Origin of the sequence: Sphingobium scionense (genome assembly GCF_014197035.1) — a bacterium.
Lineage (GTDB): Bacteria > Pseudomonadota > Alphaproteobacteria > Sphingomonadales > Sphingomonadaceae > Sphingobium > Sphingobium scionense.
On the sequence record NZ_JACIEU010000024.1, the window covers coordinates 1 to 48,600 of the forward strand.

General features: G+C 62.3%; 53 protein-coding genes and 1 pseudogene. 22 read left to right on the top strand and 32 right to left on the bottom strand.

Annotation, left to right across the window (positions count from 1 at the left end; translation table 11 throughout):
- Window positions 1-211 (top strand): IS30 family transposase (locus GGQ90_RS22055; protein WP_188083983.1); only part of this gene is annotated, 211 nt, incomplete at its 5' end.
- Window positions 212-1,019: 808 nt separating this feature from the next.
- Here the strand turns inward: GGQ90_RS22055 and GGQ90_RS22060 are convergent.
- The 3 genes from GGQ90_RS22060 to GGQ90_RS22070 form a co-directional block, all read right to left on the bottom strand.
- A protein-coding gene (locus GGQ90_RS22060; RefSeq protein WP_156106025.1) for an IS630 family transposase occupies window positions 1,020-1,966 on the bottom strand; the annotation gives its coding sequence in 2 pieces (ribosomal slippage) (window positions 1,020-1,630 and window positions 1,630-1,966; 948 coding nt in all).
- 107 nt (window positions 1,967-2,073) lie between these two features.
- Window positions 2,074-3,020, bottom strand: a protein-coding gene (locus GGQ90_RS22065; protein WP_156106025.1) for an IS630 family transposase whose coding sequence is annotated in 2 segments (ribosomal slippage) — window positions 2,074-2,684 and window positions 2,684-3,020 — 948 coding nt in all. Because the reading frame shifts where the segments join, the coding sequence is not laid out codon by codon here.
- Between the two features lie 173 nt (window positions 3,021-3,193).
- Window positions 3,194-3,757 carry a hypothetical protein gene (locus GGQ90_RS22070; RefSeq protein WP_188083984.1) on the bottom strand — a complete coding sequence of 188 codons (564 nt, stop codon included), beginning with the start codon at window positions 3,755-3,757 and terminating at the stop codon, window positions 3,194-3,196.
- Window positions 3,758-4,312: 555 nt separating this feature from the next.
- Between GGQ90_RS22070 and GGQ90_RS22075 the strand changes: the two genes are divergently transcribed.
- The 3 genes from GGQ90_RS22075 to GGQ90_RS22085 all read left to right on the top strand — a co-directional run bounded on the left by GGQ90_RS22075 (window position 4,313) and on the right by GGQ90_RS22085 (window position 6,617).
- The gene (locus tag GGQ90_RS22075) at window positions 4,313-5,047 is read left to right on the top strand and encodes a hypothetical protein (RefSeq protein WP_159365490.1); all 735 of its coding nucleotides are present in this window, start codon (window positions 4,313-4,315) and stop codon (window positions 5,045-5,047) included.
- The gene (locus GGQ90_RS22080) at window positions 4,978-5,601 is read left to right on the top strand and encodes a S41 family peptidase (protein ID WP_159365491.1); all 624 of its coding nucleotides are present in this window, start codon (window positions 4,978-4,980) and stop codon (window positions 5,599-5,601) included. The genes GGQ90_RS22075 and GGQ90_RS22080 overlap by 70 nt, the downstream gene beginning before the upstream one ends.
- A gap of 122 nt (window positions 5,602-5,723) precedes the next feature.
- Window positions 5,724-6,617 (top strand): DUF2268 domain-containing putative Zn-dependent protease, encoded by an 894-nt coding sequence (locus tag GGQ90_RS22085; RefSeq protein WP_223178395.1) that lies wholly within the window; start codon window positions 5,724-5,726, stop codon window positions 6,615-6,617.
- Between the two features lie 66 nt (window positions 6,618-6,683).
- On the opposite strand, the gene GGQ90_RS22090 is transcribed toward GGQ90_RS22085, so the two are convergent.
- The 3 genes from GGQ90_RS22090 to traA form a co-directional block, all read right to left on the bottom strand.
- Window positions 6,684-7,751 carry an aspartyl protease family protein gene (locus GGQ90_RS22090; RefSeq protein ID WP_159365493.1) on the bottom strand — a complete coding sequence of 356 codons (1,068 nt, stop codon included), beginning with the start codon at window positions 7,749-7,751 and terminating at the stop codon, window positions 6,684-6,686.
- A 299-nt stretch (window positions 7,752-8,050) separates the two neighbouring features.
- Window positions 8,051-8,806: a DUF6118 family protein gene (locus GGQ90_RS22095; RefSeq protein ID WP_159365494.1), complete on the bottom strand. Its 756-nt coding sequence runs from the start codon at window positions 8,804-8,806 to the stop codon at window positions 8,051-8,053.
- A gap of 17 nt (window positions 8,807-8,823) precedes the next feature.
- Entirely contained in the window at window positions 8,824-11,850 is a 3,027-nt protein-coding gene (gene traA / locus GGQ90_RS22100) for a Ti-type conjugative transfer relaxase TraA (protein ID WP_188083985.1), read from the bottom strand.
- Between the two features lie 172 nt (window positions 11,851-12,022).
- Here traA and GGQ90_RS22105 point away from each other — a divergent pair, with 172 nt between their 5' ends.
- The 3 genes from GGQ90_RS22105 to GGQ90_RS22115 all read left to right on the top strand — a co-directional run bounded on the left by GGQ90_RS22105 (window position 12,023) and on the right by GGQ90_RS22115 (window position 13,019).
- A complete protein-coding gene (locus GGQ90_RS22105) occupies window positions 12,023-12,283 on the top strand; it encodes a conjugal transfer protein TraD (RefSeq protein WP_185703864.1) in 261 nt (86 codons plus the stop codon).
- Window positions 12,284-12,350: 67 nt separating this feature from the next.
- Window positions 12,351-12,602, top strand: coding sequence for a conjugal transfer protein TraD (locus tag GGQ90_RS22110; RefSeq protein ID WP_185703862.1), 252 nt, complete (start codon window positions 12,351-12,353; stop codon window positions 12,600-12,602).
- 84 nt (window positions 12,603-12,686) lie between these two features.
- Complete coding sequence (locus GGQ90_RS22115) at window positions 12,687-13,019, top strand: hypothetical protein (protein ID WP_188083986.1); 333 nt, start codon at window positions 12,687-12,689, stop codon at window positions 13,017-13,019.
- Window positions 13,020-13,053: 34 nt separating this feature from the next.
- Here GGQ90_RS22115 and GGQ90_RS22120 read toward each other — a convergent pair whose 3' ends face one another.
- Both GGQ90_RS22120 and GGQ90_RS22125 read right to left on the bottom strand, forming a co-directional pair.
- On the bottom strand, window positions 13,054-14,568 hold the full coding sequence (locus tag GGQ90_RS22120) for a HEPN domain-containing protein (protein ID WP_185703858.1): 1,515 nt from the start codon (window positions 14,566-14,568) through the stop codon (window positions 13,054-13,056).
- Window positions 14,565-15,209, bottom strand: a complete 645-nt coding sequence (locus tag GGQ90_RS22125) for a hypothetical protein (protein WP_185703856.1) — start codon at window positions 15,207-15,209, stop codon at window positions 14,565-14,567. Before GGQ90_RS22125 ends, GGQ90_RS22120 begins: the two co-directional genes overlap by 4 nt.
- A gap of 128 nt (window positions 15,210-15,337) precedes the next feature.
- Between GGQ90_RS22125 and GGQ90_RS22130 the strand changes: the two genes are divergently transcribed.
- Window positions 15,338-15,553 (top strand): ribbon-helix-helix domain-containing protein, encoded by a 216-nt coding sequence (locus GGQ90_RS22130; RefSeq protein ID WP_223178396.1) that lies wholly within the window; start codon window positions 15,338-15,340, stop codon window positions 15,551-15,553.
- Between the two features lie 202 nt (window positions 15,554-15,755).
- Here the strand turns inward: GGQ90_RS22130 and GGQ90_RS22135 are convergent, their stop codons facing one another.
- From GGQ90_RS22135 to groES, 4 genes are all read right to left on the bottom strand, one after another.
- Window positions 15,756-17,972: an amylo-alpha-1,6-glucosidase gene (locus GGQ90_RS22135; protein ID WP_188083987.1), complete on the bottom strand. Its 2,217-nt coding sequence runs from the start codon at window positions 17,970-17,972 to the stop codon at window positions 15,756-15,758.
- Window positions 17,973-17,983: 11 nt separating this feature from the next.
- Window positions 17,984-19,078, bottom strand: a complete 1,095-nt coding sequence (locus GGQ90_RS22140; protein WP_185703852.1) for a glycosyltransferase family 4 protein — start codon at window positions 19,076-19,078, stop codon at window positions 17,984-17,986.
- A gap of 107 nt (window positions 19,079-19,185) precedes the next feature.
- Window positions 19,186-20,805 (bottom strand): chaperonin GroEL, encoded by a 1,620-nt coding sequence (gene groL, locus GGQ90_RS22145; RefSeq protein WP_185703851.1) that lies wholly within the window; start codon window positions 20,803-20,805, stop codon window positions 19,186-19,188.
- Window positions 20,806-20,860: 55 nt separating this feature from the next.
- Window positions 20,861-21,175, bottom strand: coding sequence for a co-chaperone GroES (groES, locus tag GGQ90_RS22150; protein WP_185703849.1), 315 nt, complete (start codon window positions 21,173-21,175; stop codon window positions 20,861-20,863).
- A 286-nt stretch (window positions 21,176-21,461) separates the two neighbouring features.
- Between groES and GGQ90_RS22155 the strand changes: the two genes are divergently transcribed.
- From GGQ90_RS22155 to GGQ90_RS22165, 3 genes are all read left to right on the top strand, one after another.
- Window positions 21,462-21,701: a hypothetical protein gene (locus tag GGQ90_RS22155; RefSeq protein WP_185703847.1), complete on the top strand. Its 240-nt coding sequence runs from the start codon at window positions 21,462-21,464 to the stop codon at window positions 21,699-21,701.
- Window positions 21,698-21,967 carry an usg protein gene (locus GGQ90_RS22160; RefSeq protein WP_059150845.1) on the top strand — a complete coding sequence of 90 codons (270 nt, stop codon included), beginning with the start codon at window positions 21,698-21,700 and terminating at the stop codon, window positions 21,965-21,967. The genes GGQ90_RS22155 and GGQ90_RS22160 overlap by 4 nt, the downstream gene beginning before the upstream one ends.
- A gap of 74 nt (window positions 21,968-22,041) precedes the next feature.
- Complete coding sequence (locus tag GGQ90_RS22165; RefSeq protein WP_185703845.1) at window positions 22,042-22,323, top strand: hypothetical protein; 282 nt, start codon at window positions 22,042-22,044, stop codon at window positions 22,321-22,323.
- A 9-nt stretch (window positions 22,324-22,332) separates the two neighbouring features.
- Here GGQ90_RS22165 and GGQ90_RS22170 read toward each other — a convergent pair whose 3' ends face one another.
- From GGQ90_RS22170 to GGQ90_RS22190, 5 genes are all read right to left on the bottom strand, one after another.
- Window positions 22,333-22,965, bottom strand: coding sequence for a MarC family protein (locus tag GGQ90_RS22170; protein ID WP_185703843.1), 633 nt, complete (start codon window positions 22,963-22,965; stop codon window positions 22,333-22,335).
- Window positions 22,966-23,069: 104 nt separating this feature from the next.
- Complete coding sequence (locus GGQ90_RS22175) at window positions 23,070-23,618, bottom strand: hypothetical protein (RefSeq protein WP_185703841.1); 549 nt, start codon at window positions 23,616-23,618, stop codon at window positions 23,070-23,072.
- 16 nt (window positions 23,619-23,634) lie between these two features.
- Window positions 23,635-24,054 carry an NADH dehydrogenase ubiquinone Fe-S protein 4 gene (locus GGQ90_RS22180; protein ID WP_246428376.1) on the bottom strand — a complete coding sequence of 140 codons (420 nt, stop codon included), beginning with the start codon at window positions 24,052-24,054 and terminating at the stop codon, window positions 23,635-23,637.
- A 118-nt stretch (window positions 24,055-24,172) separates the two neighbouring features.
- Window positions 24,173-24,694 carry an Hsp20/alpha crystallin family protein gene (locus GGQ90_RS22185; protein WP_185703837.1) on the bottom strand — a complete coding sequence of 174 codons (522 nt, stop codon included), beginning with the start codon at window positions 24,692-24,694 and terminating at the stop codon, window positions 24,173-24,175.
- 84 nt (window positions 24,695-24,778) lie between these two features.
- The gene (locus tag GGQ90_RS22190) at window positions 24,779-25,252 is read right to left on the bottom strand and encodes an Hsp20 family protein (protein ID WP_188083988.1); all 474 of its coding nucleotides are present in this window, start codon (window positions 25,250-25,252) and stop codon (window positions 24,779-24,781) included.
- A gap of 369 nt (window positions 25,253-25,621) precedes the next feature.
- On the opposite strand from GGQ90_RS22190, the gene GGQ90_RS22195 reads away from it, so the two are divergent.
- The 3 genes from GGQ90_RS22195 to GGQ90_RS22205 are packed head-to-tail and all read left to right on the top strand — an operon-like array spanning window position 25,622 to window position 27,880.
- Complete coding sequence (locus GGQ90_RS22195) at window positions 25,622-26,341, top strand: Bax inhibitor-1/YccA family protein (protein ID WP_246428377.1); 720 nt, start codon at window positions 25,622-25,624, stop codon at window positions 26,339-26,341.
- A 16-nt stretch (window positions 26,342-26,357) separates the two neighbouring features.
- Window positions 26,358-27,020 carry an HdeD family acid-resistance protein gene (locus GGQ90_RS22200; RefSeq protein ID WP_185703833.1) on the top strand — a complete coding sequence of 221 codons (663 nt, stop codon included), beginning with the start codon at window positions 26,358-26,360 and terminating at the stop codon, window positions 27,018-27,020.
- A gap of 17 nt (window positions 27,021-27,037) precedes the next feature.
- On the top strand, window positions 27,038-27,880 hold the full coding sequence (locus GGQ90_RS22205) for a trypsin-like peptidase domain-containing protein (protein WP_246428378.1): 843 nt from the start codon (window positions 27,038-27,040) through the stop codon (window positions 27,878-27,880).
- A gap of 8 nt (window positions 27,881-27,888) precedes the next feature.
- Here the strand turns inward: GGQ90_RS22205 and GGQ90_RS22210 are convergent, their stop codons facing one another.
- The 5 genes from GGQ90_RS22210 to GGQ90_RS29410 all read right to left on the bottom strand — a co-directional run bounded on the left by GGQ90_RS22210 (window position 27,889) and on the right by GGQ90_RS29410 (window position 31,373).
- Window positions 27,889-28,959 (bottom strand): PAS domain S-box protein, encoded by a 1,071-nt coding sequence (locus tag GGQ90_RS22210; protein ID WP_185703831.1) that lies wholly within the window; start codon window positions 28,957-28,959, stop codon window positions 27,889-27,891.
- 465 nt (window positions 28,960-29,424) lie between these two features.
- Window positions 29,425-29,949 carry an MFS transporter gene (locus tag GGQ90_RS29400; RefSeq protein ID WP_246428382.1) on the bottom strand — a complete coding sequence of 175 codons (525 nt, stop codon included), beginning with the start codon at window positions 29,947-29,949 and terminating at the stop codon, window positions 29,425-29,427.
- Entirely contained in the window at window positions 29,907-30,443 is a 537-nt protein-coding gene (locus GGQ90_RS29405) for an MFS transporter (RefSeq protein WP_246428384.1), read from the bottom strand. Before GGQ90_RS29405 ends, GGQ90_RS29400 begins: the two co-directional genes overlap by 43 nt.
- A gap of 185 nt (window positions 30,444-30,628) precedes the next feature.
- Window positions 30,629-30,961: a helix-turn-helix domain-containing protein gene (locus GGQ90_RS22220; protein ID WP_185703829.1), complete on the bottom strand. Its 333-nt coding sequence runs from the start codon at window positions 30,959-30,961 to the stop codon at window positions 30,629-30,631.
- On the bottom strand, window positions 30,939-31,373 hold the full coding sequence (locus GGQ90_RS29410) for a type II toxin-antitoxin system RelE/ParE family toxin (protein WP_380814559.1): 435 nt from the start codon (window positions 31,371-31,373) through the stop codon (window positions 30,939-30,941). Before GGQ90_RS29410 ends, GGQ90_RS22220 begins: the two co-directional genes overlap by 23 nt.
- 415 nt (window positions 31,374-31,788) lie before the next feature.
- Between GGQ90_RS29410 and GGQ90_RS22230 the strand changes: the two genes are divergently transcribed.
- The gene (locus GGQ90_RS22230; RefSeq protein WP_185703827.1) at window positions 31,789-31,992 is read left to right on the top strand and encodes a helix-turn-helix transcriptional regulator; all 204 of its coding nucleotides are present in this window, start codon (window positions 31,789-31,791) and stop codon (window positions 31,990-31,992) included.
- 60 nt (window positions 31,993-32,052) lie between these two features.
- Here the strand turns inward: GGQ90_RS22230 and GGQ90_RS22235 are convergent, their stop codons facing one another.
- On the bottom strand, window positions 32,053-33,303 hold the full coding sequence (locus GGQ90_RS22235) for a tyrosine-type recombinase/integrase (protein WP_185703825.1): 1,251 nt from the start codon (window positions 33,301-33,303) through the stop codon (window positions 32,053-32,055).
- 1,337 nt (window positions 33,304-34,640) lie between these two features.
- Here GGQ90_RS22235 and GGQ90_RS29095 point away from each other — a divergent pair.
- On the top strand, window positions 34,641-35,021 hold the full coding sequence (locus GGQ90_RS29095; protein ID WP_223178399.1) for a hypothetical protein: 381 nt from the start codon (window positions 34,641-34,643) through the stop codon (window positions 35,019-35,021).
- A gap of 411 nt (window positions 35,022-35,432) precedes the next feature.
- Here GGQ90_RS29095 and GGQ90_RS22240 read toward each other — a convergent pair whose 3' ends face one another.
- The 3 genes and pseudogenes from GGQ90_RS22240 to GGQ90_RS22250 form a co-directional block, all read right to left on the bottom strand.
- Window positions 35,433-35,942 carry a hypothetical protein gene (locus tag GGQ90_RS22240; RefSeq protein ID WP_185703823.1) on the bottom strand — a complete coding sequence of 170 codons (510 nt, stop codon included), beginning with the start codon at window positions 35,940-35,942 and terminating at the stop codon, window positions 35,433-35,435.
- Window positions 35,939-36,127: pseudogene (locus GGQ90_RS22245) on the bottom strand (N-acetylmuramidase domain-containing protein); the annotation flags it as partial. The pseudogene GGQ90_RS22245 and the gene GGQ90_RS22240, both read right to left, overlap by 4 nt.
- Window positions 36,128-36,682: 555 nt before the next feature.
- A complete protein-coding gene (locus tag GGQ90_RS22250; RefSeq protein ID WP_185703821.1) occupies window positions 36,683-37,222 on the bottom strand; it encodes an AAA family ATPase in 540 nt (179 codons plus the stop codon).
- 450 nt (window positions 37,223-37,672) lie between these two features.
- Between GGQ90_RS22250 and GGQ90_RS22255 the strand changes: the two genes are divergently transcribed.
- The 4 genes from GGQ90_RS22255 (at window position 37,673) to GGQ90_RS22270 (ending at window position 40,498) form a co-directional block, all read left to right on the top strand.
- A complete protein-coding gene (locus GGQ90_RS22255; RefSeq protein WP_185703819.1) occupies window positions 37,673-37,912 on the top strand; it encodes a helix-turn-helix transcriptional regulator in 240 nt (79 codons plus the stop codon).
- A 248-nt stretch (window positions 37,913-38,160) separates the two neighbouring features.
- Window positions 38,161-38,430, top strand: coding sequence for a type II toxin-antitoxin system Phd/YefM family antitoxin (locus GGQ90_RS22260; protein ID WP_159365511.1), 270 nt, complete (start codon window positions 38,161-38,163; stop codon window positions 38,428-38,430).
- Window positions 38,427-38,858, top strand: a complete 432-nt coding sequence (locus tag GGQ90_RS22265; protein ID WP_185703815.1) for a type II toxin-antitoxin system VapC family toxin — start codon at window positions 38,427-38,429, stop codon at window positions 38,856-38,858. Before GGQ90_RS22260 ends, GGQ90_RS22265 begins: the two co-directional genes overlap by 4 nt.
- The gene (locus tag GGQ90_RS22270; RefSeq protein ID WP_185703814.1) at window positions 38,858-40,498 is read left to right on the top strand and encodes a recombinase family protein; all 1,641 of its coding nucleotides are present in this window, start codon (window positions 38,858-38,860) and stop codon (window positions 40,496-40,498) included. Before GGQ90_RS22265 ends, GGQ90_RS22270 begins: the two co-directional genes overlap by 1 nt.
- Before the next feature lie 89 nt (window positions 40,499-40,587).
- Here the strand turns inward: GGQ90_RS22270 and GGQ90_RS22275 are convergent, their stop codons facing one another.
- The 5 genes from GGQ90_RS22275 to GGQ90_RS22295 form a co-directional block, all read right to left on the bottom strand.
- On the bottom strand, window positions 40,588-41,895 hold the full coding sequence (locus GGQ90_RS22275) for a DNA-packaging protein (RefSeq protein WP_188083989.1): 1,308 nt from the start codon (window positions 41,893-41,895) through the stop codon (window positions 40,588-40,590).
- 34 nt (window positions 41,896-41,929) lie between these two features.
- Entirely contained in the window at window positions 41,930-43,246 is a 1,317-nt protein-coding gene (locus GGQ90_RS22280; RefSeq protein WP_188083990.1) for a M28 family peptidase, read from the bottom strand.
- A gap of 77 nt (window positions 43,247-43,323) precedes the next feature.
- Window positions 43,324-44,292: a phosphatase PAP2 family protein gene (locus tag GGQ90_RS22285; RefSeq protein ID WP_188083991.1), complete on the bottom strand. Its 969-nt coding sequence runs from the start codon at window positions 44,290-44,292 to the stop codon at window positions 43,324-43,326.
- Between the two features lie 231 nt (window positions 44,293-44,523).
- On the bottom strand, window positions 44,524-45,087 hold the full coding sequence (locus GGQ90_RS22290) for a hypothetical protein (protein ID WP_188083992.1): 564 nt from the start codon (window positions 45,085-45,087) through the stop codon (window positions 44,524-44,526).
- Window positions 45,088-45,114: 27 nt separating this feature from the next.
- Entirely contained in the window at window positions 45,115-45,453 is a 339-nt protein-coding gene (locus GGQ90_RS22295) for a hypothetical protein (protein WP_188083993.1), read from the bottom strand.
- 970 nt (window positions 45,454-46,423) lie between these two features.
- Between GGQ90_RS22295 and GGQ90_RS22300 the strand changes: the two genes are divergently transcribed.
- Entirely contained in the window at window positions 46,424-46,717 is a 294-nt protein-coding gene (locus GGQ90_RS22300) for a hypothetical protein (RefSeq protein ID WP_188083994.1), read from the top strand.
- Entirely contained in the window at window positions 46,717-47,184 is a 468-nt protein-coding gene (locus GGQ90_RS22305) for a hypothetical protein (RefSeq protein ID WP_188083995.1), read from the top strand. The genes GGQ90_RS22300 and GGQ90_RS22305 overlap by 1 nt, the downstream gene beginning before the upstream one ends.
- 549 nt (window positions 47,185-47,733) lie before the next feature.
- On the opposite strand, the gene GGQ90_RS22310 is transcribed toward GGQ90_RS22305, so the two are convergent.
- On the bottom strand, window positions 47,734-48,279 hold the full coding sequence (locus tag GGQ90_RS22310) for a hypothetical protein (protein WP_188083996.1): 546 nt from the start codon (window positions 48,277-48,279) through the stop codon (window positions 47,734-47,736).
- Window positions 48,280-48,600 lie beyond the last annotated feature (321 nt).

Consider the following 48,600-nt stretch of genomic DNA (forward strand, 5'->3'; position numbering starts at 1 on the left):
CTGCGATCCGCAATCGCCCTGGCAGCGCGGCTCCAACGAAAACACCAATCGCCTGCTGCGGCAATATTTCCCCAGAGGAACAGATCTGTCGTTATGCAGCCAGGCCCAGCTGAGCGCCGTTGCCCGGCAACTCAACGAACGACCCAGGAAAACGCTCGAATACCAAACACCCGCAGAGCGTTTCCAAGCCTGTGTTGCCGCCACCCGTTGAACCCACCACCCAATTCCGTCACCCCAGCGAAGGCTGGGGTCTCAGGCGAGCGTAGAAGGAGGTCAGCCCGTCTCGCGCTATCTGTTTACGCGGCATTCGCCTGCCTGAGATGCCAGCCTTCGCAGGAACACCTATGTCGTAACTTTCTTCGGACAGAAATATGAAATGAAGGAATGGCTATGGCCGATTGAGGCAGGTCGGGTTTCAGCTAACCAGCGTGCTATAGCTGACGGTGCTTTTTCAGAACTGGCGATCGGTCGCGGGTGGAAGGATGGGAACGACGAGCGGCGAACAAAAAGGGCGGCAACCTTTCGGTGCCGCCGTCTCGTCGTTTCCATGGTGTTTCGAACAAGCCCGACGGCGAATCTATCTCGATTGGCGTCCCGACTAGAGGCAGGAAGCCTTCATGTGAAATAATTAATGAAGTCCAATGCAGAAAATATATCCAAAAAGAAATTTTTTACTTCAAAATCATTAATATTGATATTGTAGTTCTCCAGAACTACGTACAGTAATTTCTAGTACAGGTGGCTGCGCAGATGTTTAAATTATGGACAGCATTCGCAATGCAAACTGTATTTGTTTGCGGATTTGCATTGCAGTATGTTACCGAAATATTGTATTGCTGGCTGCATCCCTGAGTGCAACTCAGCAAATCAGGATTGTTATTGCATTCGCCTTGAGTTTTCTTGGAAAGGCTTTTAATTAGCTCCGCTTCCTTTCCGGGCGGAATGAGCAACTGCGCCGGCTCTAAGCGGGCCTCCTGAGCTCTCAAGTGGACTGCGCCGGCGCCTAGAGCGGTTTCCATTCATTCCGGTTCATAGCCGCATGATTTGAAGTAGTTTGCACATTCGTCGGGCTTGAAGATATCGACGAGCCTGCCGATCAGGTCCCACAGGCCGCTGACGGTGCGCTCTCCTGCCTTGCGGAGCATGGCCTTGAGCCGGGAGAAGGCCTTTTCGATTGGATTGAAGTCCGGGCTGTATGGCGGGAGGAAGCGCAGGGTCGCGCCGGCAGCTTCGATCCTTTCCTTCACGGCGGCCCGTTTGTGGCTCGAGAGGTTGTCCATGATGACCACGTCGCCGGGACGCAGTTCGGGCACCAGCACCTGGGCGACATAGGCTTCGAACCAGTCGCCGTTGATCGGCCCGTCCAGCACCATCGGCGCGACCATGCCATCCATGCGCAGGCCCGCGACCAGCGTGGTGGTCTTGCGGTGGCCGTGCGGGAAGCCCATCCGCAGCCGCTCGCCCTTCCGGCAGCGGCCATGGCTGCGGGTCATGTTGGTGGCGGTCCACGTCTCGTCGATGAAGACGAGGCGTTCGGGTTCGAGGTCGATCTGGCCGTCGAACCAATGCTGCCGTTGCCTCAGGACGTCGGGACGGTCCTGCTCGATCGCGTGACCGGTCTTTTTTTGCGCGTGATCCCGTGACGCACGAAGAAGCGATGCACCGTGCCGATACCGACCAGGGCCCCACGCTCGATCAGCCGCGCCTGAACCTCGACCAAGGTCATGTCGCCCTGCTCTGCGATCAGTTCCCGAATGAAGCCGCCGTGCGCTTCGATCTTACCTGAATGCCGGTCACCGCCGCGCGGCTTGGCAACGGCCCGGCCATGCTCCAACGCAAGCCGTCGCCAGCGGATCGCGCTCGACACGCTGACCCCGAAGCGGGCCGCTGCCGCATGGCAACTCAGCCCACCATCAATCGCTGCGACAACTCGGTCCCGAAGATCCTGTGATAGCGTTCGTGCCATCCATGCTGGCCTCCTGCCACCAGCAGGAAGGCTGAATCACAACGGCGCCGCGAAGGGAATCCCTGACGAGTCAGATCGTGTGGAAACCGCTCTAGAGCGGTTTCCATTCATTCCGGTTCATAGCCGCATGATTTGAAGTAGTTTGCACATTCGTCGGGCTTGAAGATATCGACGAGCCTGCCGATCAGGTCCCACAGGCCGCTGACGGTGCGCTCTCCTGCCTTGCGGAGCATGGCCTTGAGCCGGGAGAAGGCCTTTTCGATTGGATTGAAGTCCGGGCTGTATGGCGGGAGGAAGCGCAGGGTCGCGCCGGCAGCTTCGATCCTTTCCTTCACGGCGGCCCGTTTGTGGCTCGAGAGGTTGTCCATGATGACCACGTCGCCGGGACGCAGTTCGGGCACCAGCACCTGGGCGACATAGGCTTCGAACCAGTCGCCGTTGATCGGCCCGTCCAGCACCATCGGCGCGACCATGCCATCCATGCGCAGGCCCGCGACCAGCGTGGTGGTCTTGCGGTGGCCGTGCGGGAAGCCCATCCGCAGCCGCTCGCCCTTCCGGCAGCGGCCATGGCTGCGGGTCATGTTGGTGGCGGTCCACGTCTCGTCGATGAAGACGAGGCGTTCGGGTTCGAGGTCGATCTGGCCGTCGAACCAATGCTGCCGTTGCCTCAGGACGTCGGGACGGTCCTGCTCGATCGCGTGACCGGTCTTTTTTTGCGCGTGATCCCGTGACGCACGAAGAAGCGATGCACCGTGCCGATACCGACCAGGGCCCCACGCTCGATCAGCCGCGCCTGAACCTCGACCAAGGTCATGTCGCCCTGCTCTGCGATCAGTTCCCGAATGAAGCCGCCGTGCGCTTCGATCTTACCTGAATGCCGGTCACCGCCGCGCGGCTTGGCAACGGCCCGGCCATGCTCCAACGCAAGCCGTCGCCAGCGGATCGCGCTCGACACGCTGACCCCGAAGCGGGCCGCTGCCGCATGGCAACTCAGCCCACCATCAATCGCTGCGACAACTCGGTCCCGAAGATCCTGTGATAGCGTTCGTGCCATCCATGCTGGCCTCCTGCCACCAGCAGGAAGGCTGAATCACAACGGCGCCGCGAAGGGAATCCCTGACGAGTCAGATCGTGTGGAAACCGCTCTAACATAGAGCCACTGATGAGGGGGAGTAGAAGCGCATAAACTAGCTTTTTCATAAAACTTCCCTGTTTAATTCGATAGAATTATTTACGAAAATTCGTTACCGCTTGATTTTTCACGACTGCTTGATCAGAATCAATAGAATGAAGATACACCGTTCTTTCTGGCGTATTTCGTTTAAACCGCTTTAATTCTTTTGCTTGCTTTTCAGTAAGCTGAATACGAATATACCCCCGATCAATTAAGCATTGATCAAGAGATTTTTGTAACTGCCCTCTTACATCGGAAGATGTCATGGCGACAAACTTCCCTCCGAAATTTGCGCTACGTCTAGCTATGTCATTTTCGCTATTGGTCACTGAAATATCTTCGACCACCTTAAGTGCGCTGGTTTCGGGGCCAGACAACTGCTGAACGACGGAAATTAATTGTGCAGAGCTAAGCGCATCCAGTACCTTGAGGGTTTCGGCCTCGATATAAACAGGCGTTTCTTTCGATGTGTCCGCACATTCGCGCGAGTCGGCAACGAATTGCTGCAAAGAAACGCCCGATTTTGCCCAAGACTCGACGGCTTCCGGCTTAGCAGAGGCGCACTGGCTCCAAGCTAACAGCCCAAGAATAGGCATCAGGTGCATATGTCGCGACATATCAGTCTCCAGATGCACGCCTCGCCCCCCGTTTGCGAGGGAGAGAAATTTCTGTCGTTACCGCGAGATAATAGCAGAGTTTTTCTGGCTTGTCACCGCGACCAGTGCCAAGAGCAGCAAATGCGCAGGCGTGCCGGATACGGCGATGCATAGGTGCTCGAACTGATCACCGGCGCATCTCTCAGGCCGTCAGAGAATGTCGCTCTTCCGCGCAAACGAATGGCGGCTCTGGGGCTCGCTATTCGCCGGTTTGGATGGCGGCATTGGGCGCGTTGTTGCCAGGCAGCTTTGCGACTTAGGAATGACGAGTCCGCGCGCAAGACATTCAGCGATCTATATGGGTAGGGTCACTTTCTTCCAGGCCGGACGATCTCCCGCGCTACTAATTAGAGGGGGCATTGTGTTCTTTAACAAGGAAGCTCCAAGAACCGTCGGTAAATAGCCACATTCCATCCCACGTTTTGAGTGGGCTCCCGTGGCATGGTTCGGAACGGGGACGTAACTGGGCCTTTTCAGCGGCCAGCGCTGCTTGTCCTTGCGACGTGACCCATTCTGTTGAATGACGGCGAAATGGGAATTTATCGCCTGATAGCTGTGCTGACGCTGCTACTGACCTCGGAGGCCAACGCGCAATCGACAGATGTTGCGCCGCCGTCATTCGATGCATCAGCAGCATGGCTGTCCTTCGAAAAATTGCTGCATGAGAATTACGGCTATTTTAATCGACCGGGAATCGATGGAGATGCAATCCTTGCCACTTTCGCGGAAAAGGCCAAGGCGGCATGCTCCGACAAAGAATTCATCGACACGCTTCAGCTGATATCCCACAACTTTGCCGATCCGCATTTCATCGTCGGACCATTCGACGCTGATGACTGGGCAATCATCCCAACCTCGTCCGATCTCTTCGGCATCTACGATGGAGCATCCTTTCGAATAGATGAGGTGCGGGGCGGCGGTGACGCAACAACCAAAGGCGTTCGATCCGGCATGATGTTACTACGGATCGATGACCAGCCGCCTCGCATTGCCATTGAGGAAATAACAGGCCGCGCTTTCTCGGAACTAAGCCCTGCGCAAATTGGCTTCGCTTTCAATGTTGCTCTTGCGGGCCATCGGCGGAGACCACGAAAGCTGGATGTTCTGGACGGCGACAAGCAGCGCTCATCGCGCTGGCCGCCACGTCCGACCAAGCGAACCGCATTGCCGACGGACAGCTTTTGGAAGTCGAGCGCCGGGGCGAGCTTGGCATCATCCGGATCAACAATTCGCTTGGTGAGCAAAAGCTGATTGCTGAGTTCGCGAACGCCCTGGCTTCGCTCACGGATACGAAAACCCTGCTGATTGACCTTCGAAACACTCCAAGTGGCGGCAACACGAGCGTAGCACGGGGCATCATGGGGCATTTCATCGACCATGATAGACCGTATCAAATGCACGTAATTCCGTATGAAACCCGCGTCCTCGGACCGGCACGTAAATTCATCGAATTCGTCGAGCCATTCGGCGCGCGCTATCCCGGCAAGGTGTATGTGGCGGGCGGGCGCTGGACCGGTAGCATGGGTGAAGGATTGATGATCGGCTTCGATGCGATCGGCGCGACGACGATAGGCAGCGATCTTGCTCACCTCCTTGGCGCGTTGAGCAATGAAACGATAGAAGGCTCGTCTGCTAAAGTGGACCTTGGGACGGAGCAGCTTTTCACGGTCAACGGCCTTCCCCGTGAAGCATATCATCCGCAAATCGCCCTCGAACGGGTTGAGGTAGATGATCAAAGCGATCCCGTGATCAGCGCAATCCAGCGCCAGCCTGACGCCCCCGGCCCTTTGACGGGCGGCGCGTGATAAGCCGATACTCTCCATCTATCGTGCTTATCTCGACTGGATCAGCAATCTTTCAATGACGGATCACAAAGCTTCTGACTTACAGGCATGAACCAGAGGAATCGAAAATGTGCGGGAAATCGGTGATCGGCGCCGTATTGATGATGACCACTGCTGCGGCGCCTGCGGATATCCAGCGGACCGTCGAGGTTCGCACGTCGGATGTTGCGACTTTCTACAGGATCTATGATGCTGCCAACGGCAAGCCTTCCGCCGATTTGCTTCAGCGGGAATACATCGATGAGGGAACAGACGGCGTCCGCCAGTTTGTTCCTTACCGCATTATCTCAGGCGAAGCCCTTGCCAAGGAAGTCGGCAACAACGGATCGACATACAGGCAAGCCCGATCCTGTATGGAAGCCCTGCCTGCCGTTAAGGTGAAACTTCAAGGCGCATTTCAGCGGCTTGCGGACCTCGACCCTCAGGCGACATTCCCTCCCGTCACCATTCTTGTAGGCCGGAATAACAGCGGGGGGACGACCGGGAAGTCAGGCGTCCTGATCGGGCTGGAAGTAGCTTGCCGCTCGTCCTGGCTGCAACCTGACCTGGCAGACAGGCTGTACCACCTAATCGCCCATGAATATGGCCACGTTGAGCAGTCAGTTGCGCTTGAGGAGGATAGTGACAACACTACCGTTCTCAAGCAATCGCTCATCGAAGGGGTCGCTGAACTGGTAGCCGAATTGATATCGGGACAAGTGAGCAACATTCATCTGCAAACATGGACGGAAGGCCATTCCAACGACATCGGGCAGCGTTTCCTGGCTGAGGCTGACAATACCGATATTTCAGACTGGCTTTATAGCGGCGTGGGGACACCCGAAAAGCCCGGAGATTTGGGGTATTGGGTGGGATACAGGATCGCGAAAGCCTATTACGATAAAGCCACTGACAAACGTGTTGCGCTCAGGAATTTGCTTGACCTTGAAGACCCTAAAGCGATCCTGGGAGACAGTGGATGGCAACCGGGATCGTAACGCGATCATCAAAGTTCTTGGCGGACGGCGGCAATCATCTGATTTCTGCGACTATCGCACAATGCATCAGCGTTCCGGTGTTGGTGCGCCTGCATCCGGAATGGTGCTTTCCACGGAAGGCCTCGCGGACGCCGATACGCTGACGTCTGCATCGGGAGGAAACAGAACCAACCTCTGCTTTGGCATGTCGAGAACAGTCGTCGTCGCCCCCAAGACGGACAACCCCAGGAATCCATCGTGTCTGATGCGGTCATAGCCCGCTCTGCTAGCAATAGGCATGTTCGGCACCACCATTCCCGCGATCTCGAAATCGCCCGTGCCGATCTCGCCGCCGATATTCAAGCCATCCGCCCGTGTCGAATTGGTCGCCCTGCCAGTCCGGGATGCCGGAGGAATTACCTGCTGCCATACAGAGTCACGGAGAACGACCGTACCAGTACTGCCATAGTCGATCTTGAGATTGACCGGCTTTCCATTGATCGTGGCCTTGATGACAAAGCCAGCCTCGAAAGGAATAGCCTTTGGTGCAAGTTTGGGGAGAAGCGCTTTTGCACCCTGGGCATCAACCGGTTTGCCATCGGTTTTTATAAAGCTCTTCACCTCGACGCTTCCCGGTAGGCCCAGTGCAATCCATCCTTTCGACGGGTTGACTATGACAATGAAGGCTTTGAGGGCTTCAGCACCCAGAAGGCCAGCCACTGGCGTACCTAGCGCTCGCGATATTGCTCCCAGGTCTGCAGCCACAAACTGTCCTTCAACGGTCAGAGCATCGCCGATTGTGATCGAAGCCCGCGTCAGCTTTGTCGGCATCACCGATAAGCCGGTTTGCAACCCCATTCGGCTTTCGGTGAGTTCCATCCCATTGTTTTGAGCCAAAGTGGTATCAATCAAGCTCGCATCAGCGCCGTTGTCGAATAGCAAGTTGACCTGCTTGCCTGCAATTGTGGCTGGCAGAAGGATAGCTCCCTTCACCCGCATGATCGGAATCATTGCAACGCTTTTTGGGAATCGAATGTGCATCGTGCGCTTGATGGGCTCAACCGCATTCGGTGCGGTATTGGGAACGACCGTTGCCGCCAGTCCTGCTGCAGGGGTAGCAAGAAGTAGAGAACACGTAACCGCAAGACGGATCATTCGACATGCTCCTGTTAGCCGTTTCATGATCGGGAAGTGTCAGGCCGGGGTCAAGGCGCCGAGCGCGCACGTTCCTTACGTATGATCACATGAATCACCGCCACGGTTAGGTCGTCACAGTTCCAGCCTCGTCACGAGAGGGCTGCACGAAGACCTGTCGATTTGCCCGGATGCACGAAAATCCTGGAAATGTGGTGCTTCCATCCCCCTCAGCGCATAGCGAAGCTGATCGGCCGCGCAGTCCCCATATAGCGCCGTGGCGGCCGGTCGGGGTCGCGGCCTATCGGTAAGCGCTCCGCTCAAGATGGCTGACGCCCTATCCTGATCGTGCAGCGCACCGGCTCCTTGGCCTTTTGGGCCGCCCTCTCGCACGCGGCTATGACATCGCGATTCTCACGCGCCATGTCGGCGGCGTCAACGATCGTCTGCCAGCCGTCCGGGTTCCCCGCGCGCATCAGACGGATGCCCGCTTCCCATAGCGACGGCTCCCCCATCGTGCGCGCTGCGACCCGTTCAGGCCAGTGCCAGCCACTGGGTGCAAGGCTGGCCGCCCATCCCGGATAGAATAGCCATAGAAGCGAGACGGCCAGTGCCGTGCCCAGTCCGGTATAGCCCATGTGCCAGCGCTGCTGAACCTTGGTGCGGATCGCACCGATTGCCCGCATTTGGTCGGCATGGGCCTCGCGCAGCAGCGCCTGCCCCTGTTTGATGGACGCCTTGTCCGTTTCCCGCGCCGCTTCCGCTGACGACATCATCCGTTCCGCCATGCTCTCGGGGGTCATGTTAAGCGCTTCGGACTGCGAAAGCGGCTTCATGTGCTTGGCAATGTCGGCCAAGGCGGCGTTGATCCTGGCGAGCGTGGGATTGTAGTCGGGAACCTCGATGCTCTGCTTCTCGACGGCGATATGCTCAAGGGCGCGGGCGAATACGGCCAGACGTCCGTCTATACGTTGCTCCATGGCCTCCACGCGCGCCGCCAGGTGCGCGAACGCCTCCGCCGCCGTGCCGGTCGGCGGCTGGGGTTCCGGCCCGTTCAACAGGGATTGGTCGTCCATATGCTGTTCTCCTTGTTCTAGCGTTCCATGCCGCGGCTCATGTCGCGGCCATGATCGAAGGGGATGGAGGCGGCGAGGTCGCGGCCGATGCTGCGGCCCATGTCCTGACCGATCTCAAGGCCAAGCTCCCGGCTGCGCAGCCCAAGCACCGATTCAAGCTGGGCGTCGCGCTCAAGGCTTTTCGCCATGTCGGCCATGTGCTGCGCTGTGGTTTTCGCGGCCCGGAAATTGCCGTCGCGCACAAGCTCCTGATGCTGGCGCTGCAACTGCTGCCAGCCCTCCACGAACCTGTCGGCTCGGCTGTAAGGATCGATGCGGATCGCCGCCTCCGCCTGCATTGCGCGCAAGGCCTCATGGCCGCGCCCCTCCGCTGCCTCGCGGATTAGTTCGGGGCCATTGCGGAACGCGCTGTTCAAATCGGTGGAGCCTTCGGGCCGGATCGCGTCGAGCGCGTCGCGTGCCTTATCCAGTGCCTCGCGCTGGTGGGGCATGGGGTCGATGCCCTGCGCGCGGGTCTGCCGGATCGCGTCCATCGCCTTGGCGTAGCGCTCGACCGCGCCGCGCAAGCCGCCTGCGCGCAAAGGCTGCGGGTCATGCTCGCGCTGCTGCTGGCGCGCGGGATCGTGGACAGGCGCGGAAGCGAAGCGGCCAAGATCGAGGCCATCAAATATGCCGCGCTCTGGTGCAGGTGTGGGCAGAACCGCACGATCCTGACCGGGCAGCGAGAGGCGCAAGCCGTCGAAGATCCCGCGCGCCTTCTCCGCGATCGGCCTGACGATTTCCGCGACGCGCTCGCCAAAGCTGAAACCGCGTCGCTCGGCAAATTCCTTAGCCGGATCGCGCCGCTCGTAATCGCTCGCCATGTCCTTGGCCCGCTCGCGGGACAGGGTGCGGACAAGGCGGGAATCATCCTTGAAATCATCCCGCCCATAGTGAAAGTCCACGCCTTCCCGATGGCGGGTGAGGACGACATAGGTTCCGTGCCTGTCCATCCCCGGCGTGGCGAGCGCGTGTGTGCGATCGACGCTGACCGCCTGCGTCTTGTGGATCGTGGCGGCATAGCCATGGTCAAGGTCGCGATAGTCCTTGAGATCGAAAGCGACGGAACGCCCGTCATCGGTCCGCACGGTCATGCTCTGCTCACTGACGCGCTCGATGGTTCCGAGCGTGCCGTTCTTGACCTCAAGGCTGCGTTCGTTGCGCCGAAACATGACGCGATCCCCGGATGCGAAATCCCGGTCGCCGTTCGCGGTTTTCACGCGCGCATCGTCGCCCAGCTCGCCCGCGTCGCGCCGCCGATCGCGCGCCATCTCGTTGAGCGTGCGCACCTCGTCATTGGTGTGGGTGAAGATCATCCGCGCCTTGCCGGGTTCGGTCTGCCGTGCTTCGTCCCAACGATCGATCAAGTCCGCGCGCGCCTGTTCGCGTGTGTCGGCCGCGTGGACCATGCCGTGATCGGCATAGGCCCGGATCGCTTCGCCGGTCCTGCCGGTCGCCAGATGGCGGGTTGCGTCCTTTTGCCAGTCCTCATACTGGCGGCGGATTTCGGTGATCTCGACGCCGCCATGCCGTTCATGGATCGCGCGGAACGCCGCGCCCGCCTCGATCGCCTGCAACTGCTCGGCGTCACCGACCAGTACCACCTTTGCCCCCGCCGCTTCGGCATGGGACAGGACGCGCTCCATCTGGCGCGTGCCGACCATGCCCGCCTCGTCGATCACCAGCACATCGCGGGCGGTGAGAAGATCGCGCCCGTTGGCCCAGCCATATTCCATGCTGGCAATGGTGCGCGAGGCGATGCCGGAACCGTTCTCCAGTCCCTCCGCCGCGATGCCAGACAGCGCCACGCCGCGCACCTCGAACCCTGACCGCTCCCACGCCTCCCGCGCCACGCCCAGCATCGCGCTCTTGCCGGTTCCGGCATAGCCCACGACGATGCTCAAATCCTGATCGCCGGTCACATGCTCGAACGCCCCGCGCTGCTCGCCGGACAGCAACAATCCGCGCTCTTCCGCGCTGACCAATGCCGCCTCGCGCGCCTTCTCGTCTGCGCGATGCCGTTCGCGCTCCGCCATCAATTCGGACGCGCGCTGCACCCGCTGCTCGGTGTCGATCATGTCGCGCGACGTAAAGCGATCATCGCCGCGCCCGTCCTTGCCCAGGGCGACAAGATCGGGCGAGGCGCGAACGGCGCTCATCGCCCGGTCATATTGGTCCTTGCCGTCGCTGTGCCTGTGGACAAACATCGCAAGGTCGCGTGTGGTGAATGTCGCCTGATGATGGGTGATCGCATTCAGCGCCACGGAAGGATCAGCGATGATCCGCTCGCCGTTGCGCTGGGCCACGGCACGGTGATCTTCGATCCGCTCGGACTCAAGACCGCGTGTCCCCATGCGCTGCGCGGCGGGGCCGATCTTATCTTGCGGCTCAAGGTCGATGCCCTGCGCTTCAAGGCTGCGGTGATCGATCCGCGCGTCGATGTCGAGTTCGGCAAGACGGGTGTTGACATGATCGGCCCAGCGCTCGCGCCACTGCTCCACTAACTCGGTGCGGTTCCAGTCGCGGACCTTCGCGCCGAACTCGTCTTCGCTCCCTTCGCGCCCGATTTCCCTCATCGTGAGCATGACGTGGGCGTGTGGCTTCGCCTGCTTGTCCGCGCCGATGTCCCAATGCACATTCAAATCCGCGATCATGCCGCGATCGACAAACTCGGCGCGCACGAAATCCTGCGCGAGCGCGATGCCCTGCGCTTGGTTCATCTCGCGCGGGATGGCGAACTCGACTTCGCGCGCTAGCTGCGCATCCTTGCGCTTCTCGGTTGCCTCGACCTCGTTCCAGAGGGTCGCGCGATCTAAGAAGCGTTCGGGGGCACCTTCGGGCAGGAGGATTTCCGAATGGACGACGCCCGCCTTGTTCGTGAAGTCATGGTCGCGGTCGAGGCGAACGTCGTGCAGGCGTTCCGCCGCACGATAGGCCGCCGCCGCGACGGCGCTGCGCCCTTGCGCACGGCCAATGACCTGAACGGAAAAATGGAAGATCGCCATAACGATCATCCATTTACTATCTCAAGCGCACGTCGGCACGACGTATAAGCGCGCCCTTCTCGAAAATTTCTCGGACGGGACTAGGCGGTGTCAGGCTGTCCCGGTGACTCTACTGCGCGGCGCGCGGGTTCATCTTATCATCGCTACGTCATCACTCAATGGAGACTTTGCAATGCGCAAACCCAAGAACTTCGATTCGGAACTCAAGGCGCTGTCCGACAAGGCCAAGGCGCTCAAGGAACGGCGTGTGAAGCAACTCGGCGAACTGGTGACGGCGACGGGTGCCGATACGCTCGACGCCGACATACTCGCCGGGGCGTTGCTCCATGCCATCAAGGCGAGGGACGCCGCGACCAAGGAGGGCTGGCGCAAGGCGGGCGCGGCTTTCTTTCTCGGCAAAGGCGGCAAGCCTGCGGACGGACCTGCTGGCTAGCAAAGCGGCACTCTCCCGCTCGACGGCGGCGCGGCACCGACTTGAGGCGCGAATGGCGCGCACCGACATGCGGGACTGGGCCATTGCCCGCCGGACCCGCACACGGCACCTCATCGAACTGGGCGGCCTCGTCATCAAGGCGGGGCTGGTCGAACTGACGGATGATGATCGCGCGACACTTTACGGTGCGTTTCTCACCGTGGCGGAGAGACTGCGCGGTGATGATCGCCCCAGCGCCCTCGCTCTCTGGCAGCGCAAGGGTAAACGCGCATTCGAGGCGGACGCCGGGGCTACGATTCGGCACCATGATGCAGGCTGACACGGGTAAAACGGGGACGCTGTAATCGCCCCTGCTGCTGGCATTTTTGTGTTACATCGGCTATGCAACCGGCAGGAGGTGATGATGCTCGGACTGATCCTGACGGCTGTGACAATTCTGACTCTTGCCGCCATCTCATACAGAGCGAATATACGCTATGGCGATGAGGACCGTTTGCCGATGCAATGGTCCTTCAAGGGCGAGGTGAACTGGTCTGCGCCGCGTCGCTGGGCTTTGGCCTTTACGCCTATTCTGGCGGTCATTTGCATAAGCCCTGCGGCTATCCTGCTGGTGACTGCGCCGCCCTCCGAAGGTGACGCGATAATCGGGATCGCGGTATTGTCACTGATGGGCGCATGCTTCATCGCCGCGCACCTGTTTCACCTATGGCTGATTGATCGGACGGTAACGCGCTAGATCAACTGACCGTTCGGCGCGGTAAGGGCAAGCATTAACGCGGAACCGACAAGCGCACACTGCCGTCCGGTTCTGCCTGATACTCCACCGTCGCCACGATGGGCGGGCGGCTCTTGTCGCAGTAGCGCACGGTGATGATGCCCTCCCGGATCGCGGGGCACAGACCGGAGCCATAGAGAATATCCGCCAGCGCGTCGAAGGTGGTCGCCTTGGCGCGATAGGCTCCGGTCCATCGCACCGCCCAAATGTCATCGTTAGCCTTGACCCGGTAGCCAGCCCTCTGCGCAACGTCCATGACCGCGCCAAGCACGGTGTCCGCGCGCACGTCAAATTCCAGCACGGCGGACAGGTCTGCGGGTTTGGAACGGACGGCCTGCGCGGACTTCATCCGCCATAGCGTTGCCTCCGCGCCCGCCATGAAGAGGCACAGGCCGACCATCGCCAAGGGCAGATGGTCAATCCAGCGTTTGAATCCGTCCGAGCGCCAGAAACGGCGAACCGGAATGAGCGGATTCCACCGGCCCCATGATGGGGCAGCACGTCGCACGATCCGCCATGTCCGTTGCAGCATGTTCGTACGGTAGGTAGGCTGGGAAAGGGCTATCGCCTTCGTCGGCTCTGCTGGTGGTGGAAGCATCGGCGCTGGCAGCCTTGCGGCAAGCGACGCAAAATGATCCGCGACGGCGCACGCCGCTCGGTCCGCCAGTATCTCCACCCGCGCGAATGCCCACGCTAGTTTCTCGCCCGAAATGCGGTAGGATCGCCCATAGCGCGCCTCGACATAGGCGCGGCGGATGCAGCCGAACGTGCGCCGCTCGAACCGGCTGTCTCGCGGCCATGCCGAACACAGGCGTGGGTCCAGCGCCTCTGCCGCCTCGCGCAGTTCGTCCAGCGCATGGGTGCGCGGCGCGTGCAGGCTGATTGAGCGCAACACGCATAGATAGAAATGTTCGCACGCCTGATGCAGCATCAGCGCCGCCATCGGCGCATCGCCCCGATTTCGATAGAAAGCCGCTCCCGCCAGAAAACCCGCTCCACGCTGATGCCAGCGGATGAACTCCGCGACACCCTGGATAGCCCGCTCCCGCACCGGAAGGCGGCGCGGCTCTTGCAGCCGCAAGCCTTCCATCTGGTAGAGCGCGATGCCCCGCTCGGCGATGGTGACGAAATAGGGATTGCCCTCGGTCAGAGCGCCGTTGATCCGCTCAAGGCTTTCCACGGATAGCCGTACCGGATGGGCAATCTCGCCGTGCTCCCATGCGCGGCGAAGCCGGTCGCGCGCCAGCCGCCAGGCGCGGTCGCTGCGGGCGAGGCGGGAATAGTTGACGATCGCGAGCAGGCGAAACGCTTCCCCCGGCGCGACCTCGGCCCAATCCTTTTCTGCATGGGGACCGTGCAGGATCAAGGCAAGGACGGGGCCAGCCCGGAAATGTTCGGAACATCGACCCTTGGTCGTTTCCTCGAACGTCTCGAACAGGATCGTGGTGATATGGAGAAGCTCGTCGCGGATCGGCGCGGGCAGATGATCGGCGTCGGTGCGCAGCATCATGACCGCGCCTCCTGTGGGCCGCGCTGGCAACCCTTCGGGCGTGGGTGGCCGGTCACGTCATGGACGCAATCCACCAAGGCGCGCACAAGAGGCGTGATCGTGGCTGGGATGAAGCCACCCGTCTGGGGCCGGTCTTCCTCCCACTCGTCATAGTGATAGCCCCACTTCCAGTAAGGCGAGAGAACCACGGCCAGCCGCGCCATGTCCGGGCAGTCATGGCCGAAGCCGCACGCATTGGCGTAGGCTAGCGCCTTGGCGATGTCCTGCCTAATGTGCTGGGCGTTCCATTCATCGGCAAAGCCCACGTCGAGCAGATAGGCGCATAGCGCTTGCTGACAGACGAAGCCCGCGAAATGCAGGGCCGGGTTCGTGAATCGGCTTCCGGGGAAGGCTACTATGTCCGTCAGCATCCAGCGCCGCTCGGCGTTGTGATACCGGAAGCGGCTGATGCTCCGACCCTCTTTCGTGCGTACAAGCTTTGCGGGTTCATCCTCATAGCGCCGATGAAGCGCCGCCAGCGCATCGCTCCAGGGCGAAGCAATCGTCGACGCGACGACCGGCGCAACCGCAAGACCCCGTAGCAGGGCGCGGCGCGATGTTCCGCTATTCGATTCGCTGGAAGGATATTCGAGCTTTGCCATTGCCACACCTCCATCGGCCGCGTCCGTCAGACCGCATGGCGCGGCCCAAAGGACTATCCGATATCGCTTAATAAGCTAGGAGGGGCTATTTATCAATAACCGATATCCCTTATTGAACTTGCGATTGAATGGGCGTCATGGCCGGTTACGAGACTTCCATGGGAAGACCGCCGCTTGGAGTGAAAACAACCGTTGTTCGCCTGCCTGATGGATTGGCAGAGCGAATAGACGATCTTATCGGCCCTAATCGGCGCGCACAGTTCATCCGCAACCTTGTGGAGAAGGAGGTCGAGCGGTTGGAAGGTGAGCGTGAGGCAAAATCTGGCAAGCCGTCTTCGACCTGACGGAAAACCTTCAATGCGCGGTTGTCGGTCACTTCGCCAAGCCGGCGGTGATTTTCGGACACTTCTGGCGCTTACCAATCCTCGCAGCATCTTGATTTGCGGGATAGCCGCAGAAATCTGCGGTTCGTGACCGAAATTGATGTGATTTTTGTCACTCGGACGGAGCGACACGGCGTTGGGCAGCACGGTGTCGCTCCTGCCCTTACGTCAACGACAAGACGCGCACGTTGCCGATCCGGTCGGGCACATCGACCATGACTTTGCGACCGGAGCGGCGCAGCACGACATCTGCTTGGCCATTGCCTACTTGGATGTGGCGAATGAGCAACTCATCGAGATTCCCCGGCAATGTGGGTTCGGCGAACAATATCCGCTCGGCCTGGGGATCAAAACTCAAGCCTAGACAGGATTGAAGCAGGAACAATGGCGCTGCGGCTGCCCAGGCCTGGGGGACGCATGCCACGGGATATAATGTCGGTCCCTGAGCCGGACGGCGCGGGAAACCGCAAAACAGTTCGGGTAACCGCCGCAGGTCGACATAGGTCGAAGCAGCCATCAGCCCCTCGAAAATCAGGGCAGCCTCCGCCCGGAAGCCATAACGAGCGAAGCCGGCCGCGATCAGGGCGTTGTCATGCGGCCAGACCGAGCCGTTATGATAGCTCATCGGATTATAGCGCGCCTCCGTCGTGGGGATGGTGCGAATGCCCCATCCGGAAAAGGAAGAAGGCGACATTAGAGCCTCGATCAGGCGCGGGACGCGTTCCTGCCTGGCCAGTCCCGTAAACAGGACCTGACCCGCGTTGGAAGAGCGAACCCGGCACGGTCGCTTGTCTCCGTCCAGAGCCAGAACGTAGGTGCCAAGCGCCTCGTCAAAGAAGGCGCGGTCGAAGCGTTCCTGAAGCGCCGATGCCTTCTCGCGGAACATTGCCGCCTTGTCGCTGTCAGCGAAGCTATCGAGGATTGTCGCCGCCGCCATCCAGGCGCCATAGACATAGGCCTGCACCTCAGCGAGGGCAACCGGTCCTCGGGCGAGGCTTCCGTCCGCATGAAAGACGGAGTCGTAACTGTCTTTCCAGCCCTGATTGGCAAGTCCCTGATCGGTATATCGGCCATATTCGACATAGCCATCGCCGTCCCGATCGCCGTGGTTGTCGATCCAGCCAAGCGCAGCTTCGATTTGAGGCCAGATCGAACGGATGAAGCCAAGGTCGCCGGTCCGCTCGAGATATTGTCCGGCGAGCATGATGAACAAGGGTGTGGAATCGATGCTGCCATAATAATGACGAAAGGGCACCTCACCTAATATGGCCATCTCGCCGCGGCGAACCTCGTGCAGGATCTTGCCGGGCTCCGCATCGGCATCGGGATCGAATGCAGTCGCCTGATGCGCGGCCAGAAAAGAGAGCACACCGCGCGCTATTCCCGGATCGAGCCACAGCATCTCCATTGCGGTGATGATCGAATCCCGGCCGAACACTGTGCTGAACCAGGGAATCCCGGCATAGGGAAACGGTCCATGCTCGGTATCCGTCACCAGCATATATGTGTCAGCTACGCAGCGACGCAGCGTCTCATTGACGGTCTCGTTGGAGGAAACCAGTGATGCTGCGCGGCCGGAGGAACGTTGCAAGGCTCGCCGGGCCTGACGCATCGACTGGGCGAAGTCCTGCCGCAGATCCAGGTTTTGCTCCACTTGTCCGCAGCGAATTCGGATCAGCAGTGTCTGCCGTTCCTGCGGCGCGAGCGTCAGGGTGAAGACAGCGTGGGCAGCAGCCAGTTCCTGCGGCAGCGGCGCAAAGCGGAGGGACGTCTCCCGGACCATGCCATCAAGCCCTTCATAGGCAAGAACGACCTGGTCCCGGCCGATCTGCGGCGCGCGCAGATGGCCACGGGCGTCTCGGCTCGTTCCCCTGACCTCGAACAGATCCAGGAAATCGGCGCCAAACTCCAGCCTCAGGCTGATGGAATGAGCCTTGTCGTCATAGTTGCAAATGGTCAGCCTTTCGAACAGGCTAGCATCCCATAGAAAGCGCGTGCGGCGGATATGGATCAGGTCATGCTTTAGCCCATGACGGCCATCTGATCCGGCAAAATCCGGATTTGTAAGATCGCATGTCAGGGTGGCATTGTCGTCGCGCAGGGCCGAACTGAGAAGAATCGGCCGCGCGCCATCCTCCATGGTCAAATAAAAATGCGAAAGATGGCGTGTATCGCGATGATATAGGCCTTCGGGACTACCTGGGCCACCGATTGCATCGCCGCTATGATCGAAAAGCGCGAATGTATCTCCGTGCTTGAGCGTACGAGGCCTTCTTTCATGCAACGAGGCGGTTGCGGGCACAAAGAATTGAGCTGGCGCCCGGGATATGGTGTCAGATTGCGGCTGTAGGCTTGGCCGCCTTTCGACAATCGCGTGCATGACAGGCCTCCTCAGGCGACGACCTGCAGGTCCGCGCTCTCCCCCAGTAGCCGCCGATAGCGTGCGGCCTGCATTCGGGAGCCGGGCAGATTGCGGTACAGATCGAGATAGTCGGCGGCCATGCGGCCCGCAGAGAAGCGGCGTTCGAACGTCTCGCGCACGCGCTGGCGATCAAGGCCGTCGAGATGCGATACCGCCGTCACCGCCTCCTCAAGCGTATCGACGATGAAGCCAGAGACGCCGTGATCGATGACTTCGGGGACCGAGCCGCAGCGAAAAGCGATTACCGGCGTCGCGCATGCCATCGCCTCGATCATCACAAGGCCGAAGGGTTCGGGCCAGTCGATCGGAAACAGCAGGGCGCGCGCATTTCCCAGAAACTCGGCCTTCTGTCGCTCGTTGATTTCCCCGATGAATTCGACGTTGGGCGACACCCGGATCATCGGCTCTATCACTTTTTCCCAATATTCGAGATCTGCCTGGTCGACTTTTGCGGCGATCTTCAGCTTCATGCCCGCGGCGGTTGCGATTGAGATAGCACGGTCGGGTCGCTTCTCGGGCGAGATGCGCCCGAGGAAAGCGAGATAGTCGCCTTTGGGTTTGATCGTGGCCGGCAACAGGTTGCTGGGAAGCCCATGATGAACCGTGCGCACCCAATTGACCGGCGGCATGGGGCGCCGCTGGTCATTGGAAATGGAAACCAGCGGCAGGTCAGGGAATGCGCGGTAAAAGGGCTGCAGATCAGGAAGATCGAGCCGCCCGTGCAATGTCGTCACTGTGCGCCCGGCAAAATCGGCCACCATTGGAGCGTGCAAGAGGTCAATATGGAAGTGAAGCACGTCGAATTCGTCGGCGCGGCGGCGGACTTCCTCGAGCAGGACCATATGATGGGGAAGAGGATCCTTCACCCCCGGGTCTAGCCGCAGGGCCGTTTCGCAAGCCGGCACGAGCCGCGCACTGGTCTGGGAATCCCCACTTGCGAAGAGCGTGACATCGTGTCCCTCCCGCACCAGTTCTTCGGTCAGATAGGATACGATACGTTCGGTGCCGCCATAGAGTTTTGGAGGGACGCTTTCGGCAAGCGGTGCAATCTGTGCGATCTTCATAGTCTGGTTCTCCCTGGATGCCGGCCCGGCAGGGGAGATCGACGAGCCCCTGCCTGCCGATTGCAACGGAAAGTCGGGGCCGGCTCGAGCGCCGGCCCCGATTAGGGTCAGTAGTCCATCGCCGGCATCGGCGCGGACTTATCCTCTTTTGGTAGCTCGGCGACGAGCGCCTCGGTCGTGATGAGCAGCGAAGCGACAGAGGCGGCGTCCTGCAGCGCCGTGCGCACTACCTTTGCCGGATCGATCACGCCCGCCTGGACCAGGTCCTGATACTCGGCGGTTGCGGCATTGAAGCCCCAGTTATAATCAGAGCTCTCCAGCAACTTGCCGACGATATAGGCGCCATCCTCACCGGCATTCTCGGCAATCTGCCGCGCCGGTGCGCGCAGCGCCCGGCGGATGATGTCGATGCCGGACTGCTGGTCGTCGTTGGCGGCCTTGAGGCCATCGAGCGCCTTGATCGCGCGAAGCAACGCGATGCCGCCGCCCGGCAGGATGCCTTCCTCGACCGCGGCCCGCGTCGCATGGAGCGCGTCATCGACACGGTCCTTCTTCTCCTTGACCTCGACCTCGGTCGCGCCGCCGACGCGGATCACAGCGACGCCGCCGGCGAGCTTGGCCACGCGTTCCTGAAGCTTTTCCCGGTCGTAGTCGCTGGTAGTAGTCTCGATCTGCTGGCGGAGCTGCGAGACGCGGCTGTCGATATCGGACTTCTGCCCCACGCCGTCGATAACGGTTGTGTTGTCCTTGTCGATCACCACCTTCTTGGCCCGGCCGAGCATGTCCACCGTGACAGTCTCGAGCTTGATACCGAGATCCTCGGAGACAACGTTGCCGCCGGTCAGGATCGCGATATCCTCCAGCATCGCCTTCCGGCGATCTCCGAAGCCCGGCGCCTTGACCGCGGCGATCTTGAGCCCGCCGCGCAGCTTGTTGACGACGAGCGTCGCGAGCGCCTCGCCCTCGACATCCTCGGCGATGATCAGCAGCGGCCGCCCCGACTGCACGACCTTCTCGAGCAGCGGCACGAGCGCCTGCAGGTTCGAAAGCTTCTTCTCGTGGATCAGGATGTAGGGATCGTCGAGCTCGACCTTGAGCTTCTCGGCATTGGTGATGAAATAGGGCGAGAGATAGCCGCGGTCGAACTGCATGCCCTCGACCGTTTCGAGCTCTGTTTCGAGGCTCTTCGCTTCCTCGACCGTGATCACGCCTTCGTTGCCGACCTTCTCCATTGCCTCGGCGAGGATACGACCGACTTCCTCGTCGCCATTGGCGGAGATGGTCGCAACCTGCGCGATTTCGCTGTTGGCGCCGACCTTTTTGGCGTGGCTCTCGAGATCCTTGACGACCGCGTTGACCGCGAGATCGATGCCGCGCTTGACGTCCATCGGGTTCATGCCGGCGGCGACAGCCTTCGAGCCCTCGCGCACGATCGCCTGGGCGAGCACGGTGGCGGTGGTGGTGCCGTCACCCGCCTTGTCGTTCTGCTTATTGGCGACTTCGCGCAGCATCTGCGCGCCCATATTCTCGAACTTGTCGGCAAGCTCGATTTCCTTGGCGACGGTGACGCCGTCCTTGGTGATGCGGGGTGCTCCGAACGACTTTTCAATGACGACATTGCGGCCCTTCGGACCCAGCGTCACCTTCACGGCATTGGCCAGCGTATCGACGCCGCGCAGCATGCGGTCGCGTGCGTCCGACGCGAACTTCACTTCCTTGGCAGCCATCGCTGCTACTCCTTTCTATGTCCTTCCTGAATGTTCGAGGGATAAGGGCGGTCGATCAGGCCGCCTGCTTGAGAGGCACGACATTGTCGATCACGCCAAGGATGTCGCTCTCCTTCATGATGAGCAGATCCTCGCCGTCGATCTTGACCTCGGTGCCCGACCATTTGCCGAACAGGATGCGGTCGCCGGCCTTGACGGACAACTCCACCAACTGGCCGCTGTCGTCGCGCGCGCCGGGGCCGACGGCGACGACCTCGCCTTCCTGCGGCTTTTCCTTGGCGGTGTCGGGAATGATGATGCCGCCCGAGGTCTTCTCCTCGGCTTCGATGCGGCGGACGACCACACGGTCGTGCAAGGGGCGGAAATGCATGGCAAAACCTCCAGATGCAAAACGGGTTGTGATGTACCTGCCGGCTCTCTGGACGACAGGTTCGCGTGAACTAGGAAAAGAGATTTTCGGGTTCAAGAGGGCGAATGAATTTTTGGCACTCATCTTCCTAGAGTGCCAATACAGCCCTTTTCAGCAACATGCCTTTTCAGCAACATGCCGAACGTCTTCCCTCTTGACGCAACTCCGATCAGCCCCAAAATCTCGAGCGGCGTGTGGCGCTGCCCACGCATGAGAAAGGAGCGACACAAGGAAAGGAGCCACGGCCATGTCGCAGCCATTTTCCCGTTTCCTGCACCCCTTCGACGTTGCGCACCACCCGAACCTGGAGCCGGAAGTCAAACGCGCCATTCTCGCCTCCTGGGCGTCCGATCGCGCGGCGGTGAAGGACCAGCCAGCGCTGCGGAAGCCGCCCGGCGCGAGGCGCGCCGTGCCGATCGACGAGGTCTTCGCTGCCATGCGATCCCTCGATGAACCGCCGCAGACCGACGGGCGATCACTACAATGAGCGACCGGGGCTTCATCGCGCAGCTGGAGGGCTATGGTCTCACCACAGCCGAGATCCATTATTACCGGCCCGATGCGCCGTCGCTTCTCCAGCTGTTCACTTGGCAGGAGTATGATCTGGCACCTGATTTCCCCGTGCTGTTCGATTTTCTCGACCATTGGCGGCGTGAGATCGAGGCCGCACTCCATTCGGTCCGGATCGCCCATGGCCGGCTTATCGGACCCACCGAATGGCGCGCGGTCGATGGCATCATCCCCCTCCCATGACGCGCGGTCTTGGCTAGCGCTGGCGCAGGCGAGGCGGACGGGCGGTCCGCCTCGTCCTCGCCTTCGACGACATCATGGAATTCGCGCTCGCGCTGCTGTCGGTGCCGCCCGACGAGCTGGAAGCGCTGGACTGGAGCTTTGCCGATCGCAAGCGGCTCCTTGATCATTTCCTGCGCTCGGGCAAGGCAGCCCAGCGCATTTCACGCGATGTGCTGGCGCAAAGCCCTATCACGCTGCGGTTGCCGCGACGGGACCTTGCGCCGCTTCAGCGCTTCGCCCGCCGCGAACTGCCCAAGGCCGCTTCCAACGCCGCCATGCTCGACCGGGTGATTCGGGTGCTCGACGAGGCCGCGTAGCGGCTGGATTCAGCCGGCGAGGAATGGCGCGGCCGCGAGGCCATCGAAGATGAACTGGACGGCAAGTCCGGCGAGAAGCACGCCGGAGATCCGGCCCACAACGTCGGCGCCGGTGCTACCGAGTAAGTGGACGAGGCGGTCGGCGGCGAGCATCGCCAGCCAGGTCAGCACTATGCAGGCGACGATCATCGCGAGCACGCCGCTCCCCTCGATCAAGCCCTCGGTGCGGCCCATGACCAGCACGGCGGCCGAAAGGCTGCCCGGACCCGCAATTAAGGGAAACGCCAGCGGAAAGACCGCGATGTCGCCAGGCCCTTCGGCTTCCCGGCGCTCGCCTTCGCTGATCGACGAGAGTCCTGGGCTGGAAAAGGTGAGTGTCAAGGCCTGGAGAAACAGGAGCACGCCGCCCGCCACGCGGAATGCCGGCAGCGAGATATGCAGGAGCGAAAGAACGACGCCGCCCGCCACAGCGAACAGCAGCAGCACACCGGCAGCGATCGAGACGGAGCGCGTGGCAAGGCTGATCCGCTCGCTGCGGTGAATTCCAGCCGTCAGGCCGGCGAAGACTACCGCCGTCTCGATCGGACCGATTGTGACGAGCAGGGTGATGAAGCTGGAGAGGATACCGGCTGATATGTGCATGAGCTAAGCAACTGGAGACTGGTAAAGGGAGCGGCGCCAGCTCCGCTCCCTTATGATTCAGACGACTTTGAACAACCCGCCGCGTTGGCCGCCAGCAGACTGCATCATGTTCGGCGCAGCGCGTCGGTTCGGTTCGGATGGGCGATCGTTGCCGACGGCGCTTCGCGGCAGTCACCGGAACTGTTCGACACGACCTTGGGTTGCTCCCCCGAGCCAAGCGAGGTGACCTGAACGCTTCGGCTGCAGGCGCTTCCCCCATTGGTCGTCGAGACGAAGCTGTAGCTAACGGTTCCCGGAGGCAGGCTGCGCAGCGCCGTCAGGTCGATCTTCCCGTCATCGGCCATTGCCAGGAGCGGCAACGCGTGCACCTGACGCATCATCATCTCGCTCTGCCGGTCCATGTCGGCCGCGATCCGATCGAACAGGGCGAATGGGGCCGCCTCCAACGGATCGAGCCATGCGATCGGTGCCAGGCTGGAGGCCGGCGCGACCGTCACTTTCGGCGCGACATCCCCCTGATATTCTATCCGGGCGACCGTGCCGTCCGGCAGGCCGACCTTCATCACATGACTGTTGTGGCTCGCCGCCAGCGCGGTGCCGATGGCGGCGACCGCCGCCACCCCGGCCAGGACGGCTGCACGAATTTTTCGCATCTATCGTCTCCTCTGATCATGCTGAATGTGGAGATGCCATCACGCCGCCCCCCGCCATTCCCGAGCCCTGGGCGTTTTTAAGTGCGGCCGGATACTGGCCGCAGCATCGCGCGTGCGGGCCCGTGGGCCAACAGCACAACGGCGGCGGCGCTTGACCGGTGAGGCGAGGCTGGCTGGATCGACCCGATTGCGGCGCTCCACGAACCTCGAACGGCACATTTTCGCGCCGACAATAGCGCTCGGCCGCTTCGCGGTCGGGAAAGCGAAGCTCGATCTGCGCGAGCGGATCGCCACCGCCGGTCCATCCGGTCAGCGGATCGATGCGCGGGCGCCAGCGCTCCGCGAAGCGCAGCCGCCATGTGCCTTCCCGCGCGCGACCGGCCTGGTTGACCCGCATCGGCACCGGCTCGATGATTGCGAGGGCATCGCACGGCAAGGCGCTCGCATGGCTAGGGCCAGATCTGCGATTGTCATTGGCGGCGAGCGCCCTCGCCTCGCGCCAAGTCGCAACCGGTTGGAGGCTCGGCCCGGGACCGAGGTCCCGGGCCTGCCCGTCATGCCGCCTTGCCAATGACTGGGATGCGGCGGATATTCTCGTTCGCCGCCTCCGTTTTCGGCAGGGTGACAGTCAGTACGCCGTTCTTGAAGCTGGCGTCGGCCTTGTCACGATCGACGCCCTTCGGCAGGCCGATGCGCCGCTCGAAGCGGCCATAGCTGCGCTCGGTATAGCCGCGCCCCTTGTCCTCGACCTGGGACTTCTTCTCGCCGCGCAGCGTCAGCACGCCTTCCTCGACGGTGATTTCGACGTCCTTTTCGTCGAGGCCGGGAAGTTCGGCTGTGACCCGGATTTCCTCATCGGTCTCGGCGAGCTCGAGGTTCGGCCAGGAAAGACCGCGGTCGAAGCCGCCGAGCGACGGCACGCCGAAGCCGCGGAAGACATCGTCGAACAGCCGGTTCACCTCGCGGTGAAGCGAGAGGAGCGGATGGGTATTGTCGTCACGGTCGCGCTCGGCGCTGACCGGGACGGGGAGCCGGTTTTCCTGCCGGCTCCAGGGAATGAGATCACGAAAAGCCATGATGGTCATCTCCTTTTCTGGCTGGAAGGGGCAAGGCCTGCCGGCCCGCTGGGGGGCGGCGCCGGCAAACCTTTTGATCCGGGATCAGGCCGCTTTGCGGGCCTTATCCCTGGGCGCTTCGATCCGATCCTGGGCAACCTTCCCGCCAGCGATCTCGATCCGGCGCGGCTTCATCGCCTCGGGCACCACGCGCTTGAGCGCGATGCTGAGCAAGCCGTTCTCGAAGCTGGCCTCGCCCGCTTCGACGAAGTCGGCGAGCTGGAAGCGCCGCTCGAACGCGCGGGCGGCGATGCCGCGATGCAGATATTCGCCCTGGCCCTCGTCATCGGCGCGCTTGCCGGTGACGGTGAGCAGGTTCTGCTGCGCCACCACCTCGATGTCCTCGGGGCGGAATCCGGCGACCGCAAGCGTGATGCTGTAGCTGTCCTCGCCGTCCTTGAGGATGTCGAAGGACGGATAGCCGTCGTCCTCGCGCGCGCCTGCCTCGAGCAGGTTGAAGAGGCGGTCGAAGCCGACCGTGGAGCGCCTGTAGGGCGCGAAGTCGAAGTTGGTTCTCATTTCCAAATCCTCCGTTTGAGCAATTTGGGCATGAGATGCGCCGGAAAGAGCCGACGCTCTCATGTGTCCCACCGGACCCGGTTCGGCGTCCGGCGACAAAGACCTAGTAAGCCGCAAACAGGTTTCAAGAGAAAAAATTCGCGGTGCCAGCTCGCCGACCAATCCGCTTTTCGAAGACTGATGCACCTCGAAAGCCCCCTTGAAATGGCCGTGACAAAAACAAGATTAGGCCTGCGGACCGGGCCCCTCTGACGGCGGCTGTTCCAGCCTCCGTGATGTCGGACCGCATCGAGTGCGCTCGGTGCAGGATCGCAGGCTTCACGCCGAAGCCCCGAGTGCCTCATCAACTTGGATACAATGGAGTGAGGCATGAAAACACCTTTTACATACCCGCCTTCGTCGGCGCCTGTGACAGGCGCAGCCGTCTACGACGGGGGCCTGCGCCGGCACATGCTCGGCGTCTATCGCAACATGGCGCTGGGCCTTGGCATCACGGCGCTCGTCGCGCTGCTGGTCGCGAGCACGCCCGGCCTCTATCAGCCGATCTTCGGCACGCCGCTCAAATGGGCGGCGATCTTCGCGCCGCTCGCCTTCGTGCTGTTCTTCTCGTTCCGCGTGGAGCGGATGACGATCGCACAGGCCCGGATGGCCTTCTACGCCTTTGCGGGTGTAATGGGCGTGTCGATGGCGAGCATCTTCCTCGTCTTCACCGACACCAGCATCGCACTGGCCTTTGCGAGCGCGGCGGCGGTGTTCGCGGGCATGAGCCTGTGGGGCTACACCACCCGCATCGACCTGTCGCGCTGGTCGACCTTCCTGATGGTCGGCCTCATCGGCGTCGTCATCGCCAGTCTGGTCAACCTGGTCGTTGGTTCCTCGACGCTCCAGCTCGTCTTCTCGATCGCCGGCGTGCTGGTGTTCACCGGCCTCACCGCCTGGGACACCCAGCGGCTGAAGAGCGAGTACCTGGCCTATGCGGGCAGTGAACGCGCCGACAAGCTGGCGGTGATGGGCGCGCTGTCGCTCTACCTCAACCTCATCAACCTGTTCCAGCTGCTGCTGGGCCTGTTCGGGCAGCGCGAGGAATGACGGAGGAGGTCGATCCATGACGAACATGTCGGCGACAATTCTCCATACCGGTGCGGGCAGCGACGCCCGCGCCGGCGCTTCGCTGCTCGGTCGCAACTGGGGCTGGTTTGCGGTCCGCGGCGTCCTCGCCCTGCTCCTGGGCGTCGTTGCGATCCTGTTTCCGGTGAGCGCGCTGTTCGCCTTCACCATGGTCTTCGCCGCCTATGCCGGCGCCGACGGCCTGCTCTCCACCATCGCCGGCGTGAGGGGCGCTACCGCCAGGGAGGAGCGGTGGTGGGCGCTCGTCCTGCGCGGCGTGATCGGCATCGCGGTCGCCGCTCTGTTCGTGCTGATGCCCTTCGCCGCGACGGTCAGCTATGCCTTGGTGACGCTTGGCATGCTGAGCGCCTGGGCCATTCTGGCGGGTGTGCTGGAGATCGCGCCGGCGGTCCGCCTGCGCAAGGAGATCGAGGGCGAGTGGCTGCTCGGCCTGTCCGGCGCGCTCTCCATCATACTGGGCCTCGCTGTGCCGGTAGCACTCGCAGTGAACCCTCTCGCCACGATCCTGTCGGTCGCCTGGGTGATCGCGATCTACGCAGTCGTCGCGGGCGTCGTGTTGATTGGCTTCGGAGTGCGGCTGAGTCGGCGGCAGGGTGCGCCAGCCGCCAAGCCGCCGGAGTCGAAAGAAGATCGGCTGTGAGCACAGGCGGACCGCGCTTGCGTCTGCCACGCAGCTGGCTCGTACTGCTGGCGGCAACCGGGCTCGCGTCCGGCGTCGCCGGCGGCTTGGCCGTGGCTTGGCTCGATGCCGAAGGTAAAGCGCCTATCGCCGCGGTGAGAGCACCGATTTCGGTCGATGCCGTTCCGCTCAATCGGCTCACGGTAGCGCCGCTGGTCGAGCGCGTCGCGCCGGCCGTGGTCAACATCGCGGTGCTGCAGGCGTCGCCTTATGCGCAGAACCCGTTGCTGCGCGATCCCTATTACAGGCTCTTCCTCGGTGTCCCCGACGAGGCGCTGGCACCGCGCATCTCGGCAGGCTCGGGATTCGTCGTCGATGCCGCCCGAGGCCTGGTGGTCACCAATCATCATGTCGTCGAAAATGCCCATGCCATCGCGGTCCGTCTCGGCGATCGTCAGGTCGAGGCCGAGTTTCTCGGCAGCGATCCGCGCACCGACATCGCCGTGCTGCGAATCCCCGCGCGCGGATTGAAGCAGATCCCGCTGGGCGATTCCGAAAGCACGCAGGTGGGCGACTATGTCGTGGCGATCGGCAATCCGTTCGAGGTGGGCCAGACCGTCACCGCGGGAATCGTCAGCGCATTACGCGCGCCGTCCGAAGGAGGTCCGCGCTATGTCCAGACCGACGCCCCGATCAATCCCGGCAATTCTGGCGGCCCGCTCATCAACATGCGCGGCGAGGCGATCGGCGTGAACAGCGCGATCATCGCTCCGGCCGGCGGCAATGTCGGCATCGGCTTGGCGGTGCCGTCACGCATCGCGCGCGAGGTGATCGAGCGCATCTCAGGTGCGCGTCTGCCCGGGCCGACGGAACTTAGATAAGGACTAACTTAGATAAGGGCTGACGTGCCCAGGCGCTCGCGCGCTATTGTCACAACGATCCGCACACCGTCCGGCTGCCATTCGCGCTCGATATCGCCGCCGAGCTGTCCGGTGGCCAGTCGCTCGAGCTTGCTTCCGAACCCCTCCTTTTTCGGCACTTCCTCGACCAACGCTCCGCGTTCGTCCCAAATCAGCGACACGGTATCATCTTCGACGATGGCTTCGATCGTGACGGCCCCCGATGGCGATGACAGCGCCCCATGTTTGGCGGCGTTCGTGGCAAGCTCATAGAAGATCAATGCGAGTGCCGTAACAGCCGCTCCGGCAAGGTCGAGGTCGCCGCCGACGATCCGTATGCGGGGGTCATCGCCCCCGGTCTGATAAGGCGCGACGATGGTCTCGAGCAGGGCATGCAGTCCTACGGAATCGCCGGCGCCGGCGCGAGGGGTTTTCGATATCGTAAGTGCATGCGCTCGCGCCAATGCCCCCAATCGCTCCTGCACTATGGTGGCCAGTTCCTCCGCGCTGCTGACCTCACTCGAGCTCATGCGGATGAGGCTGGCGGAAAGCGTGAACAGGTTCCTGATGCGATGGTCCATCTCGTGAAGCAGCAGCCGTTGCTGCTCCTCGGCCTGTTTGCGCTCCGAGATGTCCCGCGCGATCGTGGAGGCGCCAATGACCGTGCCGGCGGGGTCGCGGAGCGGCGAGACGCTGAGCGAGATATCCACCAGACTTCCGTCTTTGCGCCGCCTCACGGTTTCGTAGTGCCGTACGCGCTCGCCGCGGCGCAGGCGGGCCAGGATCGGCGCTTCCTCGTCCTGTCGATCGTAGGGCAGAAGAAGCGTAATCGACTTTCCGATGATCTCGGGCGCGGAATAGCCGAACAGGCGCTCCGCTGCCTCGTTCCAACTGGTGACGATCCCGTCGAGATCCTTCGTCAGAATGGCGTCATCCGAGGATTCCACGATCGCGGCGAGATGTGCTGCGGCATCGTGCGTCCCACCCGGCCGAACACGTGAATGATCGGCCGCCGATGCCGAGCGGGCAGGGCCGAGACCGATTTCATCAACGCTACTCATCTTTGTTGCCGCTCATCGAAGTGGATTTCATCCGTTTGACCGCGGGATGTGGCGCGCACGGCGGCGACTGTGTTTCAAGCGCCTTGAGCCAAATCCGCATGGTAATTTCGACTCGCGCCGAGGCCGCAGAGTCGGACGCCACCTCGGGAGTCGACGACTTTGGCTAACAAAAACAAGCTCGCCGGGCAACTGGCGACGTATCATGTGCACAGTGCAAGCTGCCAAACTCTCGGAGGAAGACGATGTGTCGCGCTGGCTCGGGGGAGCGAAGGCCCACCCTGTCTTTGGCGCGTGGCCTTGCCGGCTAAGCCGACTTGTATGCCGGAAGCCGCCATTTCATCGGCTTAGGCCGTCATTTCGGTGATGCACAGAAATCAGGTCAATCCCAGTACTTCTATGCGTTGGCGGATGCGGCACTCCATCGCCCATTGAACATCCGCCACCCGATTAGGCCCGCACCGACGCCTAGCAGGCCGCCGACGAGATACGCGGATGGCGCATAGTTTGACACGAAGAAGCACCGGCGACATAGCCACCGATGACGGCGGTACGCGTCACCGCACCATAGATCGCTGCGACCTTGCCATGATCGGCGGGCGAGCATTCCGATTGAAGCAGGGTGCGGACAGCGACATTGTGGATACTGTTCGCCCCGCCGCCCAGGATGAAGGCGACAGCGACGATCGCAAATCCAATCGGTGCGAGGCCGATCAACAGCATCGTCGCGCCCATGACAGCGGCCGTGCCGAACGCGGCCAGGCCAATCCTATGGCCGATGGCCCGTTCGGCCAGAGCAGCGCCGATCAGCATCCCGCCTGCCCATAGCGCCGTCAACACGCCGAAGGCAGTCGGCCCGCTTCCCAGCGTCACCATGACGAGGAAGACGAAAGCAACGTCAGCAATGGCGGTCGCGAACACTTCAAGACTGAGCGCGCCCGTCACCACCATCAAGCGTCGATTGCGGAGCAGCGGTAGATAGTCCGCGAACAGGGTTTGTTCTTCCTGATCGCCCGGCTGCGCTTGCGGCTTAGGCCGCTCGCCATCACGACAAGCGCCAGAAGAGCAAAACTGACGGCATCGGCCAAAAGAGCATTGCCTGATCCGATCCAGCCCACCAGCACGCCGCCAGCGACAGGACCAGCGAGCATCCCAAGGCTGCGGACTATTTCCAGAAGGGAATTGGCGCGCGCGAGCGTCATTCCCAACCCATTCGCCAGCACCGGAATCAGCGCGAATGTCGCAGCACTGCTGATCGTGAACAGCACGCTCAACAGTGCTGCCCCTACGAGGGTAAACATGGGATAGTGGGCGATGAGCGTAATCACGCCAGCTTGCAGAGCCGATGCCATGACTAGAATGCAAGCCGCGTCCCGGCGGTCGATCAGGCGGCCCGCATAGGGCGCGGCGATGAGACCGGGCAGCAACTCCGCGATCAGCAGCATAGGCACCGCATAGGCGGACGCATTCTCGGCGGTACGGAACATTAGCGTCAGCAGCGTGATTTCGTCGCCAATGGTCGAAATCGTCAGCGCGGCAAGGACCAGCCATCCCCAGCCTTGCCGGAACTCAACGTCGACTCAATTCACCTTCCACACTAGCCAGCTCGTTGCGGGATTATTCTGCACAGACAAGATCGCAACCGACAATCAGGTGAATCCGGCACGAGGGGCTACGCGACCGCCTGCAATCCCTTGCGCTGGATGATCGACAGCAGGCGCAGGGCAGGGCCACCGGGCCGCTTCACGCCGCGCTCCCAATCGGACACGAGATTGCGCGAGACATTGAGATACGCGGCAAACACCGGCTGCGAGACATGCTCGCGCTCGCGGATCGCCCGAATTTCATCGCCTGCCATTGCGGGGGCGGGAGAAAGGCACGCCTCGTCAAAGGTACGCAGCGTCGCACGCGATACCACGCCCGCGTCATGGGCGTCGCTCATCATCTCATGAATCGCGCCCGCGATCTCGCTAGGATAGCTCTTATCCTTCACCGTCGTTCCCATCGTCTATCTCCAATAGCGTTCCCGACACCACCAGCCGGTCCAGTTCCTCTGCGCTCCATTCCAGCGCCTCGGTCGCTGCATTACGCAGCAAGGCCAGGTCGGCTTTCGATATGTTCGCCTGCGCACTCTTTGCGAACCCGAAAGCGAATATCGCCCTGTCACCCTGTTTGAACAGGATCAGCGTGCGATAGCCGCCTGACTTGCCCTGTCCGGTGCGCGCGCCCCGCTGCTTGATGACGCCGCCGCCAAGGTCGGCATCCACAAGGCCACTTTCCGCGCGCTGCACCGCCTCACGAAGCGATGCATCGGCAATCCGCTCCTTCCGCGCGAAGCGCTCGAACCATCCATTCTTGAAAATGCGGGCGATGGCGGTTCTCCTGCTTCTTCTGCGATATATAACACAAAGCGTTATAGTGCAACGCCGATGGGATAAGTCGATACCGCTTCGGCCTTCTTGACAGGGGACAGGCCGCGAGTGACCATGAGTTCCTGCTTCATCACGCTGCGAAGGTGGTCCTTTCAAAGGAGCATCCCATGATCGACTCGGCCTAGCGCCTTCTGGCTGTCCCCCGGACCGGGGCGGTTGCGAAGGCTGCGCATGAGATTTTGGTACAGGCTGGGAAAAAATGTGCGCTGATCCTCGTCAGTGAAGAGCCTGCGCCAAATTCCGCCGTCTTCCGCCGCTGACCGCCGATTGCCGCCAGCGTCCACTATAACCTCCGAGCTTGGCTGCTTGTGCGCCCGGAACGCTCTTGTCCAGGACGGCAAGGCATTCATTGCTCGTGGCCGGGGGCGCGTGCAACATCCTGATTTGAAGAGACTGCCCCATGAACAATAGCGATCGTATCATCCGAATGAAAACCGTTCTGGCCCGCACCGGGCTTTCCCGCACGACGCTCTATCGCAAGATGGGCGAAGGCACTTTCCCACGGCAGGTGAAGATCAGCGTCCACGGCGCTGGTTGGCGGGAGTCCGCCGTCAACCGCTGGATTGCCGATCCGGTAAGCTATCGGGAAGAGTTGGGCGTTTGATCCTGCCGCCGTGCCCTTATCTCTTTTTGGCGAGGGCACGGCGACATTTGGTGGCTGCGATCAGGCCGCTTGGCTTTTCGCTTTGCCGAATTTGCCAGTGACGATCTTCTGGCCGTCGCGCAGGACATCGAGATGGTCGGACCAGTGCTGCATCATCCGCACGCGCTCATCCCAATATTCGCCACGCGTATAGGCGCGGCGCACGGCGTTGCTGCCGCAATGGGCAAGCTGGCGTTCGATCGCGTCGGCATGCCATAGTCCCATTTCATTGAGCAGCGTCGCCGCCATCGCCCGGAAGCCGTGGCCGGTCATTTCATCTTGCACAAAGCCCATGCGGCGCAGGGCGGCGTTGATGGTGTTCTCCGACATGGGCCGATCCACCGAGCGGAGCGACGGGAACAGGAACCTGCTATAGTCCGCATCATGCTCGATGGTTTCGAGGATCGCCAGCGCCTGCCGGGAGAGGGGGATGGTGTGCGCGCGGCGCATCTTGGTCTTGTGCGCCGGGACGGTCCATAGCGCCTTGTCGAAATCAAAGTCCGCCCATTCAGCATAGCGGAGTTCGCCCGGACGGACGAACACATGCGGGAGCAAACGCAGCGCCGCCTTAGTGTTGGCGAAGCCCTCGAACGCCTCGATGGCCCGTAGCAGTCCTCCCGCATTGTCGGCGTTGGTGATCGCGGCCCTGTGGACGGGCTGAGGCGCGATCAGGGCGCCGCGCAAGTCGGCGGCCACGTCGCGCTCCGCGCGAGCCGTGGCGATGGCGTAGCGGAATATCTGGCTGCATGTGCTGCGCAGGCGCTTGGCTGTCTCATAGCGGCCCTTGCCTTCCATCTTACGGAGCATGATCAAGACCTCCTGCGCGGTGATGGCGGTGACAGGGCGCTTGCCCAACGATGCATTTATGAAAGCCAGGAGCCAGCGCAGCTTTTTCATCGTGACAGCGGAGCGGCCTTCGCGTTCAACCTTCACCAGCCATTCTTCGGATACGGCCTTGAAGCTGTTGGACGCGGCCACGGTAGCGGCAATGCGATCCAGCCTGATCTTCTCGGCGGGGTCGTCGCCCTTCGCTAGCACCTTGCGGGCGGCGTCGCGCTGCTCCCGGGCGTCGGCAAGGCCGGTGTCGGCAAGGCCGGTGTCGGGATAGACCCCGAAGGCCAACGTCTTCTGCTTGCCCATGTGGCGATAGTTCATCCGCCAATAGCGACCGCCATTGGGCGTCACATAGAGGAACAGGCCATCGCTATCGGTGAGTTTATAGGGCTTGGCTTTGCCCTTGGCGTTTTTGATCGCAGCGGCAGTAAGCGCCATGATGGTATCTCCTTTTGGGGGAGGGCCGCGCTACCATCAAACATACCATCAACATGCTGGTATCCGGTGGTCCAGGACCGCTCCGTATGGGATACCTATACCACGAAAAACCGCAGAAATACGCCGTTCCCGGCACTTCCTGAAACCCTCTGGGGGAGAGTTTTGGTGACCCTACGGGGAATCGAACCCGTGTTTCAGCCGTGGAAGCATTTTACAGCACAATTGGGCGGCCCCCAGCTATGACCTAAGGTGCCGCCCTCTGTCCGAGGATGGATATACAGGGAATTCGGACAGGAGTTTGTTTTAGCAAATATAGAGTGCAGATCGAGCCTGTTCGTCTCAGCATCAAAACGACTTACCTTGCAGCCGCTATGCGCGAAGGATATGCGGACGACCTGCCGCCATTTGCCGTGTGCTCCGAGGCGGCGTCACTACCCTACGCCGTTATGGCATAGGGCCTTTGGGCATCGGTCGCTCGGGCATCCACCTTGCGGCCGACATCGGCGGCGCTTATACTTAAGCGGATCCTGACCGGTATTTGCAATCGGTTGGCCGGTCAGGATCACCCCATACCGATCACCAGTAACTGCTCGGGCCTAGGCCACCGGGCGCAGATACTCCGGCAAACCATGATCCTGATGATCGCGGCATTCGATGCGCGGGGTGGCGCTGTACGTGCTGAACTGCTCAAGCGGTAAGGCTGAACCACATTGGCAGCATTCCGCCATCATGCGTCCCACAAGCCACTGTTCGCCCCTACATCCAGGGCATCTGTTACGTTCGCCAACATGGTAGAGAGCGAGATAGTGAGACCCGAAGGTCGCTTGAAACGAACGGCTTTCGTGCGTCTGCATAAACGTTCCCCAACTATGATCTGAATTAAGGAACGGTCCGTCGGACAACATTGTTGCATGAACAAACCGACAGGCGACGAAGAACGTACCCCACCGTAGCGTCAAATCGAGAATATTTATTTCAAACACTGTATGGCGGGGCGGGCGTCGTTTGGCTTTCCATGGCACACTCGCTATCCAATTCCTGCTCCTGGCGCGGTCTAACGTTGGCGCGACACGTGTCAAGGCGCCGCATTTCTCGTTGTCATCCAGCGAGCGAATCCCTACCTATATGTGGTCCCTGATGGAGCTTGCCGCCGCGGCGCCTGTCAGGGACACCCTTTTAGCCATTGTGCGGACTGTGTAAGAGGGGCTGACCTCGGCGCCATTCAAACCTCCCGAATGTGTGCTTGCAACAGCCGCGCCGGGGTCGCCTCGCGCATCGCTGTTCACGGCTGCAGCAATAAAGTCCCGGCTCGCAGGGCTTGGCCGGGCCTCGTCTCCATGTTGCATCTGGCGTCAAAGCATCGGTTGCGATACGTTGGTTTAGCAAGCGGTGACCCGCTTGCCATCTCCGCCTGGCTCGCCCTGCTATCGGGGCGGGCTTTTTTTGAATTGCGATGCCCTTTTGGCGGTGACACACAGAAAAACGAGGTGACCATGATATCCGTCTCCCTCATACCATGGCAGCCGATGGAGCTCCTACCGGAAGACAGGAAGGATGGTCGGCGACTTCTGCTTTGGAACCAACTGGGCACCTCTGTCGCAGCTTGGGACAATACGGAAGGCGCCCAAGGTTGGTGCCTGGCTTTTGGCGGCCTCCCCGCCGGAAAATTCCCGGTAGTTGCTCCGTCGTACTGGTCGGACATCAATCCGCCGGTTTGACTGCTTCAACTGCCCGAATATATAGGGACCGTCCCTGGCGCTGTTTCAAGGCATCGCGGCCAGATACGCGTCAGGGGCACCCGCGCGAGCATAAAGGCAGTCTCGACATCGCGCTTCGGACCTGTTCTACCGCAGAGCGTCCCGCGATTCGGTTTTAGACTGCCCGGCCCGTTGGATACCCCGTCTGCAGTTCAACGCGTAGCGACCCGCCTGAGGCAGACGGGGTTACCCTTGAACGTCTTCTTCATCACGACTATTTTGGCGCCGTTCCGGGCGAGGTTCAACGTCATCGCGGGGCGCGCCAGGAACACCTTCTCGTGATGGGTCTAGCGCCGCCACTGCGGCGCTGCTACCTGAGAACTGAGCCCGGCGTGCACCCTTATTTCCCCCCGAAATACAGCTGCGTCGGGTTCACTTTTCTTCGATCGACAATGCCGAAGCCCTCGCTGCCTCAAGCCGCGCAGTGTTCTCCGCACAAATCAGCGCATCAGCCTGCGGGATCAGAATGTTCCCTGCAAGAATGATGGCACCTCCACCGGATCCGTCAACGCCTTGGGCGGCTTCGGAGGCGCCGGGCAGATCGGTTCTGCCGCCCGAACGCTGAGCGGCCTGGTAGCGCAGGACGGCAGCGCTGTAGCGAGCAGACAGAACAGCATAGCGCGCATCGGCTTCATCGGCCCTGACAGCATCTTCGGCTTCCTTCATCATCTTCGCCGACAGGGCATCGGCGGTTGCCTCAGCCTGGGCGCGTTGATAATCCTTGCGGTCGCTGGCTCTCCCCAGCCTTTCCGTCTCCAGCTCTGCGACGGCAGACTGGAGGCGGAATGTCTGAACGGTCGCACCCATGCCGAGCAGGGCAATCGCCAGTGTGGCGCCGATCGCGGGCCAGTAGCGACGCAGGATGGCGGCGATCTCGATCATGCCACCTCACTCCGCTTGGCATATGCCTTAGCCAGCTTCTCGTCATACTTGTTCTCGCTGTAGGCGGTGCCATTGTAGCCCTTGGCAAACGCCGCCCAGTCCGCGCTTTGGAGAGCGGTTTTCAAGCCTCTGCCGAAGATGAAATTGACGAAGGCGTCGGGCTGATCGCCTTCGGTGCGGGATTGCCGCCAAGCAAAAGACCACGGGTCCGGCGCATCAGGTCACGCCCTTTCTTTCCCCGCGCATGTTGGCAGGCGAAATCGAAAGGCGGGCGATATCGACGTGCTTGAGTTCCATGGTCTTTACTCCTCTTCGCATCATCCCGGCCCCGGAATGCGGGGTGGGCGGCAAGAGCGCACCGGCAGGCGCGGCGACAGAGGCGGACTGCACCCGTAAGGGCTGGAACGAAGAGGAAGACCCGGCGCAGCCGGGTTGCGGGCCGCCGCGACGCGCCTGGAGGGAAGTGACGACCACACCGCTTGCCGGAGCCGGTTCACGCCATCGCGCCCAGGCGCGATGTCTGCATGCGAGTGGCGCAGCCACTTCCCGCGTCAGCGATCGTTACGCCGGAAGGTGCCGAGACGGCGCATAGCGCTGGCTCGGTGGAGCGCAGCGGAATAGAGCGTGGCCAGCGCCCCGGTGCTGGGACGCCCATGCTTACCGTCGAATCATGCGAGCCAAGGAGTCCAATCCCGACGACCGGGAACAATGGATCGATAGAGGTTGCTTCAGGCAGCCGGTTATGCGTCGATCCGAGACTGGATGAAGGCTGCGCGCTTCTCGACGGATACAAGCGGCAAATGGACAAGCTGATAGCCTAGCGACGTGTAGGCATGCACCATGGCCTCGAATGTTGCCTTCGCTTCATCTTCGCTCTGCTGCCGTTCGGTATCCTTTTCGTAAATTGCAGGCCAGTGAGGCGCGATGAAGACGCGCTCGGCGTAGCGCAGAACTTCTGCGGCATGCATCAGAGCGACCGGAACGTCGAGGCCGCAAAGCTGAAGATAGCCCACGATATCGGGAAGGCCCCGGTCGAAAATCACCTGTCCCTGAAGAGCGCCAGCCTCCTTGTAGGCATGTAATTCCCGGGTAAACATCTTGGCAGCAAACGCAGCGCGATCGGCCCACGGCAAAGCGCTCCCGTCATTGGCGACCTCATCTCTGATGATCGCCCGCCCCGTCTCCGGCATGCAGTGAAAGCCTTGGGTGGACAGAAATTGGATCAGAGTGGTTTTGCCGGAACCTGGTCCGCCCGTGATGATGTGGAATCGTCCGGACATACGCCGTATCTCTCAGCCTCCTTCAGCTTCGCGTTCATGAGTTTGACGCCGGCGAACCGGCGAGACAGCCGTGCCACCGCATTCGGCGTGATAGCCTCTTGCGCAAGGCGTGCGATTCGCACAATCTTCTGTCTTGGCGGGCAGGCCACCGGGGAAGGACCGGTGATATGCCAAATACATCATAGCTCAAATGGTCTGAGGCGGATCGGCGAGCGTTAAAAGCGTGGCAATCAGGCAACAATGCCTGAGAAAAACGCATGCGGAAACGAAGCGGGCAAGTTCCCGCCAAGTCCCGCTATGATCGCCGATGTCCCTCTACGTCCCTCCATAGCCCTATGATTGGCATCCGGCCTACAGTGAGGTCGGTGACGCGCATCTTGTCTTGCGCGGAAACTGCGCCATTCTGGGCTTTAGGGGGCATCGCCAACGCATGATTTGAAAGCCTCCCCAATGTCGAATGCAGAACGTATTATCCGTCTCGATACCGTCCGTGCCCGCACCGGGCTTTCCCGCTCGACCATCTACCGGAAGATAGCGGACGGCACCTTTCCTGCGCAGCTCAAGATCAGCGTCCATGGCGCGGGCTGGCATGAGTCCGCCATCGAGCGCTGGATCGCTAATCCCGCTGGCTATAGAGCCGACAACGACAACCCGTCCTCTCAGGGAAAGGCGGGCCATGGAAAAGGGTGACGATACTGCGGCTCCCAATCGCTTGCGCCCCGCCAACGACAATGAACCGGAATCCGACCTGTCCGGGATGAGTGTTGAAGCCGCGCTATCGCACATCGCGCAAGCCATCGGTCGGCATATCGCGCGCCAGCATATCCGGGCACGCAAAGCGGCCAATGACAATGATCCGGGACCACCACTACGGCCGCCGGAACCTTGACTTTTCGAAGGTTTTAGCTATTATGACCATGATAAATGGAGATGTGGTTATGGCAGTCGAAACGCATCCGGATAGCTGGACGGTAGCACAGGCCAAGGCGCGCCTGAGCGAGGTAATCGAGAAGGCGCGGCGCGAGCCCCAGGCGATTACGCGTCACGGCAAAAGCGCCGTCGTCGTGGTCGATGCCGAACTATGGGAACGGGTTCAACGTCGCCAGCATCGCGGCAGCTTCGCCGACTTCCTGCTGACCTCGCCGTTGCGCGGATCGGGTCTTGAGGTCGATCGCCTCAAGGATGGTGTTCGCGAGATTGATCTATGAGTTTCCTGCTCGATACCAACATCATCTCGGAGGGAGCAAAGCCGCGTCCTGATCCCGGCGTGATGGATTGGCTGGCGTCGGTGGATGAGGAAGAGCTGTTCCTGAGCGTGGTATCGCTGGCAGAACTGCGCCACGGCATTGAGCGCATGGACAAGGGGGCACGACAGTCGGGCCTCGACATCTGGCTGACCGAACAACTGGCGCCGCGATTTGAGGAAAGACTGCTCTCCATCGACAGCGTAACGGCGGATCTGTGGGGCCGTATTGTCAATCGAGCACAAGGCGCGGGCCGCCCCATGGGAGCGATGGATGCTTTCATCGCCGCCCATGCGCAGCAGCACGAACTCACACTCGTGACCCGCAATATTTCCGACTTCGAGGCGACTGGTATCCGCCTGTTCAACCCATGGACCGAAGGGAAAGCCTGATGAATCGCGTTGCCCTGTACGCTCGCTATTCCTCGGATCAGCAAAGCGCGGCATCGATCGAGGATCAGCTTCGCGTCTGCCGCGAGCGCGCAGCGCGCGAGGGCTGGCATGTCGCAGGCGTCTATGAAGATGCCGCGATCTCCGGCGCCAGCATGATCCTGCGCCCCGGTATCCAAGCGCTGGTGCAGGATGCGCAGGCGGGCAAGATCGATATTGTCCTTGCCGAAGCGCTGGACCGAGTGTCACGCGATCAAGCGGATGTGGCGACGCTTTTCAAGCATCTCCAGTTCGCCCGCGTGCCGCTCGTCACGCTCGCCGAAGGCGAGATTTCCGAACTGCATGTCGGCCTCAAGGGCACGATGAACGCCCTGTTCCTGAAAGACCTCGCGAAGAAGACCCATCGCGGACAGCGCGGGCGTGTAGAGAAGGGCTTTTCGGCAGGACCGGTAGGCTATGGTTATCGCACGGTGCGGCGGCTTTCCTCCGAAGGCGAGTTGGTACGCGGCGAATGCCGGATCGAACCGTCAGAGGTTCCCATTGTCGAGCGCATCTTCCGCGAATTCGCGGCGGGAAAGAGTCCCCGCGCTATCGCTCGTGATCTGAACGCAGATGGCGTTCCCGGTCCATCGGGCCGCCCTTGGAGCGACACCACCATACGCGGCAAGCGGAGCCTCGGCATCGGCATCCTCAACAACGAGATGTATGTCGGCGTCCGGGTCTGGAACCATAAGCAGTCCGTCAAGGACCCGCACACCGGCCGGACCGTGCGTCGTCCCAATCCGGAGTCCGAATGGGTTCGAGCCGAAGCGCCTCAGCTCCGCATCATCAGCGATGATGTTTGGCAGGCGGTAAAGCATCGGCAGGACGTGCTTGGCGAGCAATATAAGCCGATGATCGACGGCGTTCATGCGGCGCAGGCGAGCCGGATGCATCAGGCGCGGCGCCCGGTCACCCTGCTATCGGGCCTTGTCGAATGCGGCCTGTGCGGAGGCAAGGTTGGCCTGGCGGTCAATGGCCGCTTTGGCTGTATGAACCATCATCGCCGCCATACCTGCGCCAACAGCCGCACCATTCGCCGCGATGCGCTGGAAGAGCGGGCGCTTGCGGGTCTGCGTGAACGGCTGGTGTCACCGGAAAAGGTCCAGGCGGCCGTTGCCGCCTATGCCGAATATATCAACCGCCATAATCGCGAGCAGCGGGTGCAGATTGAAGTCGATCGCCGCTCACTGGACAAGATCGAGCGCGCCATTGCCGGAATCATGACCGCTATCGAGGATGGGCTCTATCAGCCCACGATGAAGGCCCGCATGGCGGAGCTTGAACGGCAGAAGAGTGAAATCGCCGCCCGCATGGCGCTCGCCCCCCAGGCTGTTCCTGACGTTCATCCCGGCGTCGCTGAAATCTACAAGCGGGAGATGGAACGCTTCATCCAAGCGCTGGAAGACCCGGAAACCCGGCTCGACGCCTCTGACGCCATTCGTTCGCTCATCCACCGGATCGTACTGCATCCCGGCGAGAAACGCGGCGAAATCCATGCCACGCTTCATGGTGCCTTGATGGGCATCCTCGATTTTGCAAAGGAAGATGCCCAGTCTGAACCCGTTGTTACGACAAAGGTGGCTCAGGGTTCGCTGGCATGACGAAATAGGGGGCGACTGAAAGCCCCCCCTCTCCGCGCCTCCGCGTCTCCGCGCGAAAATCAATCGCACGCGCACCCACCGCCCCCCCCTCAAAGCCCCCTGACCCGCGCCTCGCCCCTGGCCCCCAGCATCAGCTCGCTCAGCCCCCAGACCAGCGCATCCGCCCGATCGGGCGAGCGCCCCGGCCCGACATAGGTTCCCCCCGCCAGCAGCCCGCACATCTGGTCCTCCAGCTCGGGGAAAGCCCCGCGATGCGCCACCCGCCCGGCCTCATAGAGCGCCGCCACCGGCTCGGCCCGCGCCGCCTTGCCCCGGCTGGCATGGACCAGCCGCAGCGGCAACGTCTCCTGCGCCGCACGCAGCACGCTCGCCACCATGTCGCCACCATTATTGGCCTCGGCCACCACCCGGTCGGCGCCATGGCCCTGCGCCGCCTGCGCCACCGCCCGCGCCCAGCCTTCGGGCGAGCAACCCGCCACGCTCGCGTCCGCGATCACATAGCCGCGCCCGTCTCCGCCCAGCCCGACCACGACGATGCCGCACGCATCGCCGCCGGCCGTTGCCGGCGGATCGACCGCCACCACCACCCGCACCAGCGCGCCCGGCACATGCCGCACCCGGCACGCCTCCAGCCCCGCGCGGGTCCACAGCGCCCCTTCCGCCTCCTCGATCAGTTCGCCGTCCAGTTCCTGCCGCCCCAGCCGCGTGCCGCCATAAAGGCGCGTCACATCGTCGACGAAGCCCGCCGCCAGATGCGCTGCATTGTCCGCCGTCCGCCCCCGCGTCAGCACCACATCCGCGCCATCCCTTGCCACCAGCGCCCGCACCAGCGGCACCGGGCGCGGCGTCGTCGTCGCCACCACGCGCGGATCACGCCCCAGCCGCATCGCCATCATCATATTGTCCCAGGCCGCCTGCCCACCCGGCCATTTGCCGATCTCGTCGGCCCAGCCATGGCTGAACTGCGGCCCGCGCAGGCTTTCGGGCTCGGCCGCGCCGAACAATCGCGCCTGCGCGCCATTGGGCCAGGTCAGCGTGCGCAGCGCCGGGGCATAGGCCGGCCTGGCCCACCAGGGCGCCACCGCCAGCACCCCGCTCGCCCCCTCCACCATCACGCTGCGCGCCTCGCCCAAAGTCGCGCCGACCAGCGCGATCCGCGCCTCGGGATCGCGCTCGGCAATGGCGCGCACCCATTCCGCCCCGGCCCGCGTCTTGCCGAAACCGCGCCCCGCCATCATCAGCCAGATGCGCCAGTCGCCCGCCGGGGCCAGTTGCGCGGGCCGCGCCAGGAAATGCCAGTCCTGCCCCAGCCGCTCGGCCGCCTCGACGCTCAGCCAGCGCGCCAGTTCGGGCCAGGCCGCCGCCTGCTCGACCCAGTCGCAATCGGCCATCTGCATCACCGCCCCCTTTCCGGGGACGAAGCCGCCCCGCTTATTTGCGCGGCGCCATCCCGCCGAACGTCACCAGGCTCTCGGCCCCGTCCTTGGCCACCGCCGCGACGCCGATGAAATGATCGTCGACCACGATATCCTTCAGCACCGTCTGCGTGCCGCCAGTCACGACCCGGCTGTCGCTCCAGTCCTGCTTGTCCGCGCGCCGCCAATACACCTTGTAAGCCGTCGCACCCGGCACCGCGTCCCAGAACACCCGCGTGTCCATCGACAGCGCGCCATCCAGCGACACCGTCACCGGCGCCGCTGGCGCATCGGCCAGCCGCCGCAGGGTCGCGACATTGAGCGCCGTCACCTTCGCCAGATAGGGAAAGTCCATGCCGTCGACCGTGTCGCCATAGACCCGGCCATTTTCGGTGCGCAGGTCCTGATGCTGCCGGTCATAATTCTCGATCCCCACCGAAAAGCGCACCGCCGGAAAGCCCAGGTCCAGGAAGGGCGAATGGTCGCCGCCGCGCCCGAACCGGTCGAACCGCCGCACCGCCAGCACCTCCAGCCCGATCCTGGGGTCCGCCTGCGCAATGCCGTCGATCGCCTTGGCCAGCGCCCGCGACGGGCCGTCATCCTCGCCGCCGATCGCCCGGCGCGTCATATTCGCCTTGGCGTCGTCCCCCGCGCGAATGCCTTCGGAAAACACCCGCACGCGGTCCGCGACCACCTGGCCATTCTGCCCCACCGTATTGCCGACAATATCATTGTTCAGCATCGCCCGCACATGCCAGCCGCGCGCCTTGGCCGTGCTGGCAAGCAGCTTGCCGCCCCACAGCCCCTGTTCCTCGCCCGACAGCAGCGCATAGACGATCGTGCCGTTGAACTTCTGCCCGGCCAGAACCCGCGCCGCCTCGATCACCAGCGCCGTGCCCGACGCATTGTCATTGGCGCCCGGCGCATCGCTCGTAATGTTCATCACGTCGGTCACACGGCTGTCGATATGGCCCGCGACGATCACGACTTCGTTCGGATCGCCGCTACCCTTCTGGATCGCCAGCACATCGACCACCTCGACGCCATCGGGCGCGCGCGGCCCGGTGAAGCGATCCGCCACCGTCTCGACGCTCAGACAGCCGCCACAGCCCTTGCCGATCCGCTCGAACTCGGCCTTGCCCCAGGCCCGCGCCGCGCCGATCCCGCGCCTGGGGTCGGTCGCGCTCGACAGCGTATGGCGCGTGCCGAAGCTCACCAGCCTCTCCACGCTCGCCTTCAACCGCGCCGCATCTGGCGCGGCGGGCGCGGCCGGCGCCGCCAGCAAGGGGGTTGCAAAAGCCGAAGCGGCGGCGAGCAGGATCAGTTTCTTCATGGGAGCAGTGTCTTAGAGGCTTTTCCCGCCAGGTAAAATCATCTGATCGCCCGACATCGACAGCCACCCCCCCACCGTCAGATGGACGCCAGCCCCGCTTCCCGTCGCCGGATCGGTCGCCTGATCGCCTTCCAATCGAGACGGATATCCGCGCCCCGGCCATGCACGGCGATCGCCGCCGCAATGGCGATCAGCGCCAGCAAGAGGCCGCCCAGCGTATCCACCAGATAATGACCGCCGACCGGCACCGCCGATGCGAACATCACCATGTTCAGCACCAGGAACGGCCAGCGCAGCCAGGTGAAGGGCCAGAAGGCAAATATCAGCAGGATCGCCGATGCCGCATGGAAACTGGGCATGGTGATGATCCCCGTCAGCGCGTCGCCATCCAGCGTCGCCCTGGCCCCGGACCGCAGCCCCTCCATCAACGTCTCCAAATGCCAGGATGCCCAGGCGGTCGCACCCGGCATCTGCGCCGGATCGACATCATAATAATGGAATGCGGCCACCGCCGGAAAGAAGGGGAATGCCAATATGGTCAGCAACAGGCATATGCCCCAGGCGGTCATGAACCGATAGGCCAGCGCTGGATGCCCCAGCCCACATAGCAGCACTATCGCCAGTTGCGGTTGCCAGTTGATCGCGGCATAGGCGTGTATCAATAATGTCGCGATCCGCGGACTGGCCTGAAACCACGCCATCATCGCCAACCAGTCGAAATATAGCGCGCGGTCCGCCGCGGCCAGCACCCCATCCGCATAGGGCAGGGCCGTTCGCGCCAGGGCCGCACAGCCCAGTGCAGCGGTCGCCGCCATGAAGTAGAACAGGCCGGTGATCACCAGCATATGCCCCAGCCGCTGCCCGCCCCGCGCGCGCTCTGCCGCGGCGCCATCGCGCGATGGCATGCGGCGAAGAAGATGAAGCCCACAACCCAAGAATATCATGATTGCGATATAGAGTGGCGCCAGATCGACGATGTCGACGCGGAATGACTGCACCGTCGCCGCGGCCGCCAGCAGGATCGCCATCAGCATTGCCAGCAGCATGACCGGCCATGAATGCCGAAAATCGCCGGAATGTCCCGCACGCACGTTGCGCACGCGAACGACAATATTGCCGAACACCGAAACCCCCCACAGAATTTCACCCTACAGAGGCGGTTATAGGCAGTCAGTGTAGGAAATATTAAGAAGAAATTCTCGTCAGCATCGAAAAATCATCCATCGTCTACTGGCCATCGCACGATAATGTCGATTGTTCGACATTCCCGACGGCCTCTATTCCTCGATCACCCGCTGCACCGCGATCACCGCCGGATCGCTGTCGATCGCATGCAGATAGGCGGTGCGCTCGGCGGTCCCGCGGCTCAGCTTCGCCAGACCGCGCACCTGATCCTGCGTCAGCATGATCCGCACATAGCCGCGCTCGACCAGGCACTGGTCCAGCGCCGCCTGCAATTGCGCGCGCACGTCGCTGCGCGTCATCGCCTGATATTTCGCGCCGAAATTCGCCGTCCGCCGCGCCACATTGGCCGCGTCATGATGCATGCCGATATTCGCCGCCGCCATCTGCGCGCTGGCATCGCCCCCGCCCCCATAGGTCCGCAGGATCATCGCCAGGTCGACCGAACTCAGCGCATCCAGCGCCTGCGCCGTCTCCGGCCGCACCGTCACCGTCCTGTCCCGCGTCGCGTCGGCGCATGCCCCTGCATCGCCGGCATAGTCGGCCAGCGACACGCCCGCCTTCGCCCAGCTTGTCGGCGGCGCGGCGATCGCACCAGCGGGCATCAGCATCGGCGCCAGCAGCAGCAACGCCATCCTGTTCCGGGTCACACGCCGCATCCTCGCCTCCTCAGCCCCAATGCCGGTTCAGTGCCGCGCCTTCGCCCAGCGCCCGATCATCCAGATATGCAGCGCATGGATCGCCACCATGCCCGCCGCGATCGCCAGCAGCACCGGCAACACCAGCCCCTCCTGCCCGGCGCGCGGCGGCACCCACAAAGCCATCGCGCCGATCACCATGATGAGGATCGTCCCCAGCACCGGCGTGAAGGCCAGCGCAACGGCCCGCGGCGCATGCCAACTCACCGCCCCGGTCAGCGTCCATTGCATCGGCAACCGGTCGATCGCGCGGAACCGCCGATCGGCGCGCGCCGACAGCACGATCATCGCCCCCACCGCCGCCAACAGGATCGTTACAACCAGCATCGCCCGATCTCCAAAGCCTCGCGCCGATCCTATCAGAAGAACCGCGCGCCAGCAAAAGCCCGCCGCACGAAGGGCGGGCCGCCACCAGGAGCGGCCATTCCCATCTTCGTCATCCTGACGAAAGTCAGGATGACGCCAACAGGGATCGACGGGTTGCGACCAATTCCAGACATGTTCCCCCTCCCGCAGGCGGGAGGGGTTGATGGGAGGCGCGTGGCTCCCATCAAGGGGATGGGCTGAACGTTGCGAAATCCCACCCCGCTGCGACTAACGCGCTGCGCGCGCAAGTCTCGCTGCCCCTCCCGCTTGCGGGAGGGGAATGGCAGGAATCCACCCTCGGTCGCCGTTCGCCAAGCTGTCCGGCGCCCGACTGCCCCGATAGCGGTTGGCCCGTTCCTGAGCGGGATAGCTGCCCGGCGCGAAGCGACCAATCGCTGCTGTAAATTCCTCCCCTGCAAGGGGAGGGGGACCACGAAGTGGTGGAGGGGTATCACGCTATCGAGAGCCCCCTCCGTCTGGCCTTCGGCCAGTTCAAGGGAGACACGGGTCTCCCTTGAACTCCCCTTGCAGGGGAGGATGGTCTGGAAGCGACCATTTTTTGCCATTAAGATAGGCTCGCGCCGATCCCGATTGCGGACATCTCTTGCCAAAGGTAAAGTCTGCTGATGTTTCGTTCTACAGCAGACGTCCCTCGCGGCCCGCACATAACCTATCTTTGCATGACATGCGGCAGTTCCATACCTTCTGCGCCGCGAGGAAATGTTGGCTGCGATTGCGGCAACCTTTTCATCGACAAAGATTGCCATCGATTTGTGGTTGAGGACCTCAGCAAGCTGAATGTCCATGATCGGTCGCAGCCCCTACCAGATGGCAAAGTGCGATAAGCGTGGATCGACCATTTGTTGCCGTTCGTTCCCGAAAAAGCGCTCTCCAGTTGCCGACATAGCCAAAAGGCGCTTATCCATTAGCGATGCAGGACGAATTTGAATGGGACGGAGATTGGGAAACCGCATCGGCTAAAGATGCTGCGTGGGCGGAAGAGGAACTGCGTCGTGAACTTGCCCCCGGCCACATCCTTTTCAATGCTCGCTGGAAGGCCCTTGGGCGGCGCTGGCGACGAGACGATTTTCTCTTTCAACTTGAGGATGGACGATTTGCTCAAATCCATCTGACCAGACACATCGAAACCGATCCCCGCTGGCCCGTTGCGGAGATTTTTGGAAGTTTCGATGACTGGAAAGCAACTCCCTCGGAGGACCGCTGATGCTTTCCGTTTTCGCTTTCTTGATGCAAGCGGCCCTACCATCCACTAGCCTGAGCTATAGCGGCAGAACCGACTACCAAGGTCCGGGAACTGTCTGTGGAGCCGCTTTTTCTGTTCTTCTGCGGGAAGGTGAGAGCGCCGCGCTCATCAAACGAAGCGCCATTGATGCGGAGTTATCGTTTACAACTCGCGATGGCGATTTCACCATACATGAAAGCCAATATGCCACATTGGGAGGCAAGGTGGTGCGCCACTTTGCCGAAGGTCATCTCAGGCGAAAGCGCGAAGCGACTAGCTATATGTGGACCTTCCGAGACGCAGCACCCGGCTCGACGGACGTATCTGGACCCGGCGTGAATACTCGCAGACCAAGTGCTGCATTGGAACGGATCGTGTTCGAACCGCCACGCAATGGGTTCGTCGGAGGAGAAAAATGCTTGGCTGGCGCATCGTCTGATAAACGGTGAAGTGATCCAGCCAGTCGGCTTTGAGGCGAATTGTCCGAAAAGCAGACTTTCTGCAATCCACCCAACTCCGTCACCCCAGCGAAGGCTGGGGTCTCAGGCGGTATCAGAAGGAGGCCAGCCGTCTAGCGCTATCCGTTTATGCCGCGTGCGCCTGCCTGAGATGCCAGCGTTCGCTGGCATGACGAAGTTTCCTGAAAGCCGCCAGTCAACTTCCCACCCCTTTTCGTCATTCCCGCGAAGGCGGGAACCCATCTCCTGACCTTGCGTCAGGTGCAACGCTGAGGAGATGGCTCCCCGCCTTCGCGGGGATGACGGTGTGGGATTGGGGCGTCCGCTCCCCACCCAACTCCGTCACCCCAACGAAAACCGGGGTCTCAGACGCTGGCAGAAGGAGGCGAGCCGTCTCGCGCTATCCGTCTACCTCGCGTGCGCGGGCCTGAGATGCCAGCCTTCGCTGGCATGACGAGATAGAGGACCGTTTCCTAACCGCCCCTCCTCGTCCTCCGCGTTTTCCACACGCCAAAATGAAGGCCTGGATAGCCCATCCCCTCACGTCCCCGCAGCCGCGCGTCGCCGGCGCACTTCCGCCAGCACCCGCTCGACGCTGGCGATCGCCTCGGCGCTACCCGGCCCGGCCACATCGCCCCGCGCCGCCCGGCGCGCGGCGACCTGGGCGGCATGCAGCTTCAGCAATTGCAGCCCCAGCGACGGATTGGGCGCGCGCTTGACCTTGCGGGTCTTCACCGCCCCCTCGCCATCCGCGATGATTTCCTCGCTCTCGCAGCCCTGCAGCGCCAGCCGGATCAGCATCGCCTCGATCTCGCCATAGCCCTGCTCGATCGCCGCGTCCCAGCCGCGCGCAAACTCCGCGTCGCGCTGTTTCAGGCCATAGGCCGCCTGCCGGCTCTTCCCCACGGTCCGCGCTGCCTCGCTGACATTGCAGGTTTCGGCCAGTTCCGCCAGGAAACGGGCGCGCACCGCCTTGCTCCACGCGTCCCGCCGCGCCTTGCGCACCTGCGTCCGCACCCCGTCGCCCGCCGCCTGCCGCTGCACCACCCGCGCCGGCCGCCTGGCCGCCCCCTTTCGCGCGCCCATCGCCCTCTCCCCAGATTGTCCCGAACCATCGACCCGTCCCGCGCCCGCACGCCGCCATGGGCAGCAGCCCCGGCGCCACCTCGCCGGCACGCCCAACGCAAAAGGGGCCGGCCCAACCGGACCAGCCCCTTTCGCCTCACCTGATGGCAATATCCGTCAGCACCCCATCGAGGCGCCGGCTTCCCGAAAGCCCAAGCCCTCAAACATCAGTCCCGAAAGCCCAGCCCGAAAGCCCAGCCCGAAAGCCCAGCCCGAAAGCCCAGCCCGAAAGCCCAGCCCGAAAGCCCAGCCCGAAAGCCCAGCCCGAAAGCCCAGCCCGAA

Excerpts from the sequence above, each read along its gene's own strand:
- GGQ90_RS22170 (WP_185703843.1), bottom strand. The coding sequence starts at position 22,965 with ATGCACATATCAGCCGGTATCCTCTCCAGCTTCATCACCCTGCTCGTC.
- GGQ90_RS22200 (WP_185703833.1), top strand. The coding sequence starts at position 26,358 with ATGACGAACATGTCGGCGACAATTCTCCATACCGGTGCGGGCAGCGAC.
- GGQ90_RS22185 (WP_185703837.1), bottom strand. The coding sequence starts at position 24,694 with ATGGCTTTTCGTGATCTCATTCCCTGGAGCCGGCAGGAAAACCGGCTC.
- GGQ90_RS22120 (WP_185703858.1), bottom strand. The coding sequence starts at position 14,568 with ATGATGCTGCGCACCGACGCCGATCATCTGCCCGCGCCGATCCGCGAC.
- GGQ90_RS22250 (WP_185703821.1), bottom strand. The coding sequence starts at position 37,222 with ATGTCCGGACGATTCCACATCATCACGGGCGGACCAGGTTCCGGCAAA.
- GGQ90_RS22140 (WP_185703852.1), bottom strand. The coding sequence starts at position 19,078 with ATGAAGATCGCACAGATTGCACCGCTTGCCGAAAGCGTCCCTCCAAAA.
- GGQ90_RS22160 (WP_059150845.1), top strand. The coding sequence starts at position 21,698 with ATGAGCGACCGGGGCTTCATCGCGCAGCTGGAGGGCTATGGTCTCACC.
- groL (WP_185703851.1), bottom strand. The coding sequence starts at position 20,805 with ATGGCTGCCAAGGAAGTGAAGTTCGCGTCGGACGCACGCGACCGCATG.
- GGQ90_RS22230 (WP_185703827.1), top strand. The coding sequence starts at position 31,789 with ATGAACAATAGCGATCGTATCATCCGAATGAAAACCGTTCTGGCCCGC.
- GGQ90_RS22110 (WP_185703862.1), top strand. The coding sequence starts at position 12,351 with ATGCGGGACTGGGCCATTGCCCGCCGGACCCGCACACGGCACCTCATC.
- GGQ90_RS22295 (WP_188083993.1), bottom strand. The coding sequence starts at position 45,453 with ATGCTGGTTGTAACGATCCTGTTGGCGGCGGTGGGGGCGATGATCGTG.
- GGQ90_RS22255 (WP_185703819.1), top strand. The coding sequence starts at position 37,673 with ATGTCGAATGCAGAACGTATTATCCGTCTCGATACCGTCCGTGCCCGC.
- GGQ90_RS22305 (WP_188083995.1), top strand. The coding sequence starts at position 46,717 with ATGCTTTCCGTTTTCGCTTTCTTGATGCAAGCGGCCCTACCATCCACT.
- GGQ90_RS22090 (WP_159365493.1), bottom strand. The coding sequence starts at position 7,751 with ATGATCCGTCTTGCGGTTACGTGTTCTCTACTTCTTGCTACCCCTGCA.
- GGQ90_RS22270 (WP_185703814.1), top strand. The coding sequence starts at position 38,858 with ATGAATCGCGTTGCCCTGTACGCTCGCTATTCCTCGGATCAGCAAAGC.
- traA (WP_188083985.1), bottom strand. The coding sequence starts at position 11,850 with ATGGCGATCTTCCATTTTTCCGTTCAGGTCATTGGCCGTGCGCAAGGG.
- GGQ90_RS22115 (WP_188083986.1), top strand. The coding sequence starts at position 12,687 with ATGCTCGGACTGATCCTGACGGCTGTGACAATTCTGACTCTTGCCGCC.
- GGQ90_RS22165 (WP_185703845.1), top strand. The coding sequence starts at position 22,042 with ATGGAATTCGCGCTCGCGCTGCTGTCGGTGCCGCCCGACGAGCTGGAA.
- GGQ90_RS22210 (WP_185703831.1), bottom strand. The coding sequence starts at position 28,959 with ATGAGTAGCGTTGATGAAATCGGTCTCGGCCCTGCCCGCTCGGCATCG.
- GGQ90_RS22220 (WP_185703829.1), bottom strand. The coding sequence starts at position 30,961 with ATGGGAACGACGGTGAAGGATAAGAGCTATCCTAGCGAGATCGCGGGC.
- GGQ90_RS22155 (WP_185703847.1), top strand. The coding sequence starts at position 21,462 with ATGTCGCAGCCATTTTCCCGTTTCCTGCACCCCTTCGACGTTGCGCAC.
- groES (WP_185703849.1), bottom strand. The coding sequence starts at position 21,175 with ATGCATTTCCGCCCCTTGCACGACCGTGTGGTCGTCCGCCGCATCGAA.
- GGQ90_RS22275 (WP_188083989.1), bottom strand. The coding sequence starts at position 41,895 with ATGCAGATGGCCGATTGCGACTGGGTCGAGCAGGCGGCGGCCTGGCCC.
- GGQ90_RS22310 (WP_188083996.1), bottom strand. The coding sequence starts at position 48,279 with ATGGGCGCGCGAAAGGGGGCGGCCAGGCGGCCGGCGCGGGTGGTGCAG.
- GGQ90_RS22290 (WP_188083992.1), bottom strand. The coding sequence starts at position 45,087 with ATGCGGCGTGTGACCCGGAACAGGATGGCGTTGCTGCTGCTGGCGCCG.
- GGQ90_RS22280 (WP_188083990.1), bottom strand. The coding sequence starts at position 43,246 with ATGAAGAAACTGATCCTGCTCGCCGCCGCTTCGGCTTTTGCAACCCCC.
- GGQ90_RS22240 (WP_185703823.1), bottom strand. The coding sequence starts at position 35,942 with ATGATCGAGATCGCCGCCATCCTGCGTCGCTACTGGCCCGCGATCGGC.
- GGQ90_RS22130 (WP_223178396.1), top strand. The coding sequence starts at position 15,338 with ATGGGCGTCATGGCCGGTTACGAGACTTCCATGGGAAGACCGCCGCTT.
- GGQ90_RS22105 (WP_185703864.1), top strand. The coding sequence starts at position 12,023 with ATGCGCAAACCCAAGAACTTCGATTCGGAACTCAAGGCGCTGTCCGAC.
- GGQ90_RS22265 (WP_185703815.1), top strand. The coding sequence starts at position 38,427 with ATGAGTTTCCTGCTCGATACCAACATCATCTCGGAGGGAGCAAAGCCG.
- GGQ90_RS22125 (WP_185703856.1), bottom strand. The coding sequence starts at position 15,209 with ATGGCAAAGCTCGAATATCCTTCCAGCGAATCGAATAGCGGAACATCG.
- GGQ90_RS22135 (WP_188083987.1), bottom strand. The coding sequence starts at position 17,972 with ATGCACGCGATTGTCGAAAGGCGGCCAAGCCTACAGCCGCAATCTGAC.
- GGQ90_RS22235 (WP_185703825.1), bottom strand. The coding sequence starts at position 33,303 with ATGGCGCTTACTGCCGCTGCGATCAAAAACGCCAAGGGCAAAGCCAAG.
- GGQ90_RS22070 (WP_188083984.1), bottom strand. The coding sequence starts at position 3,757 with ATGTCGCGACATATGCACCTGATGCCTATTCTTGGGCTGTTAGCTTGG.
- GGQ90_RS29405 (WP_246428384.1), bottom strand. The coding sequence starts at position 30,443 with ATGTTCCGTACCGCCGAGAATGCGTCCGCCTATGCGGTGCCTATGCTG.
- GGQ90_RS22300 (WP_188083994.1), top strand. The coding sequence starts at position 46,424 with ATGCAGGACGAATTTGAATGGGACGGAGATTGGGAAACCGCATCGGCT.
- GGQ90_RS22195 (WP_246428377.1), top strand. The coding sequence starts at position 25,622 with ATGAAAACACCTTTTACATACCCGCCTTCGTCGGCGCCTGTGACAGGC.
- GGQ90_RS22190 (WP_188083988.1), bottom strand. The coding sequence starts at position 25,252 with ATGAGAACCAACTTCGACTTCGCGCCCTACAGGCGCTCCACGGTCGGC.
- GGQ90_RS22285 (WP_188083991.1), bottom strand. The coding sequence starts at position 44,292 with ATGCTGCTGGCAATGCTGATGGCGATCCTGCTGGCGGCCGCGGCGACG.
- GGQ90_RS22175 (WP_185703841.1), bottom strand. The coding sequence starts at position 23,618 with ATGCGAAAAATTCGTGCAGCCGTCCTGGCCGGGGTGGCGGCGGTCGCC.
- GGQ90_RS29095 (WP_223178399.1), top strand. The coding sequence starts at position 34,641 with ATGTTGCATCTGGCGTCAAAGCATCGGTTGCGATACGTTGGTTTAGCA.
- GGQ90_RS22095 (WP_159365494.1), bottom strand. The coding sequence starts at position 8,806 with ATGGACGACCAATCCCTGTTGAACGGGCCGGAACCCCAGCCGCCGACC.
- GGQ90_RS22260 (WP_159365511.1), top strand. The coding sequence starts at position 38,161 with ATGGCAGTCGAAACGCATCCGGATAGCTGGACGGTAGCACAGGCCAAG.